This is a genomic window from Kitasatospora sp. NPDC127116 (genome assembly GCF_042677365.1).
GTDB classification, from domain to species: Bacteria; Actinomycetota; Actinomycetes; order Streptomycetales; family Streptomycetaceae; genus Kitasatospora; species Kitasatospora lactacystinica.
This window is the reverse complement of record NZ_JBHXTL010000001.1, coordinates 1-57,671: the sequence shown is the minus strand read 5'-3', so window position 1 is coordinate 57,671 and position 57,671 is coordinate 1. Positions and strand designations below refer to the sequence as shown.

Here is a 57,671-nt window from a genome sequence, read left to right as displayed (position 1 = left end):
CACGAAGAACACCACCGTGGCAGCGGACGACCGCACGGTCTCGATGGAGGTCGCCTGGAGCGGCTGCGACTACAAGCCCGACCTGGTGGCACGGGAGACGGCCAAGCAGGTGACACTGCTGCTCAGGCGCCGGGACGCCTCGGGCCCGAACATCGGATGCGAGGACGGCGGCATCGCCGAGCTCACGGTCGTCCTGCATCAACCCCTCGGCACCCGGGCCCTGACCGACGCCCTCACCGGCGAACCTGTCCCCCACGCCTGACACCGGCTGCAGCCGGATCCCGGCAGTCCCGACGACGGACGGCGCCACCTGCGTACCGGAACTGACGGAACTGGACCGTGAGTGCCGCAAGCTGGAGCAGGCCCTGCTGGAGGTCCACCGCACCACCCGCTCCATCGACCGCCGCTCACCCCGCCGGAGCTCGGTCAGGGAGCACTGCGCCCTGGTCGCAGGCGCGCTGCGCGTCCGGCTGGCCCGGATCGATGCCGACCCCGACACCGGCCTGGTCGAGCTGGCCCGCATGCTGGCGCTGATCGGAGAGAACTTCGCCGCCGGACGGCTCGCCGCACTGCTGCCGGAAGCCGAACTGGAGGGCGTGACCCCGGTGTCGACCAGGCGCGCCTCCGCCGCCGAGACCGTCCGCCTCGCCCTCGCGATCGCCGCCGCGACGGCCTCGGCGGCGGCCGCCACCGTGTTGCTCCCCTCGACCGGGCTCCCCACGGCCGTGCACCCCACGGTGGTGTTCGGCTCCGCTGTGGTAACCGCGATGCTGGTGGCCGGCCGGGCGCGGTTCGCGCGGATCGCCGAGTACCTGCCCGGCAAGTAGGGCGGCGGACGTCGGGCCAACCTGTCGCGAAAGATAGGTCCGGGAAGCCGCCACCGGCACGGAAACAGCAGCGACCCCGGCAGCCACCGGTCCCGGGGCACAATGGCATGGTCCGGCAGGGGAGGAGGGGCCCATGGGGAAGGCGGACGGCCCGCGGGACCGGCGCCCGCGACGCGGACCGGCGGCGGGTCAGGTGCTGCGCGGCCTGATCGCCGTGCTGGGGCTGGCGATCGTGGTGTTTGGCTTCGTCCGCTACCACGACGCCTACGACGAGGGCAGGGCTTACCTCGGCGCACCCGTCTGCGGTGCCACGGCCGACGGGGTGGCACAGGCGGACTGCCTGCGTCCCGAGAGCGGCCGGGTGACGAAGAAGTGGGTGGGCGCCAACAGTGACGCGACCTCGTACCGCCTCGCCGTTCTCCGGGAGAACGCGCCGGGCCGCACCTACACGGTCGACGAGTCGTTCTACGACGCGGTGGACGTCGGCTCGACCGTGGAACTGCGCTTCTGGCGGGGCCGGGTGGCCGAGATCATCCACCAGGGACACCGAACCGACCCGCAGACCACCCCGTGGGCCCTGATGTTCCGGATCGGGCTGCTGGTCGTGGCGGGCACGGCGCTGCTGGCCGGCGGCCTGGCCGGGGCGTTCCTGGAGGCGTGGAGGATCCAGGCGGTGATCCTGGTCCCGCTGTTCCTCCTCACCTGGGGCGTCGGTGCACGGCTGCTGGCCTGGCGCTGGCCACAGGCCCTCACCATGGGCCTGCCGGCGCTGGCCTGGCTGATCGCCGCCGCCCTGACGACGGCCGTGGCCGTGGTGGCGGCGGAGGACTGAGCGGCCGCGACCGGCTCTGGGCGCAGCTGCGGGGCGTCGGGCCGGCGCGCCGGGGCCGGCCGCGCTTGCCGCGAACGGACGGCACTGCCTGAAGCAGTGGAACGAGCTGGGTGACGTCATTGCGGTTCCCGCCGGTCAGGGTGACGGCGAGCGGAATGCCGGTGGCATCGGTGATCAGGTGGTGCTTGCTGCCCGTCCTGCCCCGGTCGACAGGACTTCGTCCCGTCTTGGATCCCCCTTTGACGCCCGGATGTGAGAGCCGTCCACCTCCGCCCAGGAGAAGTCGAGGGCGTTCGCGCTGCGGAGCTTGGCCAGGAGGACCTCGTGGAGCCGGGGCCAGACGGCCGGCCTCCGTCCACTCGGCCAGGCGGCGCCAGCAGGTCATGCCCGACCCGAAGCCGAGTTCCTGCGGGAGATGTTCCCAGCTGATCCCGGTGTGCAGGACGAACAGGATGCCCTGGAACACCAGTCGGTCCGGATGCCGCTTCCGTCCTGGATGCCGCACGCGCCGCTCAACCTTGGGCAGCAGCGGTTCGATCACCGCCCACAATTCGTCGTCAACATGCCACGGCTTCGGCCGAGCCACCCCGCGCCCCCGGATCATCACTTCCAGAACGATCCAGCCACCTCGAAGATCATTTCGTTAGGAGTTCTAAGTCGCCCGAGGCCAGGCCGACCCAGGTCCGGCCCGAGGCGACTCGGGCATGACTTTCGACAGATCCGCTGCGGCAACGGCTTTTGTAGGGTCGTGGGCATGCGGATGAGTGGGGCGGCGCTGCCCGTGGTGGCGGCGGTGTGTATCGGGCTGGGTGTCACGAGCCTCTGGTGGGCGCTGCCCGCGATCGGGGTCTCCTTCCTGGCCGGGCTGCGGATGGAGCGGGTACGGCCGGCGGCGGTGGTGTTCGCCGTCCTGGTGGCGGCCGGGGTGCTGGTGGTCGGCTCGGTGCCCTCCTGGATCGTTCTGGGCCTGCGGTTCGTCGCGCTCGCCGTGAGCACCGGGATGGGCCCGTGGCTGCTGGGCCGGTTCTGGCGGCAGTCGCAGGAACTCGTGCGCGCCGGGTGGGAGCGGGCCGAGCGGCTGGAGCGCGAGCGGCAACTCGTCGCGGAGCAGGCCAGGTTGCGCGAACGGGCCCGGATCGCCCAGGACATGCACGACGCCCTCGGGCACGACCTCAGCCTGATTGCGCTGCGCGCCGGGGCCCTCAAGCTCGCCCCCGGCCTGGCCCCGCCCCACCGGGAGGCCGTCCAGGAGATCCGGGCGGGTGCGGCCGCCGCCGTCGACCGACTCGGCGAAGTGATCGGCATCCTGCGCGACGGAGACGAGGGAGAGGGAGGCACTTCCGCGGCCCACGGGCCGGCCGACTCGGACATCCCGCAGCTCGTCGCCGAGGCGGCCGCCGCCGGACTGGACGTCCGCTCGGAGATCAGCGGGGAGACGGAAGGGATCCCGCGCGCCACCGAGCACGCCGCGTACCGGGTGGTGCAGGAGGCCATGACCAACGCCGCCAAGCACGCACCGCGAGCGTCCGTCACCGTGGAGGTGGCGTACTCGGACGACGGCGTCCACGTACGGGTGGCCAACGGCCCCGCGCCTGCGACAGTGCCCGGACCCACACCCGCACCCGCGCCCGTCGCCCGCCGAGCGGCGTCGCCGCAACCCGCGTCAACCCCGCTCGGCGCAACGCCCACCGCAACGCCCACCGGAGCGTTCTCCGGAACCCCTGTCGCGGCTCCCGCAGCGGTTCCCGCCGCGCCGCCCATCGGCGGGCACGGCCTGGTCGGGCTCGCCGAGCGGGTCCGGCTCGCGGGCGGCACCCTTGCCCACGGGGCCCGCGCGGACGGCGGGTTCGAGATCGTGGCCGACCTGCCGCGCCATGCCGCCGGGCCCGTCCCGCCGCTGCCCCCCGCTCCGCCGTCACCGGTCCGCGAACTGCGGCAGGCACGGCGCAGGGTGGGCCGGACGCTGGCCGCCGTGGTGCTCGTCCCGCTGACGACGGCCGTGCTGCTCACCGTGGCGCTGCGAGTATGGACGCTCTACGTGGTCAGCCTGTCGGTGCTGGACCCGGGGGTCTTCGCCTCCCTCCAGGTGGGGCAGGACCAGGCCTCGGTCGAGCGGCTGCTGCCGGGCCACCGGCTGCCGTACCGCCCGCCGAGCGGGCCGTCGACGCCGGCACCGCCAACGGGAGAGGGGGTCTCGTGCACGTACTACGCCATCACCGCCCAGCTGTTCGTGGACCGGGCCGGAGACGCCTACCGGATCTGCTTCCGGGACTCCCGGCTGGTCTCGCGTGATGTGCTCGTCTCCTGACCTCCCCCACGACGTCCTTCCCCGCACCACCTCCGTACCGAGCGACCGACAGGAGCCGCCGATGACCACCGCACCGATCCGGGTGCTGCTCGCCGACGACGAGCCCATGATCCGCGCGGGACTGCGCGCCGTGCTCACCACCGACCCGGGTATCGAGATCGTCGCCGAGACCGGGGATGGCCGGGAGGCCGTCGAACTGGTCCGACGCCATCGGCCTGACGTCGCCGTGCTGGACATCCGGATGCCCGGGACGGACGGCATCACGGCAGCTGCCGAGATCCGTCGGAACGGCCTGGCCTCCGGAGTGCTCATGCTGACCACCTTCGGTGAGGACGACTACATCCTGCGCGCGCTCAGCGGCGGTGCGAACGGATTCCTGGTCAAGTCCGGCGAGCCCGAGGAACTGCTCGCCGGGGTGCACGCGGTGGCGGCAGGAGCGGCCTACCTCTCACCCAAGGTGGCCGCCCGGGTGGTCGCCCACCTGGCCGCCACCGGGGCCGGCCACCCCGCCGACCGGCGTGCCGGTGCCCGGGAACAGGTGGCCGCCCTGACCACCCGGGAACGGGACGTGCTGACGCTGATCGCCGCCGGGCTGTCCAACGGTCGGATCGCCCGTCGGCTGGGGGTGGTGGAAGGCACCGTGAAGGCCCATGTGAGCTCCATCCTGGCGAGGCTGGGGGTGGCCAACCGGGCGGCCGCCGCCGTCCTCGCCCACGAGGCCGGGCTGACCCTCGGCGCGACCTGCGCGGGCGGCCCGCGGGACTGAGCCCGCCGTGCCCGGTGCCGCGGCCCGGTCCGGCGCCGACGGCACCGGGGGCACCGATGGCGTCGACGGTGCCGACAACAGCAGCCCGAGGACCGGCACCCCGGTCAGGGCCGTCACCGCGGTGGTGGCCGCTGGCCGCAGGGCGAGGACCGCGGCCGCCGTGACCGCGGCGCCGAGCGCGGCACCGGCGAGCACGTCGTGCGGGTAGTGCACCCCGGCCGCCACCCGCAGGGCGGCCGTGGCACCGCCGACGGGTATGACCAGCAGCGCCCAGCGCGGGCGCAGCAGGACCAGCCCCGTCGCCAGCGCGACCGCCAGGGTGGCGTGGTTGCTGGGGAACGACCAGTCCCCCGGTGGCGGACAGTCGGCGACCGCCGTGCCGGGCAACCCGGCCAGCGCCCGGCAGGGCCGCTCCTCGTCGAGCAGCACCTTCAGCATTTCGCTCGCCCCGTAGGCCAGCACCGTGCCGAGCCCGACCAGCGCCACCCCCGCGACCGCCCCGGTGGCCCGCCTGGTTCGGGCCGTCCACCAGCAGAACGCCAGCAGCAGTCCCAGTACCAGCAGCCCGATCTCGGTGGCCGGCCCCGGCAGCGAGGCCACCGCGTGCGGGGCGTCGCCGACGGCCTCCACCGTCCGCCGGTAGCCGTCGGCCGACCACCCGGCCGACGCCCGAGCCGGCCCCGCCCCGCCACTGCGCTCCGGCGCCAGCCACGCCACCGCCCCGGCCCCCGCGCCGAGCATGGCCGCGGCGAGGACGGGCCTGGGCCTGGGCCTGGCCGCGGCCCTCGTCGTGCCGGTCTTCCCCGCATTCCTGTCCGTGTACGTCATGGTCCGGACGGTAGAAGCCGAAGAGCCCTTTCCACCCGACCCGAAAGTCAAGCGGAGCCCTTGACGATGGTCGGGGTTGACAGCGCGTCACACAGGTTGACCCCGTAGTCTGCGCCCATGCCGGACCCCTCTGCGCTCGCCGTCCCCACCCGCTTCGCGGGCGCCCCCGACCGCGTCGCGCTCGTCCTTCCCGGAGTCGGGTACACACCCGCCAGGCCCCTCCTCCACTTCGCCCGCGCGGTGCTCCTCCGGCACGGTTGGACCGTTCAGGAACTGTGGTGGCAACTTCCCGACGGGTTCGGCGAGTTCGAGCCGGAGGAGCGGATCGCCTGGGTCGAGCGGCAGGCGGTCCGGGCCGTCGACGCCGAGCACGGCGCCTGTCGCCTGGTCGTCGGCAAGTCCCTCGGCTCCTTCGCCGCCTCCGTCGCCGCCGACCGGGGCCTCCCGGCGGCCTGGCTGACCCCGGTCCTGACCGTCGACCACGTGGTCCGCGCCCTCCACCGCACCGGGGCGCCGACCCTGCTCGTCGGCGGCGCCGCCGACAGGCTGTGGAGCCGCCCGACCGCCGACGCGACCGGCCACGAGGTCCTCGAACTGCCCGCCGCCGACCACGGCCTCGAACTGCCTGACGACCCCGTGGGCTCGATCGACGCCCTGCGGCAGGTCACCTCCCGGCTGGACCGCTTCGTCGCGGCCCTGGGCGCGGGACGGTAGCCCGCCTTCGGCGCGGCCGGTCCAGGAGCTTCCGGGAGCCCCGGGGCGGCCGGTGCCCCCCGAGCACCGGGCTCCGCAGCACCGCGGCCACCCTCTGCTGGTCACCACCCGCCAGGACGCCCTGGTCGGCTGGCGCGATCAGCTCGCCCTGCTCGACCACTACCCGCGGATGGCCGCCGCCGTCCTCGACGGTGCCGGCCACAGCCCCCAAGTCGAGGCCGCCGAGGCCGAGCGGGAACTGCACGACGCCGAGGCGGCCCGGGAGCGGGCTGAGGGTGAGGCCGATCGGGCCGGGGCCGCGCTCGCCCGGGCGCGAGAGCGCGACGAACGCGCGCAGGGTGCGCTCGCGCGGGCCGGCGAGCGGGTGCGCACGGCCGGGGCCGCCGTCGGCGCGGCCCGCCGCGAGGCCGGGTCGGCGAGCGAGGCCGTGCGGGAGGCGGCTGAGCGGCTGCACCGCTTCGAGGGGTAGAACGGCGCCGGCGCGCGGTCCGGCTGACGCGGACGGTGCGCTGGCCGGGGACCGGTTCGGGTGTGGGAGGCCGCCCAGATGCCCGGTAGGGCGCCGTGTCGCCTCCGACCGGGGCCCAGCGGAGCGGCGGTGTCCGTCGGCCCAACACCGCGTGCGCGTCGGCGGGCGGCGGGGAGGCTGGCGATGTCCGTCCGGTGTTCGCCGAGCGGGCGATTCCCGGCGTTCGAAGGAGACCGCCATGGCCAGGCCCATGTGGACCGGGGTGCTCACGTTCGGCCTGGTCACCGTGCCTGTCGCCCTGTACACCGCGACGTCCTCGCACGACGTGCGCTTCCACCAGCTGGAGCGCGGTACCTCGGACCGAGTGCGCAACGAACGGGTCAACGAGCGCACCGGCAAGGAGGTCGAGTTCTCGGACATCGTAAAGGGCTTCGGGGTCACCGAGGGCGAGTACGTCGTCGTCGAGCCGGACGAGCTGGAACAGATCTCCCCCGGCCGCTCCCGCACCATCGACATCGCCGGCTTCGTCGACCTCGCCGACGTCGACCCGATCTACTTCGACCGCACCTACTACCTCGGCCCCCCGCGGCCGGGAGTACCAGAAGGTCTACGCCCTCCTCGTCGAGGCCCTGAAGCACGCCGGCAAGGCCGGCCTGGCCATGTTCGCGATGCGCGGCAAGGAGTACCTCACCGCCGTCCGCTCCGAGAACGGCCTCCTGGAGCCCCACACGATGCACTTCGCCGACGAGGTCCGCGACCCCCGTACGGAAGTCGACAACCTGCCGGAGAAGGCCAAGCCGACCGCGCAGGAGGTCAAGACGGCCGAGCAGCTCATCGGCATGCTCGCCATCGAGTGGAAGCCCGACGAGTGGCACGACACCTACGAGGACCAGGTCAGGAAGCTCGTCGAGGACAAGCTCGCCGGCCGCGAGATCGCCGTCTCCACAGGGCCCGCCCCCGAGGCCACCAACGTCGTCGACCTCATGGACGCCCTGCGCCGCAGCCTCGACAGCGCACGCAAGAGCGAAGGCGACGGGCCGGCGGAGAAGAAGCCCGCCCGCCAGGCCCGGACCTCGTCAGCCGCCGGCACTCCCAAGCAGACCGGCGGCAAGAAGAGCACCAGCGCCCGCTCCACCTCCGACAAGACCGCGGCGAAGCGCACCAGCGCCACCGGCAAGCGGCAGCTGTCCCAGCCCACCAAAGCCGAGCTCTACCAGCGCGCCACCGACCTCGACATCCCCCACCGCTCCACCATGACCCGCGACGAGCTCCAGCACGCCCTCGAACAGACCGGACGCCGCCACCGGGCCGCGTCGTAGCCCGCAGGAGCAGGACACGACGTTCCGCGCCCTGCTCCCGCGGGCTACACGGTTACGGGGCCTCGGTCGAGCTCAGGCATGGCCGGGCGAGGGCGCCGGGAGGGCTGGCGAACAGCAGTAGCCCGCCGTCGGCGGATTCGGCGGCTAGAGCGGCGGCAGGAGTCCTCGCGTCATGGCGAAGGCGGAGGTGGCTGCGACGAGCAAGGCGTTGACACGGCCTATCACCCGGTCGATACGCGCCGGGTCGTTGGTCGCGACGGCCTCCTCGAGGTCGTCCGCGTGGCCGCGGGCGGCGAGCGCCTCGATTTCCTGGGCAGTGGCTGCGTCCTCACGGAGCGCTGCCACCAGGGTGGGAAAGTCGAACGGTCGGGGGGCCGCGTGGTTTCCGGCGCCCACCTGGACGGTCGCGCCTTCACTGTGGACGTTGACCCCGAAGACCGTAGAACCGTGGGTGGCGTGGATGTTGATGCCTTGCGGGTCGCTCATGAGGTCCCTTCCGTACAAGTCGGCGCCCAGGGGCGTGGGCGCGTAGTACTGACGGGAGCTCGGGTGACCGATCACCAGCCCCCGGTTGAGCAGTTCGCGTGTGACCAGGCGAACGTCCGCCTCGTTCCAGCCGCGGGCGGCGAAGTAGTCCCCGAGAAAAACGTGCCGCTGGGGACCGGTGCGTGCGCAGATGACGGAGAACAGCTCACGTGCCCGTGCGGGCACATGCTCCGGAACAACCGAAGGAGCGGGAAGGCCGGCAAGGTAGCGGCGATGGTTCCAGGAACGGTAGGCCCGCCAAGGCCGACCCAGAAGGCGCCTGAGGCCCCGTAATCCGCCCAGGCACAACCAGGCCAGCACGAGGAGCACCGCAGAAGCTGCCACAGTGAACGACACGTTGCCCCCAACCCAACGCCGGCCAACGGTTCACCAGGCGCCGCCTGCGCGCCACCGTACTCCATCCGGCAATCGATCCGACATGGTTCGACCGCATGCACGGCCGAGGCATCCATCCGGCCGGGCCGACCTCGGTCGAACTCTCGACCGGTTGATCTGCGCCCGGACCTGCACCGGCATCGGCCCCTCCTTGGTCCGGGGCATGCAAAGAGGGCCCGCCTCCCCGGTGTGCGGGGAGGCGGGCCCTCGCAAGGTCTCGTGCTCCGCCCTCGCAAACTGCGGTTCACCGCCACCGCGCTGACCAGGGAGTTCTGAACGATCACCCGCAAAACCATGGCGCTCCGTCACACCCGTCGAACAGTGTGACGATCTGGTTCCGGACAGTGATGCCTTGGATCGGGTCACCTTCGCCCGAGCACCCACCACCCCGTCGGCCGGCCGCCACTCTTGACCCGGCACGGTCAGCGCCGTGCCACATCGAAAAGGTGCCCCTATGGTTTTCGTCAAGCGGCGATGGCGGCCGGGGGCTCGTAGAAGGTGCCGTCGCGGAGCATGGCGAAGAGCACGTCGATGCGTCTACGCGCCAGGCAGACGAGGGCGGCGACGTGGTGCTTGCCCTGCCGTCGCTTCTTGTCGTAGTAGGTGCGTGACTCGGGCTGGGACAACGACGCGAACGCGGCGAGGTAAAAGGCGCGTTTGAGCCGCTTGTTGCCGCGGCGCGAGGCATGCTCGCCCCGTATGGAGGAACCGGAGCTCCTGGTCACCGGCGCCAGGCCGGCGTAGGCGGCGAGGTGGCCTGCGGTGGGGAAGCTGGTGGCGTCGCCGACGTCGATAAGGATGCGGGCCGCGGTCCTGACCCCGATGCCGGGCATGGAGGTCAGGACCGGGGAAAGAGGGTGAGCCTCCAGCAGTTCCTCGATGCGGGTGGCGAGGAGTCTGCGCTGGTCGAGCACGGAGCTGAGTGAGCCGGCGAGGCTGGGAACGATCAGTGAAGCGGCTTCTGTGCCGGGAACGGTGACGCTCTGCTCGTCGAGGGCTTCGAAGATGTCCTCGACCAGACGCTCGGCCAGCCGCGGAGCCTTGGGCCGCAGCAGGGTCACCAGCCGGCGCCTGCCGGCCTTCCTCAACTGCTTTGGGGAGCCGTGGCGTTCGAGTAGCGTCAGGACGGCGGGATGGTCCAGTCTGGGACCGAGGACTCGCTCCAGCGAGGGGTGGATCTGGGTGAGCAGGCCGCGCAACCGGTTCTTGATCCTGGTGGACTCGCCAGCCAGGTCGTCGTCGAAGCCGACGATCATCTCCAGCTCGGCGACGGTCTCATCGGATGGTGCCAGGTCGCGCAGGGTGTGCGGCATCGTTCGCGCGGCGTCTGTGATGATCGCGGCGTCGCGGGCGTCGGTCTTGGCCTCGCCCGGGTAGAGGTCGGCGATCCTTCGCATCGTCAGGCCCGGCAGGTAGGCGACACGGCAGCCCGTGTCACGGGCCACCGCCAGCGGCAGGGCACCGATCGAGGCGGGCTGGTCGACCACCACCAGCACGGTGCCGTGCTTGGCCTGCAACTTGCTGAACACCTCACGCAGCTTCGGCTCGGTGTTGGGCAACCGTTTGTCGAAGACCCGCTTGCCCGCCGGGGTCAGGGCGGTGGCATGGTGCTCGCCCTTGCCCACGTCCATGCCCAGGTAGACATCGATGTCACCCGTGTCGATCACGTGCACTCTCCATGTCGCGCCCTCCCCGGCCTCACCTGCGGCATCAGCGTGCCGGCATCCACGTTACGAAGAGCATGCCTTGCCCTGGACGGGATCGGCGCTCGTGCCCCTAATCAGCGGTCTACCGATGCCTCCGATGCCCGGTGACACCACCTTTTCGATCATGATCGACTGGGGAGGCAAGTCATGCCGGGACCGGAGGCCGGGAACCCCGTTGCGGGGTCACGAAAAAGGTAACGGGGAGGCAGATGATGGGCACCACCCGGCAGGTCGAGCTCCTACGGACCGAAGTCGGGCAGATCCTGCGCGAAGGCCTCAAGGAGCTGCGCACCGACAACGCGGCCCTGCGCGCCGACCACACCGCACTGCGCACCGAGCTCACAGCCGCCGTCACCGGGGAGCTGCAGGACGTCCGCGACGAGCTGCGCCGCGCTGTGGGCCGCGACCGCAAGGAGCTGCTCGAGGCCCGCCAGGAGATTCGGGACCTGCGCCGGCAACTGGACGACGCCCGCGCCGGGCGGTCGGCGCAGCGGGCCGCCGACCCCGGCCGGGACCCGGATCCGCCGCCGTTCTTCCACGGGAGCAGTACACCCGCCGTTCCCGCCGGCCCTGGCCCGTTGCCCGGACGCGACAGTGCCTGGACCGGCCAGGAGCCGGCCGCGACCGCCACCGACGGGCAGGCCGTCACTGCGGCCGGCCAGCCGACCTTCACCGACCGCACCGTCCAGCCGACCTTGCCCATGAAGGAGACCACCGTGCCCGACCAGATCGCCGACGAGCCGAGCAACGAGCCGGTCGGCCCCACGTCCGAGGCCGGCATGGTCGCCGAACTCACCGCGGCCGTCGGCGACCTGCTGCCCGCTACCGAGGCAACCACCGCCCGCCCGGCCTCCACCACGGCGCCTGCGCCGGACACCCTGATCGGCACAAGCCGCCTGGAGGCCGACCTCTTCCACACCCTGACCAGCGCGGCGTGTGTGGGCTCCGCCGAACTGGTCTGCCATCCCCACGCCTGGCAGTTCATCGGCTCCCGCGCCGCGGCCGCCAGCCCGCACTTCCAGTTCCCCGCCGGCATCACCCAGGAGAAGACCGACATGGTCGTCGTCCTGCTGCCCGGCCCCAGCCTCATGGCCGTCATCAAGGCCCTCTACAGCGCCTACTGGCTCGCCGGCAGCGACCTGGCCCGTATCGAAGACCGCGCCCTGGCCCTGGCCTATTACACCGCCATCGCCCACGAGGTCCGCAAAACCCAGCCGGTCACCGCTACCACCGAAACCCCCGAACCCGACCGGCCCCGACTCCGCATCATCATCGACCAGCGCCCCACCTGAACACCTGAGCCGCACACCAGACCAGCCCCAGCCGGGCTCCCCACACCAACCACCGACACCCGGCTGACATCCAAGGGGGTGGCGTCACCGGTGACGCCACCCCCTTGGATGTCACCGGTGACGCCCGCTACCCCTGGGCCCCGAACTCCAGGACCGTCCCTGCGCTCGCCTTGCCGAGCGGTCGCAGGCCTGCAGGAGGGCGCGCACCTCGGCGACGAGGTGTCCGGGACGGACGGTTCTCCATCCGCCGCCGACCGTTCTTCTCCGCAACGGCGAAGGCCGGGCCCGTCGGGGATTCGACGGGCCCGGCCTGGGCCTGCGCGGTCGGTCAGCCGGTGCGGCCGAGGTGGATCACAACGATGGTGACGGCGGCCTCGGTGATCTCGTACATGACGCGGTAGAGGCCGACGTGCATCCGCCGCAGGTCGGGCGAGCCGTACTCCGCGGTGCCCGGCGGGCGGGGGGAGTCGGCGAGCAGGTCCACGGCGTCCATGACCTGCCGCAGGCCTTCGGGGTCGTCCTTGAGGAAGCGGGCGGCCGCGTTGATGGCCGGCTCGTCCCAGATGATCGTGCAGCTCAAGCGGCGGGCCCCATGCCGAGCTGGGCGCGGACCTGCTCGTGCGGGATGGCCGTGGCCGTGCCGGCCGCCTGCCGGGCCCGGTACTGGGCCAGGGCGAGGGCGTCCTCCAGGTCGGCCAGCTCCTGGGGGTTGATGAGGACCGCGGCGGGCTGGCCATGGTCGGTGATGGTGATGCGCTCGCGGGCGTGGGAGGCACGCCGCACCAGCGTCCCGAGGCAGGCCCGGGCTTCCGTGATCGGCAAGGTGTCACGGGCGGGCCCCGGACGCCCACCAACCCCGGAACCGCCCGGCGGAGTGCGCCTCCCGACGAGAACCGGAACCACGCCCCTTTCCCGCAGCACCGCTGCGCGCCAGCGTGCTCACGGCGTCCGGGGACTACGCCGCCGGACGCCGTGGGAGGCGCCGCCGTCGCATCGCCCGGCGTGTCGCCGTCGGTGCTAGCCCCACTCCCACGCTCAGGACGACCGTCGCCGCGGCCAGCAGGGTGGACCGCCAGGGCCAGGGCGCGCCCGTCAGTTCCAGATGGGCCGAGGGGTACTCGGAGAACTTCGCGGTGGCCAGCGCCGTACGGCGGTCGCTGTGCTCGGCGAGGTCCCGCAGGACGGGATCGAAGCCGAACTCCCCGGACCGCCGTCCCCCGCCGGGCAGTTCGGCGGTGAGCCCGTTGCGGCGGGCCCAGCCGCTCAGCACGGTGCCGAGGCCGGAGGCGTCCCTGACGCCGGGCACCACGAAGCGGTCCGCGCCGTGGGCGTCCCCCGTCGCCGGCCGGGTGACGAGGACCAGACCGTGGCGGGTGGTGACGGTGTCGCCGGCGCCGATCACTACCGTCCGGGTGGCGAAGGAGACTCCGCCGTACCCTTCGACGGCTGCGGCCGCGTCGATCTCCTCGACCCCGTCGACCAGGCCGATGGCCGTGGTGGGTCGCAGCCACGGGAACGCGGCGTTGAGGGCGTACGGCAGGTCGCCGAGGGTGAGGTGGTTGGCCGGTATCGCGGTCGGTCCGTCCGGAGTCCAGCCGGGGTAGGACAGCCCGGTGCCGATACGGGTCGCTTCCGTCTCGCCGGCCAGCTCCTCGACCACCCGCAGGGCGCCCACGGTGCCGGAGGTGACGCCCGCGGTGGTGGTCACCCGCCCGTCCTCGACGTAGCGCTGCCCGCGCTTCCAGTCGACCTTCGGATAACTGCGTTCCAGGGAGCCGATGTTGGACCAGAACGACGTGGCGTCGCGGCCGTCGAGCAGACCGGAGGCGGCCAGCAGCTCGGAGCCCGCGCACACCCCGAGGATCCGGGCGCCCTTGCGGTGGCGTTCGACGATCCACCGGCGCAGGCCCTCCTCGCCCGCGCCGGTGGGGTCGGTCACCGCGGGCACGACCACCACGTCGGGTTCCGGCAGGGTGCCGTCCGCCACCTCGGCCAGCGTGTGGTCGGGCAGCAAATGGGCGCCGCCGGACAGCGGGCTGACACGGCGTTCGGCGGCCACCGTGTAGACGAACATCTCCCGCGACTCGGCGAACACCTGGTAGGGCGCGAGTACGTCGGTGGCCACCGAGCCCGCGTTGCCGACCGCGACCGCCACCGTGATCCGGCCGGGTGGCACCGGCCGGGCGGCCGGCCACGCCCTGGCACCGGATCCGCGGGGGGCGGCGGCGAAGCTGTCGGCCATCGACGCGCTCACCCCCGCGAAGGCGATCCCCGCGAAGGACGCCGCAGACAGCGCCGTGGCCAGCAGTACCCAGCCGATACGGCGCAGGGCCCGGTGCCCCTTGCCCGCCTCGGAACCAGAACCCACCTCGGAACTCACTTCGGACAACACATACCTCGACAATCCGGGCACCGATCGGCAGCGTGGTGCCGCCGGCCCTTGTGGAAACGACTTCATGGAAACGGGGAAACCCGTGGAAACGCGAAAGCGGAAGAGGCCGGGGGAGGGAGGGCGACGGCCCTTACGCAGGGGCCGGGTCCGTCAGGCGGTCGGCCGCAGCGGTGCGCGCAGCCGCGAGGGAGGGGCTCCGAAGGCGTCGGCGACCACCCGGCGCAGCTGCCGCGCGTCGCGGAAGCCGCAGCGGGCCGCGACCGCCTCCACCGTCAGATCGGTACCGGACAGCAGGGAGCGGGCCCGCTCCAGCCGCAGTTGCCGCTGGTAGGCGAACGGGGTGATGCCGGTGACCGCGGTGAAGGCCCGCGTCAGACCGCGCGGGGACAGCCCGGCGAGGCCGGCGAGTTCCCGCAGGGTGAAGGCGGCGTCCAGGTGCTGGGCCAGGTGGTCCTGCACCCGGTGCACCGCGGGCTGGACGTGGTCGCGGTGCAGCAGGAACGGACTGATCTGCGTCGCGTCCCCGTCCCGCCGCAGGTACAGCACCAGTTCGCGGGCGACCCGCGCGGCCAGTTCCGGGCCGCGGTCCCGCTCGACCAGGGACAGCGCGAGGTCGATCCCCGACGAGATCCCCGCACTGGTGCTGATCCGCCCGTCGTGCACGTAGAGCGCGGCCTCGCGGACCCGGGCCCGCGGGTACCGCTCGCGCATCGCCGAGGTGAGCGACCAGTGGGTCGTGCACGCCCTGCCGTCCAGCAGTCCCGCTTCCCCCAGGACGGCGGCACCGCTGCACACCGACGCCACCCGGGCACCCGCGTCGTACGCCTCGCGGACCCAGCGCACCACGGCGGGCTCGACCAGCCGGTCGGATCCGGTCAACCGGGGCCCCGGTACGAGCACCAGATCGCCGGCCGTCGGCCGGGTCGTCGGCAGCGGTGCCAGACCGGCCAGCCGCAGGCCCTGGGCAGACCGCAGACCGTCTGCCTCGCCGACGTACTCCAGCCGGTAGCCGCCGCCGAAATGCGCCGCGGCGTCGAACACCTGCACAGGACCACCGAGGTCCAGCAGGTTCACCTCGGGCAGCACCAGGACCAGGACTCGCCCGGTGCACCCGTTCGTCTCGTCGCTCACCCCGCCACGGTAAGCCGGCCCGGGTCGCCCGCACGAGGTCTCCCGGGGGCTGGTATCGGACGGATTCGGCACTCGGAGGCACCGGCGCGACCCCAGATGCGGTTGCAGTATTAACTGATCGTTTCAGAATGCTGTCCTGCGGAGATGCTGGCGGCCCATGGAACAATCCCCTCAGCCACGATCTCAGGGGGTGACGCGATTCCATCGCTTGAGCGGCTCGCAGATGTCCTGGGCCTGGTCCGTTCGCGCTCGACGATCCGGATGCTCTCGAGCCCATGGTGAGCAGCGTCGACCTCAGTTGGCCATATGGAGATCGGCCGGTCGCCCCTCGGATCGACCGGCCGTCATGACAACTGGTTGCTCCGGCGCCGGGTCCGACCGGACGGTGAGCACCACCAGGCAGTCATCGGACCAGGATCAGGCCGCAGCTGTAGGCGCGGGCATGGCCGAAGCCGTGGGTGAGGGCGGCCGTGAGTGCTTGTGGGTCCGTGACGGTCAGGGTGCCGCGGATCTCGGCCCGGCTGATGAGCAGGCCCCGGTGGGGGCCGTGGCTGGAGACCTTCGGCAGGATGCGGAGGGCGAGTCGTTCTATGTCCGAGTCGACGCCGAGCCGGACGACGCCGTCCGGGGCCACCGCGGGTTCGCCGGCCGGCTGGAGGCGGCGGGCGAACCAGGCCTTCACGTGTTCCGGGCGGGTGTGCGGCACTCGCACGCCCCTTCCACTGCCGCGTCCGGGTGCGGGAGACCCGGACGGCCGGCTGCTGACCGGGTTGACGACCGTGCGGAAGTCGAGCCGCTCCCCGGTGCGGAAGGTTCGGTCCACCACCAGGCTGTGCGGCGGTTCGACCAGCGCCGCCCGGGGCAGGCCGCTCCAGTCGCCGGGGACGGCGGACTGGACGACCAGGGAGAGTCGGGCGGTGCTCAGGTCGACGGTCCAGCTGGAGAGCACCTTCATCTGGGCGCGGGCGTCGCGGCTTCCGTCGTCGACCCAGCCGCGGAATCCGCTCATGACGATCCGGTGCATGTCCTGGGCGTCGATCAGCGACTTGGCGGTGAAGGGGTGCCTGGCGTCCAGGGTGATCAGGGTGTGTGTGGCGACGAATCTGGCTGCCGCGCTGGCGGGGACGGGCTCGGTGGTGCGGGGGGTGTTCACGGGATGATGTCCCATTCGGTGGCGTGCGGGGCGATGGTGATGCGGTGCCGGGACTCCCAGCGCTGCCGGTGGACGGGGCCGCTCGCCAGGAACCGTTCGGGCTGGTCGCGGACCGGCCCGACGCCCGGCAGCGGGTGCGGGCTCTCGATCCAGGCCCACCGGGTCCGGGCGGCGTTCGGCGGGTCTTGCCCGTCGTCGGCTGCCGGGAGCAACGCCCGGGTTTCGAAGACCTCCGAGAGGGTGCCCGGGGCGAGGCCGACGAAGAGGTCGCCCGAGGGTGGGCAGGATTTGCGGCCCAGCCAGAGCAGGTGCTTCGGGTGCTCCAGTGCGTGGGCGATGCGTTCGAGCAGTGCCCGGTCGGAGTGCTGGAGGCCGACGAGGAAGGCCGCGTCGGACAGGTACCAACGCTCGGTGATCATGGCGTGGCGGCTCACGTCACCTGCGACCAGCGCCCCGGATCCGGGGTCCGCCGCGATCCGCTTCGGCGCGCCGTACCAGGATGCCAGCGCGTGGCTGCCGAAGGATGCGGTCGTACCCTCCCTCTGCTCCCCGAGCACCTCGACGGCCGCGGCCCGGCGGTGGTCGGTCACGAGGTCGCGGGGGCGGACGGGATACTTTCCGCCCCCGACGGTGTGGTAGTCCCGCATGGGCGTTCCGGGGCGGTCGGCGCGGACGCCGAAGAGTACGGACGCGAGTTCGTCGAGCGGATCCTCCCGGTCGAGGCCGAGGGCTGCCGCACAGAGGCCGATGACTCCGGACTTGGTGGGCCGGGTGTGGGTGTCGCGCTGTGCGAACCGGCCTTTGATGCCCCAGGACTGCAGCGGCCCGGCCAACCTGATGAGCAGAACGTGCTGCGGTGCATCAGTGGTCGTGGTGGAACCGGTCGTCACGGTGGGAGCGGTCGTCGCAGGGGCGTCGGTCACGGCGTGAGGTCCTGGATGGAGTCCACGACATCCACGGCCCCGGCGAGGTCGACCGTCTCCAGGAGGTCCTCGATCTCCGGGGCGTAGGTGAGGACGCGCGCGGACCGCAGGTCGTCGCGGCGCTTGCTGACGAAGAGGTGGTGCCGCATCAGACGGCGGACGGCCGCCTGGCCGGCCGGGCCCTCGCCGCCGCTGCTCTCGGGGTTCTCGTCCACCGGGTTCTGGAAGGCGGCGGCGTAGTTGTACGGGCGCTCGCCCTCGAAGGCGAGCACGAGTGCCGGCAGCGAGCCGGTGGAGGCGGTGGAGTTCTTCTTCGCCTCCGGGACGGCCTCGACGAAGGCGTTGACGAATTCCGCCTCGGCGGCGGTCGCCGCTTCCTCTGCCTCCTCCGCGTCCATTCCGGCCTGCTGGAGGTTGGCGCGGAGCTGTCGGCGGTCCAGGACGGCGTGCCGGTAGAAGGTCCCGGAGATCAGCGACTGGTAACCGGTCATGCCCGCGCCCGCGTCATCCGCCGTGTCGAGGAAGCTGAGGGCGTTGCGCTTGCGGTCGAGCTTCGCGTCGTCGGCCGCCGCGTAGAAGTCCTCGATCTGCTCCGCGGCGTGCACGGTGAAGGCATGGCTGGTCTGCACCGCCCCGTCGACGTTGGGCGAGTCGGCGATTTCGGCGAGGAAGCGCCCGTAGAGGGCGATGTCCACGGCGTCACGGGGCGCGATGGCGAGCAGGACGGCGTTGCGTGTGCTCTTGGGGAGCGGGGGGAGGCTCGTACTGCCGGACTCCGTGGCTGCCTGCGCGTCGTCGTTCTCCTGCTCCTCGCCGTTCTTCGCCGCTCCGCGGCGGGGTTTCTTCGCGGTCTTCTGCTGGCCGGCGAGGTAGCTGTCGCGCCACGGCCGGAGCTCGTCGGCGCTCTCGGCGATGTGCCGGGCGATCCTGGTGCCGGCGTCGGCGGGCGCGAAGATCAGCACCTTGGTCAGGTTGGCCACCGTCTTCTTGGCCGGGTCGCCGAACTTCAGGCCGCTCGCCTCGATCACGGCGCGGGCCGTGATCAGGGCCTCCTCCTTCTCCCAACCGTGCTCGGAGGACAGTTCGGCCGCCGTGAGCAGCGCCCACTCCCTTGTCCGGGTGCCCATGCTCCGGCCCTTGAGGGCACCGATGCCGGCGTTGGCGCGGTTGCGGGCGTAGACCCGCTCCGCGCGCCGCCGGGCCTGGCTGGTGATCATGTGCCGTTCGAACCCGCCGTACACGAGGGACTTGGGCTGACCGTTCTCGTCCCTGACCGGGAGGACGGCGACGAGCGTCTCCAGGAGGTGGAGCGAGAGGAACGGGCTTTGGGAGTCTGCGGTCACGCGGTCGTGTCCTTATGGTCGGTCGGGATCGTGTACGTGTCGTGCTCGGCCTACTGGTTCTGCCGGTTCTGCCAGTCCTGCCGGGTCTACCGGCTCTGCCGCGTGCCGTCGGCCGTCCGGCCCCGGTGGACCGGAGCGTGGAAGTCGACCGACCACCGGTAGGCGATGCGCGCCTGGCGGTCGTTCCAGAGGATCAGGTCATCGGTGAGCTGCGTCCAGGACGGTGGGAGCTGGTCGCAGGACCGCAGCCGGACGATCGTGTGCTGCAGGTGCCGCCACGGCACCCTCCGGCTGACGACCACCCGGTCCACGAGCCGCTGCGCGCCCGGGTCGCCCGGTCCCCGCCCCACGCTGTCACCGATGCGCGCCGCCGCCGTACCGAGACTTCCGTAGCCGTAGGCGGGCGTCGAACGGCCCTGGTGGTAGAGCGCGAAGAGGAAGGCCATCCGCTCGAACAGGTCGCGGTGGTTCTCACCGCCGTACCAGCCGGCCCGGATGTGCGCGTTCGTCCGGCCCCTGGCACGGCGCAGGTTGGCCAGAGTGCCGTACTCGCGGTTGCGCACCAGGGTGGTGAGCCAGGCCACCAGTGCGGTGCTGTCGTGCGGGAAAGCGTCCTCGACGGGGTACCCGTCTCGGGGACTGTCCTCAGTCATGGGCGGTCTCCCCCCGGAGTTCGGCCGGGGCCTTCGTCGGATGGCTGATGTCGTCCTCGAAACGCTTCAGGGCGGCGGCCCTGGCCTGGAAGCCCCGCTCGTTGGGCGGGAGGGTGTCGAGGCGGTAGACGAGGTGGGTGCGGGCCACGTCGGTGAGGGTCCGCGTGTACTCCAGGAGCAGGGCCGCGACCGGGTCTCCCGGGTTGTCGTACCCCTCGTCGATCACTGCCTCCAGCAGCTGATCGAAGGGCTTGGCAGCCTCGGGCCAGAACATCCACCGCGCGTCGAACCGGGACATATGCCGGGCTTCGTCGGCCGGCCGCGCTGCCGAGTGGACCTTCTCCGAGGCGAGGATCGCCGCCCGTTTGAGACTCCACGCCAGGTATTCGGCGATGCGTGAGCCCCGCCGGGACGCACGGTAGAGCTGCGCCTCCATCGCCGGGGCGTAGGGGAAGTAGCCGTCCGTCCAGGAGACCGGCAGCGTCTTGTTGGAGACGAGGCCGACAGCCCACAGGTGGTAGGGCGCGCCCTGGGAGTCCCGCTTGCGCGGCAGCGAGCGCAGTCGTGCGTACAGGCCGGGCTGCGCGTCCTTCACCGCGCTGTACAGGGCGTGTGCTTCCTGCCAGAGGGCACGCGTGGGCGACGGCCACAGGGGCTTGAGCTCTCCCCCGCTGGTCCGGCTGAACACGGCGTCCTGCATGTGCTTTCCCGGTTCGAGTTCGAGGACCTCGCCGGCTCCGATCAGCACGCGGTCGACGACGATCCCACCGTCCGCATCGCGCTTCGGTCGCAGCAGGACGGAGCGGCCGAGGGCGCTGTGCAGGTCGGCGGGGCTCTCCGGCACCCGGGGGCGGGCCCGCACGGCGAAGTTCCGGCGGTTGACGGAACCACTGGTCCAGGAGGTGTTGAGCCGGCCCGGTTCTCCTTCTGGCGGATAGAGGTTGAGCCGCAGGGTCTCGCCGAACGTACGGCCGAGGGGGACGACCCGGATCCGTCCCTGCAACCGCCCGGTGGACAAGTTGGTGACGGTAGGCCCGAGGATCCGGCCGGTGATCCTCGCCCTGCCGTACGTGCCGTACACGTGCTGGGCGAGCATGGCCCGGAACGCGTCCGCTGCCGGCAGCGGCTCGCCGTCCTCGAGGTGGTGGTGGTCGAAGAACTGGTTGTAGTCACCGGCCCGCTCGATGACCAACTGTGCTGTCCCCGTGCCGCTCTCTTCGAAGGAGGAGGCCAGAAGGGAGTTCTGACCGAGAGGCGTATCGGGGTGGAACAGGTCCCAGTGCTGGTCCGGCTCAGCAACCAGCCACTCGGCCGCGGAGCGGAGGCTGCGTTCGTCACGGATCCACTCCCGCCACTCCTCGGGCGTGTTCGGACACGCACCGGAAGCGAAGCAGATGGCCATGACGAACTCGATGACAGCAACAGTCTCGCCCGGCGTCGGACAGTCGATCGTCGTCAAATAATCTGCTCGATCGAGGAGTTCACACAAGGAGAGCGCAACCCTGGCACCTTCGGGCGTCACGGAGGGAATGCACGGCTCTCGCCGCGGATCCCAGCTGAGGCACTGCTCGACCGGGGCCGAAGGGTGCGTTGGCGGCAAGTCTCTGCCCATCACTTCATATGATCGCCGTTTTCTGGCAAGGGAGTTGTCACTCCCTTGCAGAGCCCGACGCTAACACCCGGGATCGGATCGTGTGGCTCGATCGACCGGATTGCCCCGCCATCCCGGTCCGGGACGACGGGGCACCGGACAGCCCCCACAGATGCAGAGGAAATGGCACTCGGCACCGCGCCGGGCGCGCGCAGTGGGCAGCGGGCGCCCCTCCGCGCGCTCCGGGCGCCCGCTCACCTGGTCTGGCGGCGCCTGGCGAGAATGACCAGAGTGGACCGGGCATCACGGCGGCGGTCCGGGGTCCGGGCCAGGACCGAGGCGAGGGCCACGATCGCGAGGACGACCCCGTACAGCAGGCCGGCTGCGGCGGCCAGCACGGCGGCCGCGGTTGCGTCCTGGGTCAGCATGGAAAGCACGCTCATGGGGAGATCCTTCTGTCGGGGGCCGTCTGTGGCCCGCGGTCGATGGGCCGAGCTTCTGACGGCGTGCCGGTGCGCCTCCACGTCCGGACGGGGTTTCCGCTGGTCAGGGGCCCTTTATTCACCAGCGCGGGAGCAGAAATGGTCAGTAGTACGGCGCCCGGGGCGGCACGTAGGCGCCTCGGTGCGATGCTGCAGGAGTTGATCGAGACCCGCGGCATCAGTAGGCGGGCCGCCGCGCAACTCGTCCCGGACGGCGCGTTGCAGGAGTCGGTCCTCCGGCGCTGGTGCCGCGGTGAGGCCGCTCCTCACGCGACAGACTTGTTCTGGAGCCTGATCGAGCACCTGCAGGACCGTCCCGGCCCGCACCTCCAGCCGCGCGACGAGTGGGAAGCGGCTCTCCGTGCTGCCCAAGGGGAGACTGCCAGGGGCCGGCACGAGTGGAGAGCCGACTCGGAGAAGCGCGGCAGGAAGCGCGAGCGCGCCGCTATGGACGCCTTCGTCTGTGATCGGAGTCCGCAGGCGGCCTCGTATCTGTGGTGGCACGCGCAGCTTCCCGTGGGAAAGACAGCGCTGCTCGCCGACTACGCGAGGCAGCCGCCGAAGGATGTCGACCTCCTGATCTGCGTCCTGTCCGAGGAGCACGGGAGGAACACCCGTACCGGATTCCTCGCCGCCCTGCGCCGACAGCTCCAGGTGCCCGCGCCCCGGAGGAAACAGTCCGACGAGGCGGAGTTCACGCGCCTGCTCACCAAGGCCGCGAGTCATAGTCGAAAGCAGAAGCGGCAGCTCCTCCTTGTGGTCGACGGCTTGGACGAAGACCGCGCCTGGCCTATGGCTGGGGCAACTGGTGGAACCGGGGTGTCGAGCATCGCCGCACTTCTCCCGGCCATTCCCCCTGCGAACGTCCGTGTCATCGTTTCCAGTCGGCGGAGCTGGCCGCTGCCCGCCGACGTCCCCGAAGGGCATCCGCTGCGCTGGCGCGAGTGCCTTCGCCCGCTCACCGCCGGCGACTGGTCGGAGGATGTCGAGCAGGCAGGCTTCGCGGACCTGGAGCGGCTGCGTACAACCGACCTGGGCCGGGCCGTCACCGACCTGCTCGCCATCACGGACGACGGGAGCGGCTTGCGCGCGGCCGACCTTGCGGAGCTGACCGGGGCCTCCGTCGAGGACGTGACCGGCCTGCTGCACAGCAGGGAGCAGCGCTGCATCGTCTCGAACGAGGAATCGGCCGGGGCCCACCTGCTGAGCCACCCCGACATGCCGCACGCCATCCGGCGGGAGTGGGACCAGGCCACCGTAGAGCGCTGCACTCGTCGGCTGCACGCGTGGGCGGAGCGCTGGCGTGAGGCCGGCTGGCCCGAGGGCTCTCCGACCTATCTGCTGACCGAGTATCCGCAGATTCTGGACACGGTCGGTGAGCGCGGACGGTTCCTGCTCGACCCGCTGCGATTGCTGCGGGTGGAGAACACGCTGGGCCCTCAGGTCATGCTCGACCAACTACGTCGTCTCAAATCCGAGCTCGAGGCGGTCGAGGTATCGGACCCTGAACAGCAGGGGGCCGGGACCGCCATCCGGCTGGCCGCGGCGCTGGACCTCGTGCAGCGCCGGGTCGGACCGGTCCCGCCTCGGGCTCCGGTGCTCCTCGTACGGTTGGGGGACGTCGCCCGCGCCTGCAGTGTGGCCCGCTCGGAGCCGGAACTCGTGGTGCGGGCCGCCCGGCTGGCCGAAGTCGCCGTCGAAGCGGCACGCGCCTGGCACCCCGATGCCACGGCGATCGCGCGAGAGGCAGCCGACTGCATGGTCCGGGCGGGCCGGTTCACTCCGCGGGCCGGTGGCTTCTTCGAGGACGCCTGTGCGGAAGTGGCGGAGGCAGCGCGCGCGTTGGACACGATCGGCAGGAGGGATGAGGCAAAGACGCTGTTCCGAGCCGTGGTGCTCAGCGACGCGGCCGACATGGACGCGCTCGCCGACGGATCGGTCCTCCTCTCCGCAGGCGGCTGCGAACGCTTCGTGGAAGCCCTGGAAGAGCACGCGGAGGAGCTGAGCGAGGCCAACCCTCGGGCCCAGGCCATGGCTGTGGACATCTGGGCGACCATCGCCCGCGCCTCCAGCTCACGCAACGTCGCGAACCTGAACCGCATCGAAGAGCTCTGTGAGGCCATCGACCTGTCCGACGGGCTGATCGTGGTGGACGTTCTCGCAATCGCGGCCCAGGCCTTGGCGACCATGGGCCGCCGGTCGAAGGCCTGGGACGTGCTCAAGACCGCGCGGGACCGACTGCACACTGCCCTGGTCAGGCTGGACTCTCCAGCCGAGCGGGCCCACCGGGGACGCGAGTTCTCCGGCACGATGGACCGTATGGTCCGCGCCGAGACCGCGGCCGGCACCGGCCTCACACCTCACCTGGACGCCAAGCTGCTGGTGACCGCCCTTGGCCAGGGGGTTCGCACCGGCGTTCTAGGCGACGACCAACTGGAGCGGGCGGAGGCCTTTCTCTCAACAGTCGACGAACAGGTGGCAGCAGAGCACGCCGCCCACCTCGCGGCGAAGAAGGAGGAACGACGGGTCCACCGGGCGAAGGTGGAAGCGAGCGCGAAGGCTTTGAAGGATGAGCGGGAGACCAAGCGGAACCTCGCGCAGACTCCCCCGACCCGAAGTGCACGGCCTCGTGCCCAAGCGAACGAAGAACCCCCGCCGTCCACCCTCCCGGGCCGAAACCCGGCGCTCGGGAACCACGAACCCCTCATCGGTCCGGTCACCCGGCTCCAGTACGCGGAACAGCTGGTGCACGACGGCAACGTCGAGCTCGGGCGCGAGCAGGTGGAGGCCGCTGTCCGCTCCTCGCTCCCCGACACTCCGATCGTTCTGAGCGCCCGCTCGACCGAGGAATTGGTCCGGGCGCTCGGTACGGCCGGTGAGTTCGGACAGGCCGAACAGCTGATCAGCTTCTCGACGGAGCCGGGCGACCGCGCTCGTCATCTTGCCGCGCTGTCCATGGGATGCTCTCTCGGCGGTCGCTCGACCGAGGCGGTTGCGTACGCCCACGAGGCCGCCCGGCTGACCCCTCGCACTCCGCACTTCGCCGTGCGAGGAGTCGTCGCACAGGCCCTGGCCCATGCAGGGGACGCGGAAGCGGCACTGTTGGTGGCCCGGATGGAGGAGTCGGCGGACGCCAAGGCTTCCTCTTCGGTGCGGGGCAGGCGGGCTCGACGCGCGCTGGTTCTCGTCGCCGTCGGCGTGGCACGGCACGATCCGGAACGGGCCGCTGAACTGATCGGGCCAGCGATCCAGCTGGTACGACGGCGCATCGGCGCCGGCCGCCCGGTCGGCCAACTTCCGGCGCTGGCAGAACTGCTGCTCGCAGTCCCCGATCCGACGCGACCGGATCCGGAGCTCAGCGAAGCGATCCGGCTCGCCTCGAAGTTCGTGAACGGGCCTCGACAGACCTGGGACCGGGAGGAGACGGTGCTCCTGGCCCTGCTGCGGCGACTCGACTATGCACCCGCACCGGGACGCGCCGCAGGTGAACTGGACGAATGGCTGCGCTCCCTACGCCCCGAACGGGCTCCCCACGCCGAACTCGCCCTGCTCAGCGCCCTGGACGGCGGTGCCGCCGATGCCCTGCGCATCGCGAACGCAGCACCGACACCGACGGCGCGTGCCGTTGCGCTGGCTGCTGCCGCCCACGTCCTGGCCGAGGCGCCCGCAGTCCTGCCCGTCGAGGAGCCCCGGGACAGCACTGCTCAGCTCTGCCTCACGCTCGCTCACGCTGGGGGAGGCCGTCACGGCCGCACGGACACAGACAGGGCGGCAGCCCAGGGCCTTCTCCAGGAGCTGCTCGCCGACGGCTGTTGGACCCAGGCGATCCCGTTGCTGCCGCGGCTGGTTCCCGAGTCTCTGCGCCCCCTGAGCGAACTCGTCGCCGCACAAATCAGCAGCCGAAGCATCTGACGAAGGAAGTCACCCCGCGCCGTCGGCGCTGGGCCATCGCTCGCTGCAACGGTGCTTGTCGCGAGAAGCCGTCATGAGCAGGCTGGCCGTGAAGAGTGCGATCATCGCGGGATTCCGGCCCTTGGCCGCTGTGGCAAGGGCGAAGGCCAGGGCGCAGGCCACATCAGTTGGGAAGTGGAGCACAGTCCTCCGGCCCGGCCGTTAACCGTCGGACAGCCCGGACATAGGATCACACAGCAACACGCGGCGAAGGTTGCCGTGTCAGGGAGGTGGCGGTGCAGGAGCAGGCGCATCGGGTCGGCGCGGCCTGGTCGGCGAGCGGGTTGCGGCTCATCGACGGGAAGTACCCCCTGGCGGTGGAGCGGTACGTGCTGCGGCAAGTCGCCCGCCTGGTTCCCGGGGTGACCACGGTGACCCCGCACGCCCGCTACTACGCGCTGCACGCCCTCGTCGCCACCGAGGCCGAGGAACGAGCGCTGGGCAACACCGAAACGCAGGAGCTGCTGCGCCGCTGCGAGGTGGTGCTCGCCGCCGCCTCCCACCTTCACGGGGAGGACCACGGCCTGTACGGCCTCCCGCAGGCTCATGGCGAGGGCCGGCTGCGTGGGCTCTTCACCGCCTCGGCGGTGGAGTTCGCGGCGGCCGTCCGACCCGCCGAAGGCGGCTACACCCGCAGCAAATGGGGCTTCCTGCCGCCGTACCAGACCTCCGAGCGTGAACTCGGCATCCTGACGGCCGTCCGTGGCTCCGCGGGCCGCCCCGCGCCCGGGCCGCGGCTGGACCGCAGCCCCGTCCGGGAAGGCCTCGAACCGGTGCTGGGTCTGGCCCGGGGAGAGGAGCTGCGGATGGCCGACGTCGAGCCCTACGTGGAGCAGCTCTGTGTCTGCCGGGGCGGCGCGCAGCCGGACGGGCGGTGGCTGGCGGAGCTGCTGTGCCGGGCGTCCGAGGACGGCTCGGACGAGGTCGCCTCCCGGCGGCGGGAGACCGTCCGGCTGCTCACGCGGGTCCTGGACGGTCACCCGTCGGAGCGTCCAGTGGAGGAGGCAGTGGGTGAGTTCCTGGCCCTCGATCCCCGGATGAGCGAGGGCGGCGAGCTGGCCGGGTACGTCTGCGCGGCCGACTGGCGCGGGCTGGCGCTGCGGAACTACTCGGTGACGGCCTGGCGCAGGCTCTGGTCCTGGCTGGTCGGGCAGGCCGCGGAGGGCGTCCACCAGGCTGAGTGGGCCGACCGGTTCGCGCAGGCCATGCCGCCGGGCACGGTCGGCGAGTTCTGGGATGCGCTGCCGACCCCGGGAATCGGTGCCACACCGAACTCCGGCACCGCCCGCTTCGGCTCCACCGGGAGCGAGATCCGGCCGGAGGAGGAGTTCGCGGTGCTTGCCCAGGGTGCGCGCTGGGCCGAGGAGCTCACCGGGGACACCGCCCGGGCGTACAACGGACCGCCGAACGAGCACGGCCAGGAGCTCCACCCGCGCTGGTTCGCCGCCTACCTGACGGACCGCCGCAGCCTCCCGCTCGCCGAGTGCGCCCGCGAACTCGCCGTTGTCCTGCTGCGCCGCTCCGCCCGGGTCGCGCTGGCCAAGTCCCGGCCCGCGCCCGACGGGCGGCTCAGGCTGCCCACCAAGCTCCAGCAGCGCGACTCCTTCCTCTTCACCCGGGGCCCCGAGGGGACTTCACGGGTGATCCTGCGCCTCAACCGCCTGGCCTACGTGCTGGCCGGCTGCGGCGTTCTGACCGTCGACGCGCAGAGCTGGCGCGTCACCGAGCTCGGGCGGGAACTCTGTGCCTGACGACACGTCCACCGCCGACACGTCCATCGCCTCGCCGCTGGAGCTCATACACGAGGAGGAGGACCATCGCGACTGCCAGGCGAGTGAGCTGCTGCTGCTCAGCTACACCGTCGACCTGCAGCTGCTGGAGAAGTTCGCGCTCGGCCCGGCCAGGGCCGCCGGGGCCCGCGTGACGGTCCTCGGGGACGCCGACCACCTGGTGCTCGACCCGCGCTCGGCGCGCCTGCCCGGCCGCGACTACCTCGCCGGGCCAGCCGCCGCCCCGGCCGCCTTCCACCCGAAGCTCTTCGTCGTGGCCGGGCCCGAGCGGGCCACCGTCGCGATCGGCTCGGGCAACACGACTGTGGCGGGCTGGTGCACCAACCACGAGCTGTGGACGGTGCTGCGCTCGACCGCCCAGGGCACCCCCGCGCTCTTCTCAGACCTGGCCGCCTGGCTGCGCGAACTCCCGTGCAGCCGGGTCGCGATGATGCCGCCCCTCGCCACCGCTCTGAACCGCACGGCCGACCTGCTGGACCAGCGCGTCGCGGCCGCCCCGGTGGTCGAGCAGGAGGCCCGGTTCGTCTCCTCGCTGCACCGGCCGATCATCGAGCAGCTGCCGGAGGGGCCGGTGGCGGAACTGACCGTCTCGGCTCCGTTCCACGACCCCGGGGCCACCGCGCTGGCTCGGCTCGTCGCTCGCCTGAAGCCGCGCCGGCTGACGGTCTGCTACCAGGAACACGGCACCGAGCTGGACGGACCGGCGGTGAGCGCGCTCCTGCGGCAGCACGGAGGCGAGCTGCGGCGCGAGGCCCGCAAGAGCCCGTTCGACGGCCGGTACCGGCACGGGAAGCTGATCGAGTGGGCCGTCGACGGGCAGCGCTGGGCGCTCACGGGCAGCCCGAACCTCTCCGCCGCCGCCCTGCTGCGCGCGGTGCCGGACGGAGGCAACTGCGAGATCGGCGTGATCGCACCGGCCGACCGATCGCTCGCACCCCCGGGAGAGCCGGTCGCCCCGGAGGCCGTCGTGCACCTCGCCCCGCCGCGGCGGGCAGCCGACGACGCACCGCCCGCCCGCCTGCCCAGGCTCCTGGGCGCAGTCCGCGACCAGGGCGGCCTGCGCGTCTGGCTGGCCCGGCCCGCCGAGCGGGGTGTCGAGCTGCGGCTCTCCCACTACAGCCGGCCACCCGAGGAATGGACAGCCCTTGGCACTGTGCCGGCCGGAGCCACGGAGCACCGCTTCCCGGTGGACGCCGAGCCGGGCAGCCGGGTGGGCATCCTCGGCAGCCCGGACCGCGTCCCCGTGACGGACGTCGCGCAGACCGTCCAACGGCCGGCGGCCGAGAAGCGCGAACCCGCGCCGCCCCAGCCCGGGAACCTCTTCCGTCACCACGCGCTGCTGGAAGAACTTCTCGACAGTCTGCTCGACGTCCAGCCCGAACCCTCCACCGGCGGCGGCTCCCCGACCCGCCCGGGGGCACCGGTCTCCGCCGGCCCGGGTTCGGGCGAACCGGAGCTCGGACTCCCGCTGACCCTCTTCGCCCTCGGACGGCAGGCCGCCGACGGGCCCCTGGACGCGTCGCCCGAGCCGGACGCGCCGGAGGCCGACCCGGGCGGGCGCTCCTGGTTCGAGGTGTTCACCCCGGAGGAGGAAGCCGGCCTGGAGAGCGACGACGTCGAGACCGAGGAGCAGCCCCCAGCGGACGAATCGACCGAGGACGCCGAGGAAGCCCTCCGGGCCAGCCGACGGAAGATGGCCGCACGGCTCCGGCGGGCGCGGGCGGATCTGCCGCTCGTTCCGAGGCTGCTGCTGGTCCGAGTACTGCTCGACTTCCTGGCCAAGGACGCGTGGCCGGCCAACGACCGGTCCTGGTACAGCACACTGGCCGACGTGACCACCCCGCTGGACCGGCTCGACCCGTACCGGCTCCTGCCGGAGGAGGCCGAATCGGCGGCGTCGCTGGCGGCGCTGGTGCTGGCCGTACTGGAGTACCAGGCCGTCGGCGAGGCCGAGACCGGCCAGTACAAGCGGCTGGCCTCGGCGCTGGCCGAGCTGCTCCTGGCCGCGACGGAGGAGCGGATCGCGGGATACGTCACACCGGAACTGGCAGGGCGGTTCGGCGTCATGGTGGAGCCGGACCACGTCCTGGAACTCGCCAACCAACTCCTCCAGGACCCGGTGGCCAAGGCCGTCCGGGAACTCAGCGACGACCGGACAGGTGTCGTCGCGCAGCAGCACGCCACCAACCTGCTGTCCGTCCGGGGCAATTGGTCCAGCCCCACCAGGGCCGCCCTGGACGCCCTCGGCCGCACCGGCCTGGCAGGCCCGGTCGGTGCCTGGGCTTGCCACAACGATGGCCACTGGTCCTTCGTGGCCTGGCACAAGCCGGACCTGCTCGAGGTCACGTACCGCGGGCAGCTCGTCCGCTGGCGGCACTACCGGCTCTCCCCAGCCACCTCACCCGCCGCACTGGCCCGCAATCCGGCCGATCGCCGACCCTTCGACCGCGGCAACCTACCCCAGCTCAACGAGACCGGAAAGAGCCTCCTCCACTCACTCGATCTCCTTGACCCTTCTCCGCTCCCGAACGCCTGGGCCCCGAAGGCCCGGTCGAGTGGTTCCGAAGTCGGTCAGTGGTCGTAGGCGCTCAGCGGCCGGGCGACGGCCTGGCCGTGACGCGGTTGTGCCCGGCTTCTGGGATGACGGGATGACAAGCCCCCATTCTGACACCACACGAACAGCGGATCAGCCTGCCGGACCGCAGGACGGGCCGTCATCACGCGCCTTCAGGGGGTCACGGTGACCGCAAACCACCCCACCCGCAGGAGCATCCTCAAGTCCGCCGGCGGGCTCGGCGCCGCGCTGGCGCTCGGCGGCGCGAGCGTCCTCGCGGCTGGCTCTGCCGCTCGCGCAGCCGACGACGGCTTCGGCCTGCACATCTCCGACCGCAACGAGGGCAACGCCCGGATGTGGTACTACCGCTTCCGGACCGCCGAGATCGGCTGGGAGCCGGCCGTCAACGTGCTGCTTCCCGACGACTACCACACCAGCGGCCGCGACGCCGACCTCCTCTCCACCCTCTGGTGCCGCATCCGCCTGCCAGGACCCACCACCGCCTGGCTCCCGGCCGTCCGCACGAGGGACCGTCCGGCCCTGCTCCGCTGCCTGTGACTGCCCCGGCGCGGCTACCGTCCGTTCCGGCTCGTCTCCCGCCCGCGCAGGGACACCCCGAAGCGCGTACGGAGCTCGACCCGCTGCGACAGCTGCGAGTCGGGGACGGAAACCTCGTCAAGGAGTGGGCCCCGCGCTCGCGGGGGTTCCTCCCCGTCGCCCGACGGGTGGAGGTCGCGCTCGCGGCAGGCGAACCGCACGTACACCGTGGTCGGAAGCCGCTCGTCGACACCGGCGCATCAGTCCCGGCGGACCGGCACGAGTGCTCCGCATCCCGTGGCCGCGGACCCGACGACGTCGAGGGCACGCCCGGCCACGCGATGTCTATAGATCGTTTACATGAGTCTTTTGTGTTCTCCGCGTTGGCTGCGGAATTCGCCCTGCGTGGAATTCCACGGTCAGCCGCGGTCGTCTGCCTCCAACCGGTCCTCGGCACCATCGAGGAGCCGCAGGAAGCCCCTCGTGCACAGGCGCCGGCCTGACAGCATGTCGGCGTGACTGGAGAGGTGCACAACCACAACGAGGGATCGTCTCGGAACTTGATCCAGGCGAGGAACATCGGCGCCGTCTATCTCGGCTCTGCCCCCGCTCCCCGAGGCGAAGGGCCGGCCCTCACCGGCGCAGAGGAAGTCGCCCTGGACGGGCTGGCCCGCGAGGTCCTGGAGCAGTGGCGTGACGAGGCCAACGTCCGCGGTCTGCGGGAGCGGGTTCCGATGCTGGTTCCGTGGGAGTTGGAGCAACCTCACGGGAGCGACTCGCGCAGGGGGCTGCCCGAGCAGCTCGGGTTCGAGGACGTGGTCTCTCGGCTCCGGGCGCTCGCACCGCACCAGTTGGTGGTCACCGGTCCTGGCGGGGCAGGGAAGTCTTCCCTGGTCGTCCTGATCGTGGTCGAGCTGCTGGAAGCCAGAGCCAGGGTCCCCGGCTCGCGGGAGAGCGTCCCGGTGATCCTGTCGATGTCCGACTGGGAGCCGGGGATCAGCATCCAGGACTGGGTCATCAGGCGTATCGGCGAGGACTACGGGGATCTCGTGGCAGGTCTGGATCGGCCCACCGTCGAGTCCCTGGTGCGGAGTCGGCGGATCGTTCCCGTGCTCGACGGCTTGGACGAACTGCTGCCGCTGGCTCGCACGAACGCAGTGGAGGCACTGAAGCGCGCGCTCGGCACCAAGGACCCCCTGGTCCTGACGTCCCGGCCGGAGGCGTACCGGCATGCCGTGGACTCCTCGCCGGTGCTGCGCGGTGTGCCCGTTCTGCGTGCCCGTCCCGTCCCGCCGCAGGCCGGCAGGGCCTACCTCGCCCAGATGTGCCATCAGGACCGTCTCGGCCCCTGGCAGGCTCTCTTCGACGCCATGGAGGGCGACCCCGAGGGCCCGGTCGCCGTCGCTCTGTCCTCTCCGCTGATGCTCTGGCTCGCGGCGACGGTGTACGCGCCGAAGGAGTCCGATCCTCGGGAGCTGCTCGATGCGACGCTGCTGCCCACGCAGGCGGACATCGAGGGCCATCTCCTGGACGGGCTGATCCCGGCCGTCTGCGCGCAGGGGCCGCGACCGTCCTACCTCCCCGGGCCGGTGCGCCGTTGGAGGCCCGACCGCGCACCCGCGTACTTCCGCTTCCTGGCCGATGACCTCCACCGCCGGCGGACTCAGGACATCGCGTGGTGGCAGCTGCGGAGCCTGCTGACCGAGCCGGGCGTCTGGGGCGCCGTCGTCCTCATCGTCGTGGGCGTCTGCGGCACTGCGGCCGGCTACGCGATCGCGGGACTGGCCGCCCTCCTGGGGGCCGCTCCCCCGCGGCCCGGGCTCGGGATCCCGGGGGTGGGCCAGGCGCTCGGGGCCGTCGCCGCGGTCGCCATCATCGCCACGGCGTTCGGACGGGTCATCACCAGGCACTTGTTCAGCGGCTTCGACAACCGCCCACGAAGGCCGGCGGCGGGAATCGGCGGCCGGGTGCTCCTGGCCGCGTCGGCCGCTGCCTCGACAGCCGTCGGTGTGGCCCTGCCCGGCACCACATCGGCAAGCCTGTGCGTCTTCCTGCTTCCCCTCCTCTCCGGTGTGCTCCTGACACGGTCGACCGAGTTCGACATGGCGGCCAGGCCGAAGCAGTTGCTGCGCGACGAGCGCAGGATCGCCCTGGTCGAATCCGCACTGGTCGCGCCGGCCGTCGCAGGCACCTCAGTGGCGTTCTTCCACTGGCTCGACGGCGATCCGCTGCTCATCGGTGGCGGCCTCGTCATCAGCTGGTCGTGCTCGGCCGCGGTGCTGATGGCCCTCAGCCGATGGGGCCGCTGGACCGCCACGTGCCTCGTCCTGGCGGGTGGGCGACGTCTGCCACCGGACCTGCTGGGCTTCCTTGAGGACGGCCGTCGGTTGGGCGTGCTGCGGCGAGTCGGCGGGGTCTACCAGTTCCGGCACGCCGAGTTGCTCTCGCGGCTCACCGACGGGGCGCCGGACCGTGTGCCCGCCGGTTCCGCAGGACCGCGCGAGGTGGTGCTCAGGAGCAGCGTGCGGAGCCTCGGGGCTCTGCGGGCGTTGGCGTTCGATCTGTTGACGCCGGTCGTCGTGTTCCTCCTGGTGGTCTCTCCGATGTCCTCGGGATCGGGCTTCCGGGACGACTGGTATCGGACCTGGCTGCTGCTGGTGCGCCAAGGGCCCGTACTGCTCGGCGCACTCTGCGTCCTGGTCCTGGGGGCACTGGCCCTGCGGGCTGTCGCGACGCGACTGCGCATCGACGGCACGGGCGTGGAGCTGGACGGTGGCCGCAAGCTGCGGCTGCGGTGGGAGGACGTGGCGGAGGTACGGGTACTCAGGATCCGGTCCCACAGGGACACGGAGACCGGCTCCCTCGGTCTGAACGTCTCGTACTACCTTGCGATGAAGCCGGTGCCCGGACGGGAGATGCCGCGGTCCCGTACCACCTCGGACGGCTGGGTCCGGGTGTGGGAGCTGGGCCCCACCGAGGTCGTACCGCTCGACCTGGAGGTCGCGCTGGCCCAGTTCGCCGGCGAGCGCTGGCCCGCCGACGCCTGAGGGCCGAGGCCGAGGCCGTCCCGCGTGAGGAGTGCACCGGAGCGCCGCCTATGGGACCAAGAGCGGCGGGGACTCCCCCGACAGCCGTCCAGACCGTCCGCACGGCACTCGGTGGAGACACGGGCACAGCGCTTCGTCGCCCGGCGGATGCCTCGGAATTTTCCGCGGAAAATCCTGAGGCGTCCGCCGGACCGCCGGCAGAACCACGGCGCCGAAGTCTCTACTCACCCACCCGTGCAGTCGGAGGCCGGACACGTCGCTGCGGTGGTCGCACCGACCGCGAGGAATTTTCCGCGGAAAATCGTGCCCGCCGAGGGCGGGCCGATCCGGGCGAGCCCTTCGGCACGGCGGCCCGAGCTTCTCCGGTCGTGCACGCGCCGCCGTAACGATGCCCGCGCCTGCGAACTCCCCGCGCTCGGACCGTCGATCACCACGAGGTGGGGCACTCGGCGGACATGTACTCGTCCGCGATGCCGAACACGCTGGCACAGCGTGGACATTCGGCACGGCCGAGAAGACACCTGATCCCGGCGGCGAGCACCTGCTGCCCGTCCCGGACGGCGGTGTCGTGCATCCGGCGGCCGGTCCGTGAGAGTTTCCCGGGGGACGCGGGCCGCAGGTCGCGTCGCTCTACGTCGCCCAGGTTCCAGTCCCGGATCGCCGAGTAGCGCTCGTAGTCGCCGATGGCGATGGTCACCTCCGCACCGCAGTGGGGGCAGGCCAGGTGATAGAAGTCGTCCGTGAAGTCCCCCAGGGCGGCGCTCCAGTGGTACTGCGCATTGACCGCCAGCAGGTCGAGGAACGCCGCGAGGTAGTCGTCCGGCCGCGACCTCAGGTACAGGTCCAACAGCACACGAACCTCGGCGATCGTCCCGGCGCGGTCGGCGAGAAGATCGTCGCAGCCGTGATGCCCTGCCGCGCGCCGCAGGATCCTGCCGGCCAGTGCGCGCGCCCGCGGATCGCTCGACGCGAGCCGCACGAGCTGGGGAAGGGCGGCGAAGCTCGCGGCGAAGACGAGGCCGCCCTCCAGGCAGAGCCGGTAACCGAGTTCCTTCCACGCCTCGGCATCGTCCTCGCGCTCGACGCGTTCCAGGAGCTCGGGAACGCGATCGACGTCCCCGTAGCAGTCGTGCATCCGTGTCCAGTCCATCACCCGGGCATTCAATCGCCTGGAGGCTCCCGAGATGAATCCCTGGGTACCCGGTCGGCCGCTCCCCCGGTGCCGGTCTGCGGGGCCAGCCGACATCAGGGACGGGCAACTCCAGGCCGGAGGAGGCCCACGGAATTTTCCGCGGAAAATCGGTGAGGCGGCGAAACGGACGGGCCCTCGGCACAGGATGTGGGACCGCGTCCAGCCGATCCGCGCCGGACCCGTCGAGCTCGCGTCACGGCCTGCGAGCACTGTCCGTGCCCCTACCTAGAGTGTGCCGGTGTGAGATCACCTGAAGAGCTGCACACGATCGACTGGCCCTCGCTGGGACACGCCTACGGCGACGGCAGCGACGTCCCCGGCTGGATACAGGCCCTGTACTCCGATGACCAGCACCTCGCGGACAAGGCGCTGTCCGCGTTCTTCGGCCGGGCGTTGCACCAAGGGTCGGTGTCATCGGCCGCGGTGGCGGCCGTTCCCTTCCTCGCCCACGCAGCGGCGCACAGCCGCCACGAACGGGCGGACCTGCTCGCCGCCCTGGCCGGATGCGGCGGCACCGAAGCCGAGCCGGAGTACGACGACGAGGTACAGGGGTGTACCCGGATCGCGGCCGAGGTGGCCGGGCTGCTGCACCTTCTGCGCGACGACGACCCGGTGGTGCGCCGCAACATGGTGCGCGTCGCCCGCCGTGCCACCGGCGACACCGTCCCCGTTGTCCTGCGCGCGCTGACCGCCTGCTACACCTCCGACCCTGCCGCCGCTGTCCGCGCCGAGGCACTCACCGTCCTGACGCTGCTCGACCCGGACAGCGATGCCGCCCGCCGCCGCCTCCGATCGGCCCTGACGGACCCGGTGCCGGCCGTCCGCGCCGCCGGCGCTCTGGCCCTGCTGGAACGTTCAGAGGCGCCCTACCCGGCCGACGTGGTCGCCGTCCTGGCCGAGGCCGGGGGCGACCCCGGCTTCGACTTCAGTGCCGGTGAGTTCGTCCCGGGGATCGGCAACACCGACGAACGCACCTGGATCCTGACCGAGGACGCGGACGCCCTGGCGGCAGTGGCCCGCGGCTGGATCACCCACGGGGACCACCAGGGCCGCGGCACGCGCCGAGCCCGACACCTGTCGGCGATGTGGCGCGACCGCGAGGACGAGACCGTCAGTCTGCTCACCGAAGCCCTCCGCCACGAGCACGACCTCTGGGACCTCGGCGGCCTGCTCGACGTGATCTCCCAGTGCCTGTTCGGGGCTTCCCGCCCCGACCCGGCGCTCGCCGACAACCTCCTCCCCCACGTCCACGCCGACACCCTCGCCGGCCGCCGCGCCCAGACGATCCTCGGTCAGCTCGGCGATCCGCGGCTCCTCACCCACGTTCCCGAACCGGCGCCGGAGGCACTGGCGGCACTCGCTCTCCGTACCCGCGACCCCGAGCACCAGCGCCTCGCCCTGCGGCACCGGGACGCCACCCACCTGGACAGCCTCTACGACGCTCTCTCCGTCGAGGAGGTCCGCACCCATCTGCCCGACCTCACCCGCCTGCTGCACGACCGCCCCACCCGGACCCTCGTTCGCCGCTTCGGGGACTGGGCGATCCGGGACGCCGGGCTCCTCGGCCCTCTGGAAGCCCTCACCCGCGCAACCGATGACGAGCTCGCGGCCGCGGCAGCCGTCACCACCGCCCTCCTCACCGACGAGCCGGGTGCCGTCCTGCGCCTGCTGGCACACCAGCTCGCCGAGGACAGTCGGCGGCTGGAGGAGGCAGGGCGCCTGGGCGATGCGGCCACTCCCCTGCTGCCGCTGATCGAGTGCTACCTCGACGACGGCTACGACTGGACCCGACTGCACGCCGCCGAGGCCCACTGGCGGATCACCGGCGATCCGTCCGTCGCGCTCCCGGTTCTGACCGCGCTGCTGGATCCGTCCCGCCCCGTGGGTGTGCGGGCCCTTCAGGCAGTCCACCGGATCGGGCCTCCCTATCCGTCCGACCTCCGGCCGCAGCTGCTGCACTGGGCGACCAGCGAACGCCGACTGCTGCGCGAGTACGGCACCTGCTACCCCGCCCAGCGGCACCGTGACGACCAGCTGCGCGAGACGGCGCGCCGGATGCTCGACTGACACCACCGGGGGAGTGGGGCCAGGTCCCGGAGTTGAGCACGGGTACTCGCTCCGCGACGACACACCCGTGACATCCGAGGGGAAGTCGGCGCACCTGGCCCACCTCTCCGTACCGGCTCAGGTCCGCCGGGGGTGACCCGCGATCCGGGCGCCGAATTTTCCGCGGAAAATTCGGCGCCCGGGAAGCCCTCGTCCCAGAGAGGGTTCGAGGGTGATGCGGAATTTTCCGCGGAAAATCGGAAGCTTCCACGAGTCCCCGATGACCAGGCCGACCGGGGCAGCGGTGCGGCGGGTCCCCTGCCTCCCGGCCGTTCCGCCGGTCCCGGATGGATCCGTCGGTCCGGGGGCAGCGAGCAGTCGCGTGGTACCGGGGGTCGGGCCGACGAGGTGTACCGGGGAGGGCATGGCCGGTCGCCGCCGGACGGTAGAGCCGGGAAGCGCACGACTCACCGAAGCACCGCTGACTCCCACGGTCGGACGCCGGTGAACAGGGAGCCGGCCCGGTCGGTCCGTTCGACGGTCCGGCGCTGACGGTGCGCATTCTGCGGCTGGGAATTTTCCGCGGAAAATCGTCCGGCTGCACTCGCGGAGCGACACCGCCGGCCGAGGAGAGGATCCGGGGTCCTCCTCCTCCGACTGCCCAACCCTTCCCGGGTCGGCCTCCCGCGGCGATCATGGGCGGCATGAACAGTGGGCTCGGCGAGGACAGCACCTCGGACAGCAGCATCTCCCCGGCGAGCTGGATCGAGGAAGTGAGCCTTCGAACCGTGGACCCGGACGGCTCCCTCCGACCTGTCGTCCTTCGCATCGGTCCGTCTTCCGGCGCACTCATCGCGCTCCTCGACGACGGTGTTCTCACCGAGATCAGCGGAACCGACTACCTCGACTGCCTCGCCCAGGCCCGGCGGCAGCTGGAGCGCGACGGCCGTCTGCTCTGCTGCCAGGGAGCCCGTCCTGACGTTCATCCGTCGGGACAGTTGCGCCAGTTCAGTAACGGACGGCAGGCGTACGTCCGCTTTCCGGACCTTCAAGGCGAGGCCCCTGAGATCGTCGACATCTTCGCCCCGGCCGAGCCCGGAGACGTCGTCGGTCTTGAGGACCAGCGAGCTGCCGTCGTCCGAGCCTGGAATGCACGGCACCCGGGGCATCAGATCTGACCGTCAACCAGTCATGCATGGCAGCACCCGCATGTCGTACGGGCGGAATTCGGTGGAGAACCACGGCTGGGTCGGGCCATGATCCATGCCATGGAGACGATCGTGGATCTCGACGAGGCGGCTGCGGAGGTGGCTGCGCGGACGCCCGGTTGGCGGGCCGCTGGTCTGGTGGCGGGCGAGATGACATGGCGCGACGGGACGGCGCCGTGGCCGCAGCGCCTTGAGACGGACAGGACGCGGGTGGCCGATCCCGACTCGGTGGGGGTTCTTGTCTCCGGTCCCGAGGAGACCCAGCTGTCGGTGGTGCTGTTCCGAGGCGGCTGGGCCGACGTCGACTATCTCGCCAGCATGGACGACGCCGGGACGTTTCCGGCTTCGGGGATCGATTCGGCGGTGGCGTTCGGCATCCGGCTCGACGAATGGGTGGTCCGCGTGTTCGGTGAACGGGACGTGTGACGGAACGCCTTCCTCGGTGCCGCGAGTGGCAGCCGGGGAAGGCCCTGCTGTTGTCAGGAGAAGTCGCGCCGAGGCCTGACGGGCAGACCATCACGCGAACCACTCAGCGGGCTGTCGCCCTCCTTCGCTCCCCTTCCGGAGTGAAGGTGACGGAACCGGGTTCGGCCCGTGGGGTGCCGCAGTCCGAACGGGCGCGGGCCCCACAGTTCTACGCCGCGCATGCCCGGGTCGAGCACCGCCGGGACGGACCGCGGGCCAGGCGCGGGCGTCCTTGCGTGCACCGACGACACCGTCTCTCCGGGGGCCGTGGAATTTTCCGCGGAAAATCGTCCGCCCTCGGGCCTCGGAGCAACGCCTGCAACCAGTGGGGGAGAGGTGACGGAGTCGGCACGATCGGCCCCGGCTTCCACTTCGACGCCTTCATGCGCGACTTCATCGCCCGGGGAGCCGGCCTGCCCCTGGCCGATGCGGTGGCCCACTGGCATGCCGCGCGCCCGGAGACGCTCCGGCCCCGCGAGATCGGGGAGCAGTTCGAGTTCAACCGCTTCACCAGCGCCTGGCACCGTACGAACCCGACCGGTACCCGCGCCCAGGCCTGCGAGGCCTGGTACGCCCACCGCGCACTCCCCAAAACCACCACTGCCGGCTGACGGCACTCACTCGCGGGGAGAGCCGAGGGCGCGGGGCATCAATCCGGTGCACGGCCCTCGCCGCGCGCGGGCGGCGCCCAGCGGGCTGGAGCGCGGCGGCCCGAGGAAACCCCGGCCCGTACGGCACGACTTCGCGGTGCGGGCGGTCGAACGGGACCGGGCAGCGGCAGAGCTGTGAGTCGTGGCTCCGGCCGATCCGGATGCCGGTGTCCTCGTGGGTGTCCCGGTCTTCGACGGGATCCCGGCCGCTGCCGTCGGGAGCACTGGACCTGATCGTCAGCAGCAGGTCCATGACCGGGAGCGGCAGCACTTCCGCCCTGCCACACCGGGACAGGGGACGGGGTGCGGTCAGTCCGCAGGACCGGGCGCACTGCGTCCGTCGTGCCGGGGGCGGAGGGTTCCGGGCTGCCTCGGGCGTGCAGCCGGGGGTGGTCAGCGGGTCGCGGTGAACAGGCTGTTGAGCTCCGGGTAGTCGATGGTCTGCCGGAGGTGGTCGTAGCCGCCGACGCGGTGCAGTTCGAGTGCCGCATGCCGTGCCACGGCGTAGGCGGCCTGCGCCACGCTCGAACCGAGGCTGACACGGGCCACGCCGAGGGCACCCAGCTCGTCCACCGGCACGGTGCCCGGACCCGCCATGATGTTGAGGGGGACCGTCAGCCCTGCGGCCAGGTCCCTGATGACGCCGGGGTCCGTGACGCCGGGGACGAAGATGCCGTCCGCGCCGGCGTCGATGTAGGAGCGCGCCCGTTCCAGCGTGTCCTGCAGCCGGGTGGCGGGGTCGCCCAGTCCGAACAGGTAGGTGTCGATGCGGGCATTGACGAACAGGTCGACGCCCGCCCTCTGCGCTGCACCGCGGGAGGCCGCGAGCCGGTCGACGAGCGTGCCGGGGGAGCGGGTGCCGTCCTCGATGTTGATGCCCACCACGCCGGCTTCCAGTACCCGCGTGACGGTCTCCGCGACCTCGGCGGGGCTCTGTCCGTAGCCGCCTTCGATGTCGGCGGTCACCGGGACGGTGACCGCCGACGCGATGCGGGCGATGGCGTCCAGCACGGGGCCCCGGGGGACGCGGTCCCCGTCCGGGGCGCCGAGCGACCAGGCCACCCCGGCGCTGGTGGTGGCGATCGCGGTCGCCCCCGCGGCTTCGATGACGCGGGCGCTGGCGACGTCCCAGGCGTTCGCGAGCGCGAGTGGGCGATCGGGCGTGTGGAGGGATCGGAAGAGCGAGGACTTGCTTGCGTTGGACATGCCCCTCAGGGAACCAGCAGGTGAAGCCGTTGTCCGGCGGGAAACCGACACGAACGTGCGCAGGCCCGGGCCGCCTCCGACGGCCAGCATCGACCCGGACACCAAGACGGAGAACCCAAGAGCCCTCACCTACCCACCGACGAGCCGGTCCGCGCCGCGATGGAAACCGAACTCGGGGGGTGACCAGGCTCACCGAACGCCGCCTCCGCGACGCGGGTATCGGACAGAACTGAAGGCCTCGCAGGACGTCGAAGGAACCACCTGGTGCTCCGGCCTGGTGCGTTCGTCGGCCCGGGGGCGCCGACCACCTGTCATCAACGCGGAGACGAAGCGCCCCTGGAAGCCCTGGAGCCGCTCCGAAATCGGTTGGATCCTCTGCCGCGGGCGAGGCACAATCCGGGTGGGCCGCAGCGGGGGGAGCTTGTTTGGACGTGTTCGCGTGTGCTGGCTGCGGCACCGGGCTGACGGCACCGGTGTCCCGGGTGGCGCTCCCCGTCCACACCGACCACGGTGCCTGGGAGGAGCTTCATCCTCCGCTGATGGAGCCGGGGACGTACGCCGTCCACCCCCGGCCCACCGGGCCGCCCTGGCGGTTGTGGCAGGACGTCGGAGAGGAAGCGGCTGCCCGGCAGGGGGTGTACGCCCCGGTGTACTCCGTCTCCTTCGGCGCGCGGGGCAGGATCGTCATCGCGCCCGGTGACTCCCGGTCGATGATTCTGATCCTGGAGAAGTGCGACGGCTACTGCCTGGGCGTGGACGGCCGGGCCGGGTCGAATCTGGCCTGTGCGGGGTGCGGACGGGCGGTGGCGACCCGGATCGACGACTGCGGCTCGTGGCAGACCGTGTGGCTGGAGCCCGACGCGGTCGTCCGCCGTCCCTCGGGGCTCCCGGACGGCCCGCTTCCCGGTTGGGCAGACCTGGAGCGAGCCGAGCACCGCGTCCCGCCCGTCGAACCCGACGGGTCGTGGAGCCGCCGCTGGGAGGCCGCAATCGGCGTAGCGCTGGCCCACCTCGTGGCGGCCACCGAGAACCACCCGGTGATCCTCCCCGCCGGCCCCGTCGCCGAGTTGCTCGGCCACGCCGTGGCCCGCTACCTCCCATCCGGGCCCGCCCCCCGCTCGGTGGGACTGGCCGGTCCGGGCATCCCCGAGCCCCGGCCCCGCCCCGATGTCCTCCTCGTCCCCCGCCACCCCGGCACGGGCGAGCCGTGGCGCCCACCCGACCGCGAGGCCACGGTAGTGCCGCTGGACAGCGGAGTCTGGGCGTACCTCACCGGCCCCGGGGAGGAAACCTCACCGACACCCGCCACCGGGGTACTCCCGGAGGGAGTCCTGCGCGACGACTACCCACTGCCATCGCGCCCCTGGTACCCCCTGAAACCCCATGACGACGCGTTTATGCACACGCTGGTCCGGCTGCCCACGATCCGTAGCCCCCGGCTGCGCCGGTATCACCACGCCGCGTACCAGTCGTGAGCGCCCGTGAGGCGATGTGGGGGGCCGCTCGGGACCATCCCAGCGCCCCTGACCGTCCCTTCGCGGTTGCGGGTGCGAGCTCGGTGTTCGGGTCAAGGAGTCGTTGTCGACTGGCTGTCGGCCTGCGGAAGGAGCTGAAGCACGCTGGTCCAGGGGGAGTTGCCGGGAGCAACCAAGCAGATCACTCACCGCAACCGACCACAGAAGTCGGCCAGAAGTTGGACCAGAACCCGAGTCGTGAAGTCAGTTCGTCACGAGAACGGGAGGCACCTGCTGGTCCCCGGCAACGGCGCGGGAGTCGCTGCCTCCTGCGCCCGCAGCCAGCGCTTTTGCCCCACGCCCCAAGCGAGCAGTGGTCGGTGTCAGCGGACGTCTGAACGTGGCTCTGGCAGGATTTTCGTAGCCGGAGATCATTTCCTGCCGGTGGTGGGCAGCCTCTGACGGTGTTCCGTTGAACTGCTTCCGCTGTTGCCGCGCTTGGCCGATGTGTCGGTGGTCTCGGTCGATGCGTCCGGTCCCGTCGTGATGGTCCGGGCCCCGAAAGGGCTCAGTTCCCGTGCTGATTCACGCTCGCCGGACGCGAAGCGGCCCGGCGTAATCGGGAGGCATCACGGGCAGGTGATGCGGCACACTTCGCCGGGTGATCGTGATACAGCCCGTCCTGGAGACCCGCGTCCCTGACGGCTTCGACCTCTGGCCCGTCGCCGAGGTCGGGCCAGGCGCCTTCCTGCCCCTCAGCGGCGGGCTCTTGCCCGCCGAAGTCGGGACGGCCGTGATGCGCATCGCCGGCTGCAACGACATCGACCCCGAGGACGGAACCGACAACGACCGCCCGCCCCGGCCTGCCGATCCACTTGGTTCTTTCCTCCACGGACTGCTGACCTTCGACACCCTTTTCGCAGCCGGCGGCCTGCGGGTCACCGACGACTCCACCGGCACCACGTTCCTGCCGGGCTGCTGCGACGGCCTGGAGGACTGGCGTACCTGGCACCAACTCGTCGACAAGGACGGCGTGCTCTGGTTCGGCCACGACCCCGTGTCACCGGTCGCGGAGCGCTTCGGCGACACCGTCCGGCTCACGGTCGACGCCGAGCAGAGCGACAGCCCCGTGATCGAACTGTCCGTCACCGAACTCCGCCGCCTGCTCGCCGATGCCGAACGCGACCTGGCCGGCTTCCTCACGCTGGCCACCGACTGGACCCACCGGCACCTACCGCCCGGCCACCGGGCTCCCGTCACCGCAGCCCTCGCCCGGGTCCTCGACCTGCCCGGGCCTGTCGTACCGCCGGAGCAGTAGAACCGCGGGCCGTTGCGTCGGCCATCGAGGATCGGGGCGCCGGTACGGTCGTCATACGTGCCGTGATGAGGGTGTTTGCGGCTCTGGCAGGATTTTTCGTAGGCGGAGATCATCCCGGGTCGATGGCAGGTCGGCCCGTGTGCCGACGGCGTAGGCGGGCGGTCAGTACGACTCGGTGACGCGGGAGCGGGACACCGGCACGGCCTCCCATAAGCCGAACTGCGGCCTCTCGCCGCGGGGAGCGGCTTCCCAGCACCTGCCCTCGTGGGCCGGCCGCCGAGTCCGATTCGCCGAGTTCCGCTTCGGTACATGACAGAGGGGCGGCTCGTTTCCGAGCCGCCCCTCTCCTGCCCCCGCGTCGCCGGGCCGGCCGTCAGGCCTTCGGAAGCGTTATCCCCAGTTCGAGCATGGCGGGGGAGGCCGGGCCGCCCTCGGAGCGCTCGGTCTTGTAGCCCTTGACGCCCGGGGCGACGGTGCGCGGGTCCACGGCCTCGGAGGGGGCGCCGGTGGTGTAGAGGCCCTCGGGGTCCTGGTCGCGGTCGTGCGGCAGGAGCCAGAAGACGCGGCGGCGGAAGGTGCCGGAGGCCCGCGAGGACTTGGCGTCGGGGCCGAGGATCGCGTAGCCGACCATGCGGCCGTCGCGGTGGTAGGCCGGGCGGCCGCGGCGGGTGGTGAGGCGGTCCAGCGACTGACGGACGTAGTCGAGGTCGGAGGTGTCCTCCAGCCAGACGAGGTCGGTTTCGTGGGCGAGCTCGGCCGGGTCGATCAGCGCGCTCACGCGTTGTGCTCCTCTGTGTCGTCGGTGATCAGGCCGATGCCCGGGTAGTACTTGCGGCTGTTGGACAGGACCATCTCCTTGGGAGATGTCATACCCAGTGTCTCTCGAACTCGTGCGGCGAAGGCACGCCCGGATACGGGATTGGCCCCCTCGAAGCCGCACCAACGGGTGTAGGCGCCGAAGAGCTGGGACTGTTCGGCACGCATGCCCTCGCCTGTGACGCACGCCTCCTTGAGGAAGCGGCCGACGTGGTCCTCGGTCTCGGCGTAGGCGGTGGTGGCGGTCTGGACGGCCTGGGGGCCGGCGAGGTCCTTCTCCCCGGCGAAGTAGCGGCGGGCGCCCTCGATGAGCCAGGCCAGGATCCCGGGTCCTTCCTCGGCGACGAGGACGTGGGCCAGGTTGTCGATCTTGCGCTCCTCGGGCACGACCCGTTCGAACGGGATCAGGCGCATGCGCCGCCAGAAGGCGAAGCCGCCGGTGCCGACCTCGGGGCGGTGGTTGCCGAGCAGCCAGAGCTTGTGGGTGGGCTCGAAGGAGAAGAAGTCCTGGCGCATCCGGCGGGCCTTGATCTTGTCACCGCCGGTGAGCAGCTTGACCCGGGCCTCGTCGAAGCGGTCGCCGGGCTTGAGCTCGGAGCAGACGATGATGCGGCGGCCGTGGAGCTCGGCGAGGTCGGTGGGGTGGCCGTCGAAGGTCTTGGCCATGAGGAAGCCGGGCGGGGCCGCGTCGGCGTAGTCGCCGAGGAGCTGGATCATGACGTCGAGCAGGACGGACTTGCCGTTCTTGCCCTGGCCGTAGAGGAAGGGCATGACCTGGGCGCCGACGTCGCCGCTGATGGAGTAGCCGAGCAGCAGGTGGAGGAAGTCGCGGGTCTGGCGGCCTTCCTTGTCGTCGCCGAAGGTGTCGGTCAGGAAGCGGTTCCAGCGCGGGGTGGGCATCCGGGCCGGGGCCAGGGTGGTGGAGCGCGAGTGGTGGTGGACCTTCGGGTCCGGCGGGACGATCGCGCCGGTGCGCAGGTCGACGACGCCGCCGGGGGTGCACAGGGCGTACGCGTCGGCGTCGAGGAGGGCCGCGTTGAGCACCATGCCGGGAGCGGACTTGGCCTGGGTGAGCATGGCGTTCATGCCGGAGGTGGACAGGGCCCGACGGCGGTGCCGGCGCAGGTCGGTGTTGGTGTAGAGGCCGCGTGAGTCGTGGGTGGCGATGCTCTCGGCCATCTCGCCGGCCGCCCACAGGACGGTGTCGTCCTCGTCGAGCTGCCAGCGGTGGGCGGACCACCGGTACCAGCCGAGGCCGGGGACGTGGCGGTAGTCGCTTCCGTAGAGGTGGACGAAGAGCTTGGCGTTGCCGCGGTCGGAGAGCGAGTCGGGCAGCAGGCCGTGCGCGGTCGCCTGCGGGCCTGCCGCGGAGGCCTGTGCGGGCTCCGGAGCCGCCTGCGGAACCACGGGGGCCGCTGTCGTCGGCGCCGGGTCGAGGAGGCTCTCCTGGACGGCGGTGCCGTGCCACGGGGGGTGGGCGGGGCCCGGGACGGGCGGGTAGTCCAGGATCTGTTGCGCCGTGGCCACGGGGTCGAAGACCGTCCTCTTGCGGCGGGTGCTGTCGGTCATCCGCGGACCTTCCCGATGTGGAGGGGCTGCCGGGTGCCGGCTGCCAGGCCGGAACGGATGACGGCGGAGTTGTGCCTGTCCTGGGCGGGACGGGCGGTGCGGGCCGCGTCGAGGAGGAGCTGCTCGGCGACGGCGTGGGTGAGGTGGCCGGCCGAGACCAGGCCTCCCACGGTGTAGGCGGCACGGTTGAGCTTGCCGGTGAAGCCGGCGCCCTCGGGGGTGTTGGCGCAGTCGGTGACGTCCTGGAGCACGGTGTCGAGCACCTTCTCCGCGCCTTTCTTGCCCCCGCCCGCGGCGACGACGGCCTGGCGGGCACGGTCGGGGACGGCCGGCTGAGGCACGCTCGGTCGGCCGGGCCGGTCCTGGAGGTGTCCGGTGCGGACGAGTTCCTCGGCGAGCCACTCGGGCAGTGGGGCAGGGGTCCTGGCTCCGGGGAGCGGGGTGTAGGTGCCTGCCGCGGTCGCGGTCCCGGGGGCGACGATGTAGCCTCCGTGCGCCCGGACGTCGACCTGCCAGGCCAGGGCGCGGCCCGCGGAGGATCCGGTGGAGCAGGCGAACCGGCGGTCGGCGTGGTCCTGGTACCAGATGTGCAGGCCCCCGGAGGGGGTGCGTACGCGCAGGGTGCCTTCGTCCGTGGTCGGGTCGGGAGCCCTGCGGAGGGCGGCCAGCAGGGCCAGGGTGTGGTACCCGTTCTCGAGCCCGTCGAGGTCGACGTCCTCGTGGATCGGGATCCCGGGCAGGATGCGGTCGCGGGCGGGGACGACGTCGGTGTGGCTGTCGACGTCGATGACCACCAGGCCGGCCGGGCCGCAGGCAACTGCGGTGCCGAAGTCCGGGTTGATCCGCCACCAGGCGGTGAGGACGTCCTGGTCCAGAGTCGCTGCGTGGAAGCCGTGGCACCAGCGGCCTGCGGCGGGGCAGGGGCAGGCGGTGGGGGAGTGGGGGGATTCCTGGCAGGGGCGGCAGTTGGCGGGCGGGGTCTTGCGTCCGGGGGCGAGCGGATGGACGGGCCATCCCTGGGCGGCACACCACCGGGCAACGGCCAGCGCATCCGGCTGGCGGCCCGCTCGGTCGCTCCCCACGGCCATCGGCGCCGTCACGCTGGTCCCTTCCCCTTGTTCGGTAGCTGCTCGGACTTCAGTCGCTCGTTCGGTCGCTGAGGGCAAAAAGCCAGGTCAGGGCACTGGCAGGACCCAGATCAGCGACTGAAGCGACCGAAGTTCAGAAGATAGCTCACACAGACTAGCCGAGCGGGGACGTGCGAACCGTTACTACGGGGGCTTGCGAACAAACTCAGCGACCGAGTCCTGGGGGAGCGACTGAGCCCGTTCAGTCGCTGCTTTGGTCGCTCCGACGTTTTCGCAGGTCAGGAGCGATTTCCACAGCAAACAGCGACTGAAGCGACTGTAGCCCGGGTCTATGACGCACACACGCACACGGGAATGTCTTCATATACCCAAGCTTGAGTCGCTTCGGTCGCTGATTGAGTGGGCAAATGGCCTCTGACCTGGTGTTTTGTGGAGCGACTGAAGCCCAGCGACCGAAAGCGACTGAGTCTCTCGGGGCGTTCTGCCCGGCGTGTCGTGCGTGTCAGGTCCGCCCGAAGCTCCGGGAGCGAGTCGCTTGGGTCGCTTCGGTAGCTCCAGCGACTCGCTGTGGGGGAGAACCCGAGAGACAGTCCCTCGTTCCAGGGAACAGCGGCAACCGTGGTCGACAGTCGCTTGGGTCGCTGTTCCGGGCCGCCTGGGCGTCAGGTGCTGGTCAGGCTGGGCGATCGGGGGCGTGCCCCGGTCAGCGACCGAGCGTCCCAGGCACTGAGTTGCTCGCGTACCCGGCGTCTTCTGAGGTGCCGACCAGGAGTGGCCAGCAGGCCGCCACCGTGGACATGACGGCTGTGGTGGCGGCAGCTCTCAAGGGTGACAGCGGCCGAGGGCAGGTTGACAGTCGCTTGGGTCGCTGCCCTCCGATGGGCGCCTTTTTGTGGGGGAAGAGCTCGGGCGCTCCTGGTTGACGGGATGGCGGGTAGCGACTGAGCGACCCAAGCGACTCAAGCACGGACTTGCTTGAGTCCTGGAGAAGCTTCAGCGACCGTCCGCCGCCCGGGGTGGGGCGTTCCGGTCCAGCGCTCGGGCCTGTCCAACCTCATGGCGACCTGTGTGCTCGGCTGCGACGCTCTGTTCGGCCGCCAGCCTCATCCTCCAGGCATGCTCGTGTGGGTGAGCCCGGACCCGTTCCGGAAGTGGGGCCGGTCAGCTGACCGCCGGTTGTCCGATACCGTGCGGTGTCGGACAACCGGACGGGCCCCGCAACGTCCTTGCAGCCACCACTGACACTGAGTGCTTTCCCCTACCTGTTTTCAGCCGGGGGTGCGTTCCTGGTCGCGGCCGGGCCGGCCACGACCCGACGACTTCCAGCTGGTCACGGCCGAGGTGGATGGCTCCACAGCCGTCAGCCATGTGACCGGATCCGGACGGTCGTGACTCGTACCGCCGATCGTATGCGGATCCTCTTTCCCAGGACCGTACTGGGGAAAAGGAGATGCAGCGTGACCAGGGGTGGGAACGACGACGAACTGGCCGAGGCCGTACGGGCCCTGCTGGCCGGGAAGTCCGATCCGGGTGTCGAGGCACGGACAGCGGAGGCGGCCGCCCGAGCCGTCCGGCTGCTGGACGAAGGCATCCGTGCGGTACCGGGGCTCTTCCGGCAGATGGCGGAGGGTGCTCAGGAAGGCGCGGAGACGCTCTCGTCGGACGGGCTGCAGGTCCTCTCCGAGATGGTCCAGAACGCCGACGACACCGGAGCCCGGGAGATCCGCTTCCACTGGCGGCCGACCGAGCTCCTGATCGCGCACAACGGCAACGGCCTGCGCCTGGCCGACATCCCGCGGCTCGGGCTGCCGTGGATCAGCGGCAAGCGCCTGGACTCCGCGAGCACCGGTCGGTTCGGCATCGGCCTGACGACGCTGCGGACGCTCTCGACCTCCTGGGAGGTGCACGGCCACCCGTACCACGTCGGATTCACCGACATCGCCCTGGCGCCGGCCGACCTCCCGCGCCTGCCCGCGGACATCTCGGGGCGGGAGTGGACAGTGTTCCGAATCCCGCTGGACCCCGGAGTCCTCTCGGCCGAGGAACTCCTCGCGTGGTTCGAGGACTGGCAGGACAGTTCCCTGCTCTTCCTGCGCCACCTCGGACAGGTCACGGTGATGGCCGGCGACCCGGACGACCCCGATGGCCCCGACGGCCCGGATACGACGAGAGTCCTGCGGCTGAGCTGGCAGGAGGTCACGACCCTGAGCCTGCCGGTCGACGGTGCGGAGCACGCCGTGCGTGTCCGAGAGGCCCGGACCACCGGGGGATCCCGCTGGCGCGTCTACGACACGCTGATCCCGCCCCGGCCCGGGTGGCACAGGCTGCACAAGAAGCTCGGAGAGACCGTGCCGGTGGCCGTGGCGCTGCCGATGGACGAAGCGGCGACGGGGTGCGTCCACGCGGGGTTGCCAGTGGCTCCGCTCGACGTCCCGGCCCGGGTGCACTCGCAGTTCGACCCGATCGTCAGCCGTGAGGGTTTCGCCGCGAGCGCGTTGAACTCGGCACTGGTCCCGGTCGTCGCCGACCTGTGGCAGGCCGCGGTACTCGATGTGCTCGGACGGGTGGAGCCGTCGGCCTGGCACCTGCTGCCTCTGACCGGGACGTCCGCCCATGGCAAGGCCGGGCTCCCCGACCGCCTCGTCAGCGCATTCCTGGAGCGTGCCAGGGAGGAGGTGGCCGCCGCGCTCACACTGCCGGTGCCGGACGGGACGGCCGTCCCGCTCGCCGACCTCGCGGTCGAGGCGGAGGAGCTCACCGGAGTGATCTCGGAGCGGGACACCGCACGGCTCGCGGAGCTGGAGCACTGCTTCCCGGTTGCCGCACGCGACCAGGACGGCCGGTGGCGCGAGGTGCTTTCCGACTGGAGGACCGCCGGTGCGGTGGAGCTCCCGGACGAGGTCGACGTCTCGGATGCGGTCGGACTGCTCAAGCGGCCCGCCTACGACATCGACCGTACGGTCCGCCTCACCGCCGTTGCCCTCCGCGCCGGCCTGGAGTTCACGATGCGCTTCCGCGCGTGCCTGGCCACGGCTGACGGTCAGCGGCTCGCACCGTACGAGCACCTGTTCGCCGATCGTCGGGGAACAGGGCTGCTGGATCCGTTGGGCGTCCTCCGGGACCTGCATCCCGCCTACTGGACCGACGACGACGCGGCCCGGCGGGTCACCGACTGGCTCCGCAGGAGCGGCTACCTGGTCCGCCGTGACGACACCGCGGCCGTCCTGCGCCGCATCGCGCGCCTGGGCGCCACCGGCGGCCGCCTGCCCGCCACCGACATCTCCGCGACCGACCGGCTGGTCCTGCTCCAACGGGCCCTGGCCGAACTCCCGGCCGCGGAGCGCGAGCGGCTGGGCCCGGGCGTCGGCCGGACCGTGCGGCTCGACGCGTACGAGTACGGGGCGACCGGTGAAGAGAAGGCCTGTCAGGCGGCGCCCGACCGGCTCTACCTCCCCCGGTCGTTGGAGAGCGCAGGAAGCGACCGGTTCGCGACCGCCGCGCACAGGACCCCGGGGCTCCTCTGGGCGCATCGCTCCTACGCCAAGACGCTTCTGCCCGTCTCGCGGAGCGGTGGTCTGAGTCCCACGGCCTTCCTCCGTCTGCTGGGCGTGGCGGACACTCCCCGGCTCGCCCCGGTCGTGCTGGGGGTGAAGAAGTACGACCGGTCCCGCGACACGAGGGCAGGACTGCCCCAAGACCATTGGCTGTCCTCCCGGACACGCACCCAAGCGGTGCGGCGGCTCAGGGCCACGCACACCCTGGAGGACAGGGCCTCGCAGGACCTCGAACGGGTCGTCAAGGACATCACTGCGGAGCGCAACGTCGAGGAGCGGCGGCGGCGTACGGCCGCGCTGCTCCATTCCCTGGCCAAGCTGATCACCGGCCCCGAGGCGACGGTCGAGGCCGCCACGGCCTATCACGGCTGGACCGTGAAAGGCTCCGTTCCCGCGCTGTGGGTCTGGAACCTGCGCGACAGCGCATGGCTGGAGGACGAGAAGGGCAACCTGTGCCGCCCCGGCCACCTCCAGTTGCGCACCCCCGACGCCGAAGCGCTCTACGGACAGGACGAGCCGAACTACGTGCACGCGGAGCTCCAGCACGTGATGGCCAACCGTGCCGACGTGCTCGCGGCCCTGGGAGTGGTCGGCGACCCCGACGTCCCCCAGCTGATCGACCGCCTCCGGCGGCTGCGCAAGCGGCCGTTGGGCACCGGAGACACGGCGGAGGCCCTGCGAACCGAGGTCTACCTGGTCTACCGCGCGCTCGCCAGGCGGCTGACGGAACGCACGGGCGACACCCCTCGTGCGCAGGTCGAGAAGCGGGTGACGGCGGTGCTGCGGGGCGATGACGCCCTCGTCCTCACCGACCTCGGCTGGCGCCGTCCCGAGGACTGCTTCCGGGGCACCGCCATCCTGTACGGCCTGCGCGCCTTCGTCCCGCCCGGCCCTGAGCTGCTGCCGCTCTGGCAGGTCCTGGGGATCGGGGAGCCGGGGCCCGAGGACCTGGTCGAGGCCCTCAAGGAGCTCGCCGCCGGCGGATCCCCGACGGGAGGGGACGGGGAGCGGCTGATGCTGGAGGCGCTGCGGTCGCTGAACAGGCTGGTCAGCAACACGGGTGCCAGCATCGCGCCGGGCCTGAGGGAGAAGCTGCGCTGGCTGCCGCTGTGGACCAGCGCCGGGTGGATCAAACAGCAGAACTCGGTCTACGCCGTGGCTGCCCACCGGTCGGTCGAACTGGCTCTGGCCGATCGTGTCCCGATCTGGCGGCCGGGCGGCGACGCGGAGCAGTTCGCCGGTCTGATGGGCCCGCTCGGCGTGCAGCAGTTGGACATGGCCTCGGCCGAGGCCGTCGAACCCGACACGGCGGTCCCCGATTCCGGCCTCACCGAGAGCTTCCGACGGGCCGTCACCGCTCTGCAGGACCGCCTGGTCCGGGACGAGCCGGCGGCCGCCGAGTCCTTCACGGGCTGGGCGTGGCTCGCGGGCCTGGAGGTGCGCGTCCTGCCGGGTCTGCGCGTCCGGGCGGACCCGGGCAAGGACCGCGAGCCGCTGGAGATCCCCATCGGCGCGCACATCGACCGGTCGGCCAAAGCCCTGTTCCTCTCCACCCCGGCCGAACTGTTCTCCCGACTGGGCACCGGCGCCGCGTTGGCCTGCCATTTCGCGGGCTCCCGCAGCCTGGTGGCCCGCCACTGGCGGGACTTCTGGGAGGAGGACGCCGTCACCACCGGTCACGCCGTACCCCTCACCTCGGCCGGCCAGCGGGACTTCGAGGAACAACGGCGCCGGGACGAACTGCTGCGCGACCGTTCCCTGCAGGCCGCACAGGCGCCGACGCCCGCGAAGCCGGCGAGGCCGGGGCGCCATACCTCGCCGAAGTCCGCCGCACCGGTGCCCGCGCCCCGGCCCGCCCCCGACGGCAAGGCGGCGACGACACCCAAGGCAGCAATTCCGAAGCCGCGCAACGCCGTCGTGCCCGAGCCACCGCGGCTGGTCGACCTCGACCGGCTCGGCCGGCCCACGGTCCGCCGGACCGGGCCGGCCCCCAGCACCACGGGGGGACCGGTCCCGACCCAGGCGCAGCGTCCGTCCCGCACCCGGGCCGGCGGCCTGTCGACCCCCAGGCCGGGCGGTGCTGTGCCCCGCGAGCAGTCCGCTCGGCACGGATTCCAGGACAGCAGCTCCAAGGAGGCCCTGGTCATCCGAACCCTCGCCGCCGTCCTCGGGGAGGACGCGGACAATCTCGACCAGCGCGGAAAGCTGAACGTCGGAGCCGACGCGGTCGACAGCGCCGGCCGCTACTACGAGATCAAGGCACACGGCGGCGCCCGGCCGAGCGACGTCACCCTCACCGCCGCGGAGTACAACCGAGCCCGGGAGCAGGGAGAGAACTACATCCTGCTCGTCGCCGAACACCTCAACGAGGACAGCGGAGGGGAACCGGTCCTGACCCAGATCAGCGACCCGCTGGCCAAGCTCGACCTGGAGCCCCTGTCGGACGTCCGGCTCAAGGGCCTGCGCGGAGCCGACTTGGAGACCGTCGTGTGGGAGTGGCCGACGACCTGACCCGGACGGGGTGCGCGTTCTTGACGTGGGAAGGCGGAAGTCCCGTACGTGTCGGAGTCGGCGCGTACGGGGCGTCAGTCCCACCAGAAGGACCAGACGTGGGAGCGGACCTGCCCGTCGCCGGCCTTCTCCAGGTCCTGGATGTCGTCGAAGGCGTAGGCGTGCTGCTCGATGGCGACCCGGGCCGCGGTGAGCCGGTCGCTCGGCGGGTGGGTGACCAGTAGTTCGAGGCAGGAGCTGCCCGCGTAGTAGAGCTCGGCACCGAATCGCTCGTACCAGCTGCGCAGCACCGCGACGTGCCAGGCGGGCAGGAGTTGGCGGTGGTCGTCCCCGAGGGGGGAGAAGTTCCAGTTCGGTGTCTCGAAGGCCTTGGGCAGGAGCGCCGGCACCTCGTAGCCGTGGCGGGCTTGGACGAAGCAGATCGAGACGTTGCCGGAGCCGGAGTGGAACCGGCCGGGGCGGGTATGCGGGTCGGCTTCGGGGTGCTCGGTGAGGTCTGCGGCGAGGGTCTCCTCGAACAAGTCGGACGGGAGGGCCATGGGCGGGCCCTCCCAGTCGGCGAGGTTCCACTCCCGGGCGGCCGAGACCAGTTCCTGGACCACCTCCTCCGGGTCCTGGGCGAGGGCGCGGGCGAGGCCTTCCGGGCCGCCGCCGGACCAGGGGCCGCCGATCGCCTCCCGGGCCGCGAAGTCACTGCTCCACAGCGGTGAGACGAAGGGGTACCACCCGGTCCGGGTGTGCTCGCGATGGTGGTGCAGCCAGGTCTCGTAGGCCTGTGCCTTGGGGACACGGATCTCCAGGACGGTGACCGAGTCGCCGACCGTGGCGCTGTGCACCTCTGCCTGGAGGCGTTCGGTCATGGCCTGCTCGGACAGGGCGCGGAGGTGGTTCATGGGTTCCTTGCAGCAGGATCGGACGGCGGCCCGGAACGGGGATGCCGTTCCGGACCGCCGCGAGGAACTGGGTGGTCATCGGAGGGTGATTGTTGTCCGGTAGCCGTCGTCGATGGGGTGGACCTGCGAGAGGTTTACGGTCCCCTTGCCAGGGGTCTTGAGCCATCCGTTGACCTTGTTCTTCGCCTCTCGCTCTGTGATGTTGGGGGTCAAGAACATGATGTGGACGGAATCGGCTCCCTGCGTGTTGGCCTTTGAGAGGGCGCCGTTGATTCGGTTTGCAGCGGGTCGACGCTGAGGAAGCGGTGGTGGAAGCGGCGTACTCGCGGGCGCCGAGATGGGTGAAGCCGGTGGTGGTGTCACTCTCGAGCGGCTGGGGCCGTCCCACTCGGAAGGAGGACGGGAATCGGATTTTCCGCGGAAAATCCGATTCCCGTCCTCGCGTGAGAGCCGGGCTCGACCTGTGGCATCTGATGGAGATCGGCCACCTGTTCGGCCTCGCAGGAGCGGAACCGGGAGCACTGCGGCGGACCTTTGCCGGCACCGGGCTGAGCAGTTGATCGGGTGTACCCGTCCGGTGGGTGACCGGTGACGCGACGTGCGACCGGATCGGGCTGTTGATGATTTTCGCGGCTGGGGGACGTCTTCAGCAGCCAGAGCCAACGGTGAGGGACGTCAGGCGACCGTCCGCCTCCATGGAGAGGCCCTCCAGACGGACTGGGCCGTCGTGCTGCCCGCAGAGAACACTGATCGACGCGGCGACCTCATCGATGGCCGCCTTGCCTTCGGCTGCGCGATCCACGGCTAGGAGCAGCTGGCCGAGGTTGAGTGACGCCACGATCCGATGGCGTGGATCGACGTCCGCCGGCAGCAGCGCAAGGCACTCCTGCCGGGCGGCGACGGCCTCGTCCGCCCGTCCCAGGGACCTGAGGACGACGCAGAGGTTGCTCAACTCGACGTTCTCGGCGGCGAAGTCCCCGCGCTCACGCGCCACGTGCACGGCCCTGCCCATCACCTCGGCCGCCTGGTCCAGCGCTCCCGACTGGCACAGGGAGACGGCCAGCGAATGCAGGACCCGGCCCTCGTTCGCCAAGTCGTCGGCCGCGCGGTAGAGGGTCGCCGCCTCGCGGGTCGCTTCGGCCGCATCCTCGAAGCGGTCGACCTTGCGGTAGACGTTTCCCAGGATGGCCAGCGTGTTCGCCAGGTCGCGGTCGGCCTCCAGTTTCCGCGTCAGGCCGGCCGACTCCTCGAGGGCGTCGACAGCCTTGCTGAGCTCCCCGGCGGCCCGATGGCTCAGCCCGAGGGCGGACAGTGACCTGGCAAGGTCGCGCGGATACCCGAACTCGCGGAACAATGCGGTGGCCGCCCGATGGTACTCGGCCGACTGCTTTGGCTCCTCACCACGGAGCGCGTCTCCCAAGCAGTCCAGGCCTACTGCCTCGCTCCGGCGGTCGCCGGTCCGCCGGGCGATGTCCACGATCTCGTGGTAAACGGCGCTGGCCTCCGAGGCCATCCCTAGGTGGAGCCGGGCGTTGCCGAGGCCGATCAGTGCTGCGATCTCCGCGGACGCGTCGGCGTTCACTCGGGCCATCGTCGCGACCGCCTGCAGGACCGTTACTGCCTCCCGGTCCCGACCGGTTGTCAGCAGCATGTGGCCGAAGGTGTTGATCGCGTTGACCTTGGCGTCCCAGGGGAGGTCGCGCTGCATCGCCATCTGTACGGCATGCATCGCGAGGAGTTCGAGGTCTGCGAACCTCCGCCGCTGGGAAAGGTGCTCCGCCAGGGCTGACGTGAGGGTGATCCCCCGTGGATCGCCGTGGCGGAGGGCCAGCCTCGTCGCGGAGACCAGGTTCTCCCGCTCTGCGTCGAGCCATGCGCGGGCTTCCGACGGTCGGGCGAACCGACTCGCTTCGACGGAACAGACGTTGGGGGCCGTGACGCTGATCGCCTGCATAACCTGATCGGTGAAGTGTGCCACCAGGCGCGCCAGTGCGGCCGGACGCGCGTCTGCGGCCGTAGCCTCGTCCCCCTTGCCGTGCGCGTACAACCGCACCAGATCGTGCATGTGCCAACGCCCGTACACCGTGCTCGGCTCGATTAGGTGGGCCCGGCCAAGGGCTTCAAGGCGATGCCGCGTCTCGCGCTCTGGCCGGTCGGCGAGGACGGCGGCCGTCGACACCGAGAAGTCCGGCCCGGGGTTGGCCGCGACGTGCCGCAGCAGCTCCGCCTGCTCCGCATCGAGGTGCTGGTAGGAGAGTTCGAGGGCGGTCCGGACGCTCACACCCTCGCGCGCGAGTTCGTCGAGCCGGGCGCGGGTGTCCCGCAGTTCCTCCGCCAGCGAGGTGAGCGAGCGACGGGGCTGGTCGGCCAGCAGCGACGCCGCGATGCGCAGTGCGAGCGGAAGGTGTCCGCACAACTCGGCGACCTCCAGCGCGGACTCGCCCTCGTCGTTCACGCGGGACTCGGTGGCGCCCCGGGCAATCGTCAGCGACCGGCGCAGCAGGCCGACCGAGTCCTCCTCGGGGAGTACGCCCAGCTCCACGATCCGCGCGTCGAGCCCGCCGAGCGTGTGCCGGGAGGTCAGCAGCGCCGCCCCTGCATCGGGTGGTGGCAGCAGCCGTACCACCTGACTGGCTGCGGAGGCGTTGTCGATCACGACCAGCAGGTGGTCCCCGTGCCGGGCGAGCCCGGTAAGGATCGACCGGTACAGCCGTGTTCGGGCGTCGACGTCCGGGGGGACGTGCTCGGCCGGCACGCCGAGGGAGCGGAGGAATCCGTCCAGCGCCCGCTCCGGTGACACCAGCCGCCGCTCGTCGTACCCGGCGAGGTCGACGAACAGCACTCCGCCGGAGAACCACCCACGGGATGTCGCCGATGCAACCGCGTGCAGCGCGAGTTCCGTCTTCCCGACCCCCGCGAGCCCAGCGACGAGGACGGCGGACGGCCCTGCCAGCGCGTCGAGGACGACGGCAGTTTCCTCCTCCCGCCCGATGAACGCCCGGGTGGCGGCGGGGACCCCGCTCAGCGCCACGGGCGGGGCCGCCGGAACCGACAGTGTGACGTCTCGGCCCTGGACGACCGTCCCGTGGAACGTTCCGCCCGTCACCCGGTTGTGCGTCTCCACTTGCTCCGGCACCTCGTAAACCACGCCCTGCCCCCTTTCGCGCGTCTTTGAGCAGACTAACGGGAGGTGGCAGGGCTTCCGTGCTCGGTGGTTGTCGACCCCGTCTGTGCGTGGGTGACCCCGAAGTGGCGTTCCAGATGGGCCAGACCATCAAATCGGCCCCGCCCGCGGGGGGTGACCCCCAGGCCTTGACCTCTTGCGAGGTGTGCCTCTCATCAGCCCAGCCTGCGCGGAGGCGACCCGGAACACTGGCAGTTCGTCACCGGGTCCGAAGGTGACCGCCTGCCCCTGTGCGGTGCGCGGGCGGCACTGCAGAGGCGCCCCACTGATGGAGAGCACCGTGCGGCCCCCGCCGGACCGTGACCCCGGCCCCGGCCGGTCCGCTCCGCTCCGCCGCCCGAACTTCCCCATGCGGCTGCGCCGTCGCCTACAGTGAGAGCTTCTTGCGGACGGGACCGGGTGACGGCACGAGCGGGGAGGGGGCCGGAGTGGAGCGACGCGTGCGTCGGACCGCGGCGGCCGCGCTGTCCTGGGCGTTCCTCGCGGCCTGGGCCGTCTGCCAGGTCCTCCTCGGCACGGCGACGGGCGCGGCGCAGCCGGCCCTCGGTGCGCCGCCCGCCGTCGCCGCCCCGGCCGCCCCGGCCGCTGTACGGCTCGGTCCGGCGGGCGCGGAGGTCCGGCGCTCCGCGGACCGCACCGGCTCCGATGTCGTCCAGCGGCAGTCGGCCGCCGCCGAGCCCGGTGTCCGGCTGCCCGCGCTCCCGCCGGCCGTGCTTCCGGTCGCCCGGACGGACGCCCCCCGGTTCCGGCCCGGGGTGTACGCCGCGGGTCCGCGCCAGGAGCGGGCGCCGCCGTCCGACCGCTACGACCCCCGCCACACCCGCGGTCCCCCCTCCACCCGGTCCAGCTGACGTCCCATCGCGCCCGCCGACCCGGGTGCCGCGGCCTGCCCGCGGCCCGGACGGGAGGGCTCCGGCCACCGTGCCCGGAGCGTTCCCGGCGGCGCGCCGTCCCCTCGCGTCCGCCCGTCCCGGGTGCGGCGTCCCCC

42 protein-coding genes and 3 pseudogenes (1 of these 45 running past the window's edge) are annotated in these 57,671 nt (G+C 71.8%); 24 read left to right on the top strand and 21 right to left on the bottom strand.

Annotated elements, in window-relative coordinates; translation table 11 throughout:
- The 3 genes from ACFVHV_RS00225 to ACFVHV_RS00215 form a co-directional block, all read left to right on the top strand.
- A protein-coding gene (locus tag ACFVHV_RS00225) for a hypothetical protein (RefSeq protein ID WP_380347719.1) crosses the window boundary here: on the top strand, positions 1 to 262 show its 3' portion. The gene continues 161 nt to the left of window position 1, outside the view; only the last 262 of its 423 coding nucleotides appear in the window; its start codon lies beyond the left edge, outside the window; it ends in the stop codon at positions 260 to 262.
- Between the two features lie 259 nt (positions 263 to 521).
- A complete protein-coding gene (locus tag ACFVHV_RS00220; RefSeq protein ID WP_380347717.1) occupies positions 522 to 827 on the top strand; it encodes a hypothetical protein in 306 nt (101 codons plus the stop codon).
- A gap of 133 nt (positions 828 to 960) precedes the next feature.
- Positions 961 to 1,659, top strand: coding sequence for a hypothetical protein (locus ACFVHV_RS00215; RefSeq protein WP_380347715.1), 699 nt, complete (start codon positions 961 to 963; stop codon positions 1,657 to 1,659).
- On the opposite strand, the gene ACFVHV_RS00210 is transcribed toward ACFVHV_RS00215, so the two are convergent.
- On the bottom strand, positions 1,577 to 2,263 hold the full coding sequence (locus ACFVHV_RS00210; RefSeq protein WP_380347943.1) for an IS5 family transposase: 687 nt from the start codon (positions 2,261 to 2,263) through the stop codon (positions 1,577 to 1,579). The genes ACFVHV_RS00215 and ACFVHV_RS00210 overlap by 83 nt on opposite strands.
- Positions 2,264 to 2,413: 150 nt before the next feature.
- Here ACFVHV_RS00210 and ACFVHV_RS00205 point away from each other — a divergent pair, with 150 nt between their 5' ends.
- Together ACFVHV_RS00205 and ACFVHV_RS00200 are read left to right on the top strand one after the other, a co-directional pair.
- Positions 2,414 to 3,967: a sensor histidine kinase gene (locus ACFVHV_RS00205; RefSeq protein ID WP_380347713.1), complete on the top strand. Its 1,554-nt coding sequence runs from the start codon at positions 2,414 to 2,416 to the stop codon at positions 3,965 to 3,967.
- Between the two features lie 61 nt (positions 3,968 to 4,028).
- Positions 4,029 to 4,733, top strand: a complete 705-nt coding sequence (locus ACFVHV_RS00200) for a response regulator (RefSeq protein WP_380347711.1) — start codon at positions 4,029 to 4,031, stop codon at positions 4,731 to 4,733.
- A 204-nt stretch (positions 4,734 to 4,937) separates the two neighbouring features.
- Here the strand turns inward: ACFVHV_RS00200 and ACFVHV_RS00195 are convergent.
- A pseudogene (locus tag ACFVHV_RS00195) lies at positions 4,938 to 5,171 on the bottom strand (phosphatase PAP2 family protein); the annotation flags it as partial.
- 25 nt (positions 5,172 to 5,196) lie between these two features.
- On the opposite strand from ACFVHV_RS00195, the gene ACFVHV_RS00190 reads away from it, so the two are divergent.
- The 5 genes and pseudogenes from ACFVHV_RS00190 (at position 5,197) to ACFVHV_RS00170 (ending at position 8,063) form a co-directional block, all read left to right on the top strand.
- A complete protein-coding gene (locus ACFVHV_RS00190; RefSeq protein ID WP_359896845.1) occupies positions 5,197 to 5,376 on the top strand; it encodes a hypothetical protein in 180 nt (59 codons plus the stop codon).
- A gap of 302 nt (positions 5,377 to 5,678) precedes the next feature.
- Entirely contained in the window at positions 5,679 to 6,275 is a 597-nt protein-coding gene (locus ACFVHV_RS00185; protein ID WP_380347709.1) for an alpha/beta hydrolase, read from the top strand.
- Positions 6,276 to 6,327: 52 nt separating this feature from the next.
- Positions 6,328 to 6,744, top strand: coding sequence for a hypothetical protein (locus ACFVHV_RS00180; RefSeq protein WP_380347708.1), 417 nt, complete (start codon positions 6,328 to 6,330; stop codon positions 6,742 to 6,744).
- Positions 6,745 to 6,982: 238 nt separating this feature from the next.
- Positions 6,983 to 7,267: pseudogene (locus ACFVHV_RS00175) on the top strand (Ku protein); the annotation flags it as partial.
- 106 nt (positions 7,268 to 7,373) lie between these two features.
- Positions 7,374 to 8,063: a Ku protein gene (locus ACFVHV_RS00170; protein ID WP_380347942.1), complete on the top strand. Its 690-nt coding sequence runs from the start codon at positions 7,374 to 7,376 to the stop codon at positions 8,061 to 8,063.
- A 144-nt stretch (positions 8,064 to 8,207) separates the two neighbouring features.
- Here the strand turns inward: ACFVHV_RS00170 and ACFVHV_RS00165 are convergent, their stop codons facing one another.
- Both ACFVHV_RS00165 and ACFVHV_RS00160 read right to left on the bottom strand, forming a co-directional pair.
- The gene (locus tag ACFVHV_RS00165) at positions 8,208 to 8,909 is read right to left on the bottom strand and encodes a hypothetical protein (RefSeq protein ID WP_380347706.1); all 702 of its coding nucleotides are present in this window, start codon (positions 8,907 to 8,909) and stop codon (positions 8,208 to 8,210) included.
- 539 nt (positions 8,910 to 9,448) lie between these two features.
- A complete protein-coding gene (locus ACFVHV_RS00160) occupies positions 9,449 to 10,615 on the bottom strand; it encodes an IS110 family transposase (protein WP_380347940.1) in 1,167 nt (388 codons plus the stop codon).
- Between the two features lie 284 nt (positions 10,616 to 10,899).
- Between ACFVHV_RS00160 and ACFVHV_RS00155 the strand changes: the two genes are divergently transcribed.
- A complete protein-coding gene (locus tag ACFVHV_RS00155; protein ID WP_380347704.1) occupies positions 10,900 to 11,982 on the top strand; it encodes a hypothetical protein in 1,083 nt (360 codons plus the stop codon).
- Between the two features lie 328 nt (positions 11,983 to 12,310).
- On the opposite strand, the gene ACFVHV_RS00150 is transcribed toward ACFVHV_RS00155, so the two are convergent.
- From ACFVHV_RS00150 to ACFVHV_RS00105, 10 genes are all read right to left on the bottom strand, one after another.
- Positions 12,311 to 12,562 (bottom strand): type II toxin-antitoxin system RelE/ParE family toxin, encoded by a 252-nt coding sequence (locus tag ACFVHV_RS00150; protein ID WP_380347702.1) that lies wholly within the window; start codon positions 12,560 to 12,562, stop codon positions 12,311 to 12,313.
- On the bottom strand, positions 12,559 to 12,804 hold the full coding sequence (locus tag ACFVHV_RS00145; RefSeq protein ID WP_359896688.1) for a type II toxin-antitoxin system Phd/YefM family antitoxin: 246 nt from the start codon (positions 12,802 to 12,804) through the stop codon (positions 12,559 to 12,561). The genes ACFVHV_RS00150 and ACFVHV_RS00145 overlap by 4 nt, the downstream gene beginning before the upstream one ends.
- Before the next feature lie 133 nt (positions 12,805 to 12,937).
- Positions 12,938 to 14,350: a DJ-1/PfpI family protein gene (locus tag ACFVHV_RS00140; RefSeq protein ID WP_380347700.1), complete on the bottom strand. Its 1,413-nt coding sequence runs from the start codon at positions 14,348 to 14,350 to the stop codon at positions 12,938 to 12,940.
- A 174-nt stretch (positions 14,351 to 14,524) separates the two neighbouring features.
- Entirely contained in the window at positions 14,525 to 15,505 is a 981-nt protein-coding gene (locus ACFVHV_RS00135; RefSeq protein ID WP_380347698.1) for a GlxA family transcriptional regulator, read from the bottom strand.
- A 403-nt stretch (positions 15,506 to 15,908) separates the two neighbouring features.
- Positions 15,909 to 16,658 carry a type I-E CRISPR-associated protein Cas6/Cse3/CasE gene (locus tag ACFVHV_RS00130; RefSeq protein WP_359896693.1) on the bottom strand — a complete coding sequence of 250 codons (750 nt, stop codon included), beginning with the start codon at positions 16,656 to 16,658 and terminating at the stop codon, positions 15,909 to 15,911.
- Complete coding sequence (gene cas5e / locus ACFVHV_RS00125) at positions 16,655 to 17,581, bottom strand: type I-E CRISPR-associated protein Cas5/CasD (protein WP_359896695.1); 927 nt, start codon at positions 17,579 to 17,581, stop codon at positions 16,655 to 16,657. Before cas5e ends, ACFVHV_RS00130 begins: the two co-directional genes overlap by 4 nt.
- Positions 17,578 to 18,924 (bottom strand): type I-E CRISPR-associated protein Cas7/Cse4/CasC, encoded by a 1,347-nt coding sequence (locus ACFVHV_RS00120; RefSeq protein ID WP_380347695.1) that lies wholly within the window; start codon positions 18,922 to 18,924, stop codon positions 17,578 to 17,580. The genes cas5e and ACFVHV_RS00120 overlap by 4 nt, the downstream gene beginning before the upstream one ends.
- 86 nt (positions 18,925 to 19,010) lie before the next feature.
- Complete coding sequence (gene casB, locus ACFVHV_RS00115; protein ID WP_380347693.1) at positions 19,011 to 19,577, bottom strand: type I-E CRISPR-associated protein Cse2/CasB; 567 nt, start codon at positions 19,575 to 19,577, stop codon at positions 19,011 to 19,013.
- Complete coding sequence (locus ACFVHV_RS00110; RefSeq protein WP_359896701.1) at positions 19,570 to 21,189, bottom strand: type I-E CRISPR-associated protein Cse1/CasA; 1,620 nt, start codon at positions 21,187 to 21,189, stop codon at positions 19,570 to 19,572. Before ACFVHV_RS00110 ends, casB begins: the two co-directional genes overlap by 8 nt.
- Positions 21,190 to 21,422: 233 nt before the next feature.
- On the bottom strand, positions 21,423 to 21,611 hold the full coding sequence (locus tag ACFVHV_RS00105) for a hypothetical protein (RefSeq protein WP_359896702.1): 189 nt from the start codon (positions 21,609 to 21,611) through the stop codon (positions 21,423 to 21,425).
- Between the two features lie 186 nt (positions 21,612 to 21,797).
- On the opposite strand from ACFVHV_RS00105, the gene ACFVHV_RS00100 reads away from it, so the two are divergent.
- The 5 genes and pseudogenes from ACFVHV_RS00100 to ACFVHV_RS00080 all read left to right on the top strand — a co-directional run bounded on the left by ACFVHV_RS00100 (position 21,798) and on the right by ACFVHV_RS00080 (position 33,529).
- Complete coding sequence (locus tag ACFVHV_RS00100) at positions 21,798 to 25,562, top strand: hypothetical protein (protein ID WP_380347691.1); 3,765 nt, start codon at positions 21,798 to 21,800, stop codon at positions 25,560 to 25,562.
- Positions 25,563 to 25,837: 275 nt separating this feature from the next.
- The gene (locus ACFVHV_RS00095; RefSeq protein ID WP_380347689.1) at positions 25,838 to 27,352 is read left to right on the top strand and encodes a hypothetical protein; all 1,515 of its coding nucleotides are present in this window, start codon (positions 25,838 to 25,840) and stop codon (positions 27,350 to 27,352) included.
- On the top strand, positions 27,345 to 29,975 hold the full coding sequence (locus ACFVHV_RS00090) for a hypothetical protein (RefSeq protein WP_380347688.1): 2,631 nt from the start codon (positions 27,345 to 27,347) through the stop codon (positions 29,973 to 29,975). Before ACFVHV_RS00095 ends, ACFVHV_RS00090 begins: the two co-directional genes overlap by 8 nt.
- A gap of 156 nt (positions 29,976 to 30,131) precedes the next feature.
- A pseudogene (locus ACFVHV_RS00085) lies at positions 30,132 to 30,389 on the top strand (esterase); the annotation flags it as partial.
- A 653-nt stretch (positions 30,390 to 31,042) separates the two neighbouring features.
- Positions 31,043 to 33,529 (top strand): hypothetical protein, encoded by a 2,487-nt coding sequence (locus ACFVHV_RS00080; RefSeq protein ID WP_380347686.1) that lies wholly within the window; start codon positions 31,043 to 31,045, stop codon positions 33,527 to 33,529.
- Positions 33,530 to 33,956: 427 nt separating this feature from the next.
- On the opposite strand, the gene ACFVHV_RS00075 is transcribed toward ACFVHV_RS00080, so the two are convergent.
- Complete coding sequence (locus tag ACFVHV_RS00075; protein WP_380347684.1) at positions 33,957 to 34,664, bottom strand: hypothetical protein; 708 nt, start codon at positions 34,662 to 34,664, stop codon at positions 33,957 to 33,959.
- Between the two features lie 297 nt (positions 34,665 to 34,961).
- On the opposite strand from ACFVHV_RS00075, the gene ACFVHV_RS00070 reads away from it, so the two are divergent.
- The 4 genes from ACFVHV_RS00070 to ACFVHV_RS00055 all read left to right on the top strand — a co-directional run bounded on the left by ACFVHV_RS00070 (position 34,962) and on the right by ACFVHV_RS00055 (position 39,051).
- Entirely contained in the window at positions 34,962 to 36,788 is a 1,827-nt protein-coding gene (locus tag ACFVHV_RS00070; protein WP_380347682.1) for a hypothetical protein, read from the top strand.
- A gap of 683 nt (positions 36,789 to 37,471) precedes the next feature.
- Positions 37,472 to 37,945, top strand: a complete 474-nt coding sequence (locus tag ACFVHV_RS00065; protein ID WP_380347680.1) for a hypothetical protein — start codon at positions 37,472 to 37,474, stop codon at positions 37,943 to 37,945.
- Positions 37,946 to 38,035: 90 nt separating this feature from the next.
- On the top strand, positions 38,036 to 38,401 hold the full coding sequence (locus ACFVHV_RS00060; protein WP_380347678.1) for a hypothetical protein: 366 nt from the start codon (positions 38,036 to 38,038) through the stop codon (positions 38,399 to 38,401).
- A 422-nt stretch (positions 38,402 to 38,823) separates the two neighbouring features.
- Positions 38,824 to 39,051: a hypothetical protein gene (locus tag ACFVHV_RS00055; RefSeq protein ID WP_380347676.1), complete on the top strand. Its 228-nt coding sequence runs from the start codon at positions 38,824 to 38,826 to the stop codon at positions 39,049 to 39,051.
- Between the two features lie 432 nt (positions 39,052 to 39,483).
- On the opposite strand, the gene ACFVHV_RS00050 is transcribed toward ACFVHV_RS00055, so the two are convergent.
- Complete coding sequence (locus tag ACFVHV_RS00050; RefSeq protein WP_380347674.1) at positions 39,484 to 40,296, bottom strand: isocitrate lyase/phosphoenolpyruvate mutase family protein; 813 nt, start codon at positions 40,294 to 40,296, stop codon at positions 39,484 to 39,486.
- A gap of 425 nt (positions 40,297 to 40,721) precedes the next feature.
- On the opposite strand from ACFVHV_RS00050, the gene ACFVHV_RS00045 reads away from it, so the two are divergent.
- Entirely contained in the window at positions 40,722 to 41,771 is a 1,050-nt protein-coding gene (locus ACFVHV_RS00045; protein ID WP_380347672.1) for a hypothetical protein, read from the top strand.
- Positions 41,772 to 42,411: 640 nt separating this feature from the next.
- Positions 42,412 to 43,068, top strand: coding sequence for a hypothetical protein (locus ACFVHV_RS00040; RefSeq protein ID WP_380347670.1), 657 nt, complete (start codon positions 42,412 to 42,414; stop codon positions 43,066 to 43,068).
- Between the two features lie 373 nt (positions 43,069 to 43,441).
- Here ACFVHV_RS00040 and ACFVHV_RS00035 read toward each other — a convergent pair whose 3' ends face one another.
- From ACFVHV_RS00035 to ACFVHV_RS00025, 3 genes are read right to left on the bottom strand one after another with little or no spacing between them, the layout of a single operon-like run.
- On the bottom strand, positions 43,442 to 43,846 hold the full coding sequence (locus ACFVHV_RS00035; protein ID WP_331768794.1) for a DUF6009 family protein: 405 nt from the start codon (positions 43,844 to 43,846) through the stop codon (positions 43,442 to 43,444).
- Positions 43,843 to 45,453, bottom strand: a complete 1,611-nt coding sequence (locus ACFVHV_RS00030; protein WP_359896726.1) for a phage/plasmid primase, P4 family — start codon at positions 45,451 to 45,453, stop codon at positions 43,843 to 43,845. The genes ACFVHV_RS00035 and ACFVHV_RS00030 overlap by 4 nt, the downstream gene beginning before the upstream one ends.
- Complete coding sequence (locus ACFVHV_RS00025) at positions 45,450 to 46,541, bottom strand: bifunctional DNA primase/polymerase (protein ID WP_380347667.1); 1,092 nt, start codon at positions 46,539 to 46,541, stop codon at positions 45,450 to 45,452. The genes ACFVHV_RS00030 and ACFVHV_RS00025 overlap by 4 nt, the downstream gene beginning before the upstream one ends.
- A gap of 1,457 nt (positions 46,542 to 47,998) precedes the next feature.
- On the opposite strand from ACFVHV_RS00025, the gene ACFVHV_RS00020 reads away from it, so the two are divergent.
- Positions 47,999 to 52,606 (top strand): sacsin N-terminal ATP-binding-like domain-containing protein, encoded by a 4,608-nt coding sequence (locus tag ACFVHV_RS00020; RefSeq protein WP_380347665.1) that lies wholly within the window; start codon positions 47,999 to 48,001, stop codon positions 52,604 to 52,606.
- A 74-nt stretch (positions 52,607 to 52,680) separates the two neighbouring features.
- On the opposite strand, the gene ACFVHV_RS00015 is transcribed toward ACFVHV_RS00020, so the two are convergent.
- Positions 52,681 to 53,499 carry a DUF4253 domain-containing protein gene (locus ACFVHV_RS00015; protein ID WP_380347663.1) on the bottom strand — a complete coding sequence of 273 codons (819 nt, stop codon included), beginning with the start codon at positions 53,497 to 53,499 and terminating at the stop codon, positions 52,681 to 52,683.
- A 646-nt stretch (positions 53,500 to 54,145) separates the two neighbouring features.
- Positions 54,146 to 56,647, bottom strand: coding sequence for a hypothetical protein (locus ACFVHV_RS00010; RefSeq protein WP_380347661.1), 2,502 nt, complete (start codon positions 56,645 to 56,647; stop codon positions 54,146 to 54,148).
- A gap of 476 nt (positions 56,648 to 57,123) precedes the next feature.
- Between ACFVHV_RS00010 and ACFVHV_RS00005 the strand changes: the two genes are divergently transcribed.
- Positions 57,124 to 57,534 carry a hypothetical protein gene (locus ACFVHV_RS00005; RefSeq protein ID WP_380347660.1) on the top strand — a complete coding sequence of 137 codons (411 nt, stop codon included), beginning with the start codon at positions 57,124 to 57,126 and terminating at the stop codon, positions 57,532 to 57,534.
- Positions 57,535 to 57,671: the final 137 nt, after the last annotated feature.

Excerpts from the sequence above, each read along its gene's own strand:
- ACFVHV_RS00050 (WP_380347674.1), bottom strand. The coding sequence starts at position 40,296 with ATGTCCAACGCAAGCAAGTCCTCGCTCTTCCGATCCCTCCACACGCCC.
- ACFVHV_RS00210 (WP_380347943.1), bottom strand. The coding sequence starts at position 2,263 with ATGATCCGGGGGCGCGGGGTGGCTCGGCCGAAGCCGTGGCATGTTGAC.
- ACFVHV_RS00100 (WP_380347691.1), top strand. The coding sequence starts at position 21,798 with ATGCTGCAGGAGTTGATCGAGACCCGCGGCATCAGTAGGCGGGCCGCC.
- ACFVHV_RS00160 (WP_380347940.1), bottom strand. The coding sequence starts at position 10,615 with ATGGACGTGGGCAAGGGCGAGCACCATGCCACCGCCCTGACCCCGGCG.
- ACFVHV_RS00220 (WP_380347717.1), top strand. The coding sequence starts at position 522 with ATGCTGGCGCTGATCGGAGAGAACTTCGCCGCCGGACGGCTCGCCGCA.
- ACFVHV_RS00015 (WP_380347663.1), bottom strand. The coding sequence starts at position 53,499 with ATGAACCACCTCCGCGCCCTGTCCGAGCAGGCCATGACCGAACGCCTC.
- ACFVHV_RS00105 (WP_359896702.1), bottom strand. The coding sequence starts at position 21,611 with ATGAGCGTGCTTTCCATGCTGACCCAGGACGCAACCGCGGCCGCCGTG.
- ACFVHV_RS00025 (WP_380347667.1), bottom strand. The coding sequence starts at position 46,541 with ATGGCCGTGGGGAGCGACCGAGCGGGCCGCCAGCCGGATGCGCTGGCC.
- ACFVHV_RS00205 (WP_380347713.1), top strand. The coding sequence starts at position 2,414 with ATGCGGATGAGTGGGGCGGCGCTGCCCGTGGTGGCGGCGGTGTGTATC.
- ACFVHV_RS00200 (WP_380347711.1), top strand. The coding sequence starts at position 4,029 with ATGACCACCGCACCGATCCGGGTGCTGCTCGCCGACGACGAGCCCATG.
- ACFVHV_RS00185 (WP_380347709.1), top strand. The coding sequence starts at position 5,679 with ATGCCGGACCCCTCTGCGCTCGCCGTCCCCACCCGCTTCGCGGGCGCC.
- ACFVHV_RS00030 (WP_359896726.1), bottom strand. The coding sequence starts at position 45,453 with ATGACCGACAGCACCCGCCGCAAGAGGACGGTCTTCGACCCCGTGGCC.
- ACFVHV_RS00055 (WP_380347676.1), top strand. The coding sequence starts at position 38,824 with ATGCGCGACTTCATCGCCCGGGGAGCCGGCCTGCCCCTGGCCGATGCG.
- ACFVHV_RS00065 (WP_380347680.1), top strand. The coding sequence starts at position 37,472 with ATGAACAGTGGGCTCGGCGAGGACAGCACCTCGGACAGCAGCATCTCC.
- ACFVHV_RS00060 (WP_380347678.1), top strand. The coding sequence starts at position 38,036 with ATGGAGACGATCGTGGATCTCGACGAGGCGGCTGCGGAGGTGGCTGCG.
- ACFVHV_RS00215 (WP_380347715.1), top strand. The coding sequence starts at position 961 with ATGGGGAAGGCGGACGGCCCGCGGGACCGGCGCCCGCGACGCGGACCG.
- ACFVHV_RS00155 (WP_380347704.1), top strand. The coding sequence starts at position 10,900 with ATGATGGGCACCACCCGGCAGGTCGAGCTCCTACGGACCGAAGTCGGG.
- ACFVHV_RS00075 (WP_380347684.1), bottom strand. The coding sequence starts at position 34,664 with ATGCACGACTGCTACGGGGACGTCGATCGCGTTCCCGAGCTCCTGGAA.
- casB (WP_380347693.1), bottom strand. The coding sequence starts at position 19,577 with ATGACTGAGGACAGTCCCCGAGACGGGTACCCCGTCGAGGACGCTTTC.
- ACFVHV_RS00110 (WP_359896701.1), bottom strand. The coding sequence starts at position 21,189 with ATGGGCAGAGACTTGCCGCCAACGCACCCTTCGGCCCCGGTCGAGCAG.